This window comes from Halopseudomonas sp. Lyrl_26 (assembly GCF_051948695.1).
GTDB classification, from domain to species: domain Bacteria; phylum Pseudomonadota; class Gammaproteobacteria; order Pseudomonadales; family Pseudomonadaceae; genus Halopseudomonas; species Halopseudomonas formosensis.
Window position 1 is genome coordinate 110258 of sequence record NZ_JAYJLH010000001.1, and the last position, 56661, is coordinate 166918.

Annotated in this window: 54 protein-coding genes and 4 tRNA genes (2 of these 58 only partly in view); 42 read left to right on the plus strand and 16 right to left on the minus strand. The window is 63.3% G+C overall.

Annotated elements, in window-relative coordinates; genetic code table 11:
• The 4 genes in view from gspL to bamD are tightly spaced (at most 17 nt apart) and all read left to right on the plus strand, a layout consistent with a single transcriptional unit that may run on beyond the window.
• Positions 1-823 carry the 3' portion of a type II secretion system protein GspL gene (gene gspL, locus VF673_RS00580; protein ID WP_440290514.1) on the plus strand. Its footprint begins 410 nt before the window's first position, so 823 of the gene's 1233 nt are visible here — the last part of the coding sequence; its start codon lies beyond the left edge, outside the window; the stop codon is at positions 821-823.
• On the plus strand, positions 820-1302 hold the full coding sequence (gene gspM / locus VF673_RS00585; RefSeq protein ID WP_440290515.1) for a type II secretion system protein GspM: 483 nt from the start codon (positions 820-822) through the stop codon (positions 1300-1302). Before gspL ends, gspM begins: the two co-directional genes overlap by 4 nt.
• A complete protein-coding gene (locus VF673_RS00590) occupies positions 1302-2057 on the plus strand; it encodes a type II secretion system protein N (RefSeq protein WP_440290516.1) in 756 nt (251 codons plus the stop codon). Before gspM ends, VF673_RS00590 begins: the two co-directional genes overlap by 1 nt.
• Before the next feature lie 17 nt (positions 2058-2074).
• Positions 2075-2719 (plus strand): outer membrane protein assembly factor BamD, encoded by a 645-nt coding sequence (bamD, locus tag VF673_RS00595; protein WP_440290517.1) that lies wholly within the window; start codon positions 2075-2077, stop codon positions 2717-2719.
• 309 nt (positions 2720-3028) lie between these two features.
• Here the strand turns inward: bamD and rdgC are convergent, their stop codons facing one another.
• Positions 3029-3946, minus strand: a complete 918-nt coding sequence (gene rdgC, locus VF673_RS00600; RefSeq protein ID WP_090538058.1) for a recombination-associated protein RdgC — start codon at positions 3944-3946, stop codon at positions 3029-3031.
• A gap of 185 nt (positions 3947-4131) precedes the next feature.
• On the opposite strand from rdgC, the gene VF673_RS00605 reads away from it, so the two are divergent.
• The 4 genes from VF673_RS00605 (at position 4132) to VF673_RS00620 (ending at position 4632) form a co-directional block, all read left to right on the plus strand.
• Positions 4132-4207 (plus strand) — tRNA-Val (locus VF673_RS00605).
• A gap of 13 nt (positions 4208-4220) precedes the next feature.
• Positions 4221-4297: transfer RNA gene (locus VF673_RS00610), tRNA-Asp, on the plus strand.
• A 169-nt stretch (positions 4298-4466) separates the two neighbouring features.
• Positions 4467-4542: transfer RNA gene (locus VF673_RS00615), tRNA-Val, on the plus strand.
• A gap of 13 nt (positions 4543-4555) precedes the next feature.
• Positions 4556-4632: transfer RNA gene (locus VF673_RS00620), tRNA-Asp, on the plus strand.
• A 117-nt stretch (positions 4633-4749) separates the two neighbouring features.
• Here VF673_RS00620 and ftsH read toward each other — a convergent pair.
• Both ftsH and VF673_RS00630 read right to left on the minus strand, forming a co-directional pair.
• On the minus strand, positions 4750-6570 hold the full coding sequence (ftsH, locus tag VF673_RS00625; protein WP_440290518.1) for an ATP-dependent zinc metalloprotease FtsH: 1821 nt from the start codon (positions 6568-6570) through the stop codon (positions 4750-4752).
• Positions 6571-6739: 169 nt separating this feature from the next.
• Positions 6740-7390, minus strand: coding sequence for a peroxiredoxin (locus VF673_RS00630; protein WP_090538054.1), 651 nt, complete (start codon positions 7388-7390; stop codon positions 6740-6742).
• Positions 7391-7498: 108 nt separating this feature from the next.
• On the opposite strand from VF673_RS00630, the gene VF673_RS00635 reads away from it, so the two are divergent.
• Positions 7499-8542 (plus strand): MBL fold metallo-hydrolase, encoded by a 1044-nt coding sequence (locus tag VF673_RS00635; RefSeq protein ID WP_090538052.1) that lies wholly within the window; start codon positions 7499-7501, stop codon positions 8540-8542.
• An 8-nt stretch (positions 8543-8550) separates the two neighbouring features.
• Entirely contained in the window at positions 8551-10332 is a 1782-nt protein-coding gene (locus tag VF673_RS00640) for a SulP family inorganic anion transporter (protein ID WP_440290519.1), read from the plus strand.
• On the opposite strand, the gene VF673_RS00645 is transcribed toward VF673_RS00640, so the two are convergent.
• Positions 10329-11375: a helix-turn-helix transcriptional regulator gene (locus tag VF673_RS00645; protein ID WP_440290520.1), complete on the minus strand. Its 1047-nt coding sequence runs from the start codon at positions 11373-11375 to the stop codon at positions 10329-10331. The two genes, VF673_RS00640 and VF673_RS00645, sit on opposite strands and share 4 nt — an antisense overlap.
• 251 nt (positions 11376-11626) lie before the next feature.
• Here VF673_RS00645 and VF673_RS00650 point away from each other — a divergent pair, with 251 nt between their 5' ends.
• From VF673_RS00650 to darG, 3 genes are read left to right on the plus strand one after another with little or no spacing between them, the layout of a single operon-like run.
• Positions 11627-12163, plus strand: coding sequence for an OB-fold protein (locus tag VF673_RS00650; protein ID WP_440290521.1), 537 nt, complete (start codon positions 11627-11629; stop codon positions 12161-12163).
• Positions 12164-12448: a DarT ssDNA thymidine ADP-ribosyltransferase family protein gene (locus tag VF673_RS00655; protein WP_440290522.1), complete on the plus strand. Its 285-nt coding sequence runs from the start codon at positions 12164-12166 to the stop codon at positions 12446-12448.
• A 21-nt stretch (positions 12449-12469) separates the two neighbouring features.
• On the plus strand, positions 12470-13546 hold the full coding sequence (gene darG / locus VF673_RS00660) for a type II toxin-antitoxin system antitoxin DNA ADP-ribosyl glycohydrolase DarG (RefSeq protein ID WP_440290523.1): 1077 nt from the start codon (positions 12470-12472) through the stop codon (positions 13544-13546).
• A 142-nt stretch (positions 13547-13688) separates the two neighbouring features.
• Here darG and VF673_RS00665 read toward each other — a convergent pair whose 3' ends face one another.
• The 4 genes from VF673_RS00665 to VF673_RS00680 all read right to left on the minus strand — a co-directional run bounded on the left by VF673_RS00665 (position 13689) and on the right by VF673_RS00680 (position 15548).
• A complete protein-coding gene (locus VF673_RS00665; protein WP_440290524.1) occupies positions 13689-14615 on the minus strand; it encodes a lysine exporter LysO family protein in 927 nt (308 codons plus the stop codon).
• A gap of 194 nt (positions 14616-14809) precedes the next feature.
• Entirely contained in the window at positions 14810-15139 is a 330-nt protein-coding gene (locus VF673_RS00670) for a DUF4142 domain-containing protein (RefSeq protein ID WP_440290525.1), read from the minus strand.
• A complete protein-coding gene (locus VF673_RS00675; protein WP_440290874.1) occupies positions 15115-15417 on the minus strand; it encodes a DUF3182 family protein in 303 nt (100 codons plus the stop codon). Before VF673_RS00675 ends, VF673_RS00670 begins: the two co-directional genes overlap by 25 nt.
• Positions 15390-15548, minus strand: coding sequence for a hypothetical protein (locus tag VF673_RS00680; protein ID WP_440290526.1), 159 nt, complete (start codon positions 15546-15548; stop codon positions 15390-15392). Before VF673_RS00680 ends, VF673_RS00675 begins: the two co-directional genes overlap by 28 nt.
• A 165-nt stretch (positions 15549-15713) precedes the next feature.
• Here VF673_RS00680 and VF673_RS00685 point away from each other — a divergent pair, with 165 nt between their 5' ends.
• Both VF673_RS00685 and VF673_RS00690 read left to right on the plus strand, forming a co-directional pair.
• Positions 15714-15878, plus strand: a complete 165-nt coding sequence (locus tag VF673_RS00685) for a general stress protein (protein WP_090538417.1) — start codon at positions 15714-15716, stop codon at positions 15876-15878.
• A 214-nt stretch (positions 15879-16092) separates the two neighbouring features.
• Entirely contained in the window at positions 16093-16809 is a 717-nt protein-coding gene (locus tag VF673_RS00690; RefSeq protein WP_440290527.1) for an FKBP-type peptidyl-prolyl cis-trans isomerase, read from the plus strand.
• Between the two features lie 296 nt (positions 16810-17105).
• On the opposite strand, the gene VF673_RS00695 is transcribed toward VF673_RS00690, so the two are convergent.
• Positions 17106-19220, minus strand: a complete 2115-nt coding sequence (locus tag VF673_RS00695) for a carboxy terminal-processing peptidase (RefSeq protein WP_440290528.1) — start codon at positions 19218-19220, stop codon at positions 17106-17108.
• A gap of 107 nt (positions 19221-19327) precedes the next feature.
• Between VF673_RS00695 and VF673_RS00700 the strand changes: the two genes are divergently transcribed.
• Positions 19328-20278 (plus strand): NAD(P)H-quinone oxidoreductase, encoded by a 951-nt coding sequence (locus VF673_RS00700; protein ID WP_440290529.1) that lies wholly within the window; start codon positions 19328-19330, stop codon positions 20276-20278.
• A gap of 316 nt (positions 20279-20594) precedes the next feature.
• Here VF673_RS00700 and VF673_RS00705 read toward each other — a convergent pair whose 3' ends face one another.
• The 5 genes from VF673_RS00705 to minC form a co-directional block, all read right to left on the minus strand.
• Positions 20595-21884, minus strand: coding sequence for a M18 family aminopeptidase (locus VF673_RS00705; protein ID WP_440290530.1), 1290 nt, complete (start codon positions 21882-21884; stop codon positions 20595-20597).
• Between the two features lie 15 nt (positions 21885-21899).
• The gene (locus VF673_RS00710; RefSeq protein WP_440290531.1) at positions 21900-22535 is read right to left on the minus strand and encodes an RluA family pseudouridine synthase; all 636 of its coding nucleotides are present in this window, start codon (positions 22533-22535) and stop codon (positions 21900-21902) included.
• Positions 22536-22574: 39 nt separating this feature from the next.
• Positions 22575-22832, minus strand: a complete 258-nt coding sequence (gene minE / locus VF673_RS00715; RefSeq protein WP_090537987.1) for a cell division topological specificity factor MinE — start codon at positions 22830-22832, stop codon at positions 22575-22577.
• A 2-nt stretch (positions 22833-22834) separates the two neighbouring features.
• A complete protein-coding gene (gene minD / locus VF673_RS00720; RefSeq protein WP_090537985.1) occupies positions 22835-23641 on the minus strand; it encodes a septum site-determining protein MinD in 807 nt (268 codons plus the stop codon).
• A 145-nt stretch (positions 23642-23786) separates the two neighbouring features.
• Positions 23787-24560: a septum site-determining protein MinC gene (minC, locus tag VF673_RS00725; protein WP_440290532.1), complete on the minus strand. Its 774-nt coding sequence runs from the start codon at positions 24558-24560 to the stop codon at positions 23787-23789.
• A 153-nt stretch (positions 24561-24713) separates the two neighbouring features.
• Here minC and VF673_RS00730 point away from each other — a divergent pair, with 153 nt between their 5' ends.
• Positions 24714-25676, plus strand: coding sequence for a lipid A biosynthesis lauroyl acyltransferase (locus VF673_RS00730; RefSeq protein WP_440290533.1), 963 nt, complete (start codon positions 24714-24716; stop codon positions 25674-25676).
• Positions 25676-26857: a patatin-like phospholipase family protein gene (locus tag VF673_RS00735; RefSeq protein ID WP_440290534.1), complete on the plus strand. Its 1182-nt coding sequence runs from the start codon at positions 25676-25678 to the stop codon at positions 26855-26857. Before VF673_RS00730 ends, VF673_RS00735 begins: the two co-directional genes overlap by 1 nt.
• Positions 26858-26884: 27 nt before the next feature.
• Here the strand turns inward: VF673_RS00735 and rapA are convergent, their stop codons facing one another.
• Together rapA and VF673_RS00745 are read right to left on the minus strand one after the other, a co-directional pair.
• On the minus strand, positions 26885-29731 hold the full coding sequence (rapA, locus tag VF673_RS00740; RefSeq protein WP_440290535.1) for an RNA polymerase-associated protein RapA: 2847 nt from the start codon (positions 29729-29731) through the stop codon (positions 26885-26887).
• Positions 29732-29955: 224 nt separating this feature from the next.
• A complete protein-coding gene (locus tag VF673_RS00745) occupies positions 29956-30189 on the minus strand; it encodes a hypothetical protein (RefSeq protein WP_440290536.1) in 234 nt (77 codons plus the stop codon).
• 50 nt (positions 30190-30239) lie between these two features.
• Here VF673_RS00745 and VF673_RS00750 point away from each other — a divergent pair, with 50 nt between their 5' ends.
• From VF673_RS00750 to alaS, 24 genes are all read left to right on the plus strand, one after another.
• Entirely contained in the window at positions 30240-30419 is a 180-nt protein-coding gene (locus VF673_RS00750) for a hypothetical protein (protein ID WP_273126744.1), read from the plus strand.
• 84 nt (positions 30420-30503) lie between these two features.
• Complete coding sequence (gene ccoM / locus VF673_RS00755; RefSeq protein WP_268875170.1) at positions 30504-30626, plus strand: cytochrome c oxidase subunit CcoM; 123 nt, start codon at positions 30504-30506, stop codon at positions 30624-30626.
• A gap of 251 nt (positions 30627-30877) precedes the next feature.
• Positions 30878-31684 carry an SDR family oxidoreductase gene (locus tag VF673_RS00760; RefSeq protein ID WP_440290537.1) on the plus strand — a complete coding sequence of 269 codons (807 nt, stop codon included), beginning with the start codon at positions 30878-30880 and terminating at the stop codon, positions 31682-31684.
• 229 nt (positions 31685-31913) lie between these two features.
• Positions 31914-33257 (plus strand): UDP-glucose dehydrogenase family protein, encoded by a 1344-nt coding sequence (locus tag VF673_RS00765; RefSeq protein ID WP_440290538.1) that lies wholly within the window; start codon positions 31914-31916, stop codon positions 33255-33257.
• Entirely contained in the window at positions 33254-34252 is a 999-nt protein-coding gene (locus VF673_RS00770) for an NAD-dependent epimerase/dehydratase family protein (protein WP_440290539.1), read from the plus strand. Before VF673_RS00765 ends, VF673_RS00770 begins: the two co-directional genes overlap by 4 nt.
• Before the next feature lie 105 nt (positions 34253-34357).
• Entirely contained in the window at positions 34358-35026 is a 669-nt protein-coding gene (locus VF673_RS00775) for a sugar transferase (RefSeq protein ID WP_440290875.1), read from the plus strand.
• 1 nt (position 35027) lies between these two features.
• On the plus strand, positions 35028-35654 hold the full coding sequence (locus VF673_RS00780) for a CpsD/CapB family tyrosine-protein kinase (protein WP_440290540.1): 627 nt from the start codon (positions 35028-35030) through the stop codon (positions 35652-35654).
• 11 nt (positions 35655-35665) lie between these two features.
• Positions 35666-36670: a polysaccharide biosynthesis/export family protein gene (locus tag VF673_RS00785; protein ID WP_440290541.1), complete on the plus strand. Its 1005-nt coding sequence runs from the start codon at positions 35666-35668 to the stop codon at positions 36668-36670.
• 13 nt (positions 36671-36683) lie between these two features.
• Positions 36684-38276, plus strand: coding sequence for a GumC family protein (locus tag VF673_RS00790; protein WP_090537961.1), 1593 nt, complete (start codon positions 36684-36686; stop codon positions 38274-38276).
• Positions 38277-38323: 47 nt separating this feature from the next.
• A complete protein-coding gene (locus tag VF673_RS00795; RefSeq protein ID WP_440290876.1) occupies positions 38324-39319 on the plus strand; it encodes a glycosyltransferase family 4 protein in 996 nt (331 codons plus the stop codon).
• Positions 39313-40686, plus strand: coding sequence for an O-antigen ligase family protein (locus tag VF673_RS00800; RefSeq protein WP_440290542.1), 1374 nt, complete (start codon positions 39313-39315; stop codon positions 40684-40686). Before VF673_RS00795 ends, VF673_RS00800 begins: the two co-directional genes overlap by 7 nt.
• Positions 40683-41639, plus strand: a complete 957-nt coding sequence (locus VF673_RS00805) for a glycosyltransferase family 2 protein (protein WP_440290543.1) — start codon at positions 40683-40685, stop codon at positions 41637-41639. The genes VF673_RS00800 and VF673_RS00805 overlap by 4 nt, the downstream gene beginning before the upstream one ends.
• A complete protein-coding gene (locus VF673_RS00810; RefSeq protein WP_440290544.1) occupies positions 41632-42768 on the plus strand; it encodes a glycosyltransferase in 1137 nt (378 codons plus the stop codon). The genes VF673_RS00805 and VF673_RS00810 overlap by 8 nt, the downstream gene beginning before the upstream one ends.
• A gap of 1 nt (position 42769) precedes the next feature.
• Positions 42770-43762 carry a polysaccharide deacetylase family protein gene (locus VF673_RS00815; RefSeq protein WP_440290545.1) on the plus strand — a complete coding sequence of 331 codons (993 nt, stop codon included), beginning with the start codon at positions 42770-42772 and terminating at the stop codon, positions 43760-43762.
• Positions 43759-45072, plus strand: a complete 1314-nt coding sequence (locus VF673_RS00820; protein ID WP_440290877.1) for an oligosaccharide flippase family protein — start codon at positions 43759-43761, stop codon at positions 45070-45072. Before VF673_RS00815 ends, VF673_RS00820 begins: the two co-directional genes overlap by 4 nt.
• Entirely contained in the window at positions 45072-46985 is a 1914-nt protein-coding gene (locus VF673_RS00825) for a hypothetical protein (protein WP_440290546.1), read from the plus strand. The genes VF673_RS00820 and VF673_RS00825 overlap by 1 nt, the downstream gene beginning before the upstream one ends.
• Position 46986: 1 nt before the next feature.
• Positions 46987-47664, plus strand: coding sequence for an N-acetyltransferase family protein (locus tag VF673_RS00830; protein ID WP_440290547.1), 678 nt, complete (start codon positions 46987-46989; stop codon positions 47662-47664).
• A complete protein-coding gene (locus VF673_RS00835) occupies positions 47661-48758 on the plus strand; it encodes a GNAT family N-acetyltransferase (protein ID WP_440290548.1) in 1098 nt (365 codons plus the stop codon). The genes VF673_RS00830 and VF673_RS00835 overlap by 4 nt, the downstream gene beginning before the upstream one ends.
• Entirely contained in the window at positions 48755-49513 is a 759-nt protein-coding gene (locus VF673_RS00840; protein ID WP_440290549.1) for a ChbG/HpnK family deacetylase, read from the plus strand. The genes VF673_RS00835 and VF673_RS00840 overlap by 4 nt, the downstream gene beginning before the upstream one ends.
• Before the next feature lie 119 nt (positions 49514-49632).
• Entirely contained in the window at positions 49633-50613 is a 981-nt protein-coding gene (locus tag VF673_RS00845) for a GlxA family transcriptional regulator (protein WP_440290550.1), read from the plus strand.
• Positions 50614-50675: 62 nt separating this feature from the next.
• Complete coding sequence (locus VF673_RS00850; RefSeq protein WP_440290551.1) at positions 50676-51890, plus strand: aspartate aminotransferase family protein; 1215 nt, start codon at positions 50676-50678, stop codon at positions 51888-51890.
• A 12-nt stretch (positions 51891-51902) separates the two neighbouring features.
• Positions 51903-52922 carry an arginine N-succinyltransferase gene (locus VF673_RS00855; RefSeq protein ID WP_440290552.1) on the plus strand — a complete coding sequence of 340 codons (1020 nt, stop codon included), beginning with the start codon at positions 51903-51905 and terminating at the stop codon, positions 52920-52922.
• A gap of 2 nt (positions 52923-52924) precedes the next feature.
• Entirely contained in the window at positions 52925-53977 is a 1053-nt protein-coding gene (gene astA / locus VF673_RS00860) for an arginine N-succinyltransferase (RefSeq protein ID WP_440290553.1), read from the plus strand.
• 134 nt (positions 53978-54111) lie between these two features.
• Positions 54112-56661, plus strand: partial view of an alanine--tRNA ligase gene (alaS, locus tag VF673_RS00865; protein WP_440290554.1) — the 5' portion only. It continues 72 nt past the right edge of the window; 2550 of the gene's 2622 nt are visible here — the first part of the coding sequence; its start codon is at positions 54112-54114; its stop codon lies beyond the right edge, outside the window.

The following is a 56661-nucleotide window of genomic DNA, read 5'->3' on the forward strand; positions in this document are numbered from 1 at the left end:
GGCCAGTCTGCATCAGGATCAGACGCCGGAGCGGGGGCTGCGCATCCAGCCCTCGCCATGGCCGAACGGGCCATCCACGGTGCTGGTCACCAGCGTCGATCAGGAGCCGGTACTCATCGAACAGGAACTGCTCGGCTTCTGGCTGCAGCAGCGCCTGGGTCAGCTGGACAAGGACCAGCGTCGCGTCCAGCTGATCGGACTGACACCGGAACAGCAGGGGATTGACGCCGACTGTGAAATTGACTCGTCCGCCGCAGGCACCAGTCTGGAAGCGACACTGCTTGCCAGCTCGCAACCGGCTCGCTCCCTCAATCTGCTCACCGGCGGCTACAGCAGTGGCATGGCCGCGCCCCCGTGGCGCAAGCTGCGCCCGGCGCTGGTAGCTGCCGGCGCGCTGCTTGCGGTGTTGATTGCCCAGCAGGGCATCCAGACCCTGGTGCTGAATCAGGAGCGGGAAAAGCTGCAGGCGCAGATCGATCAGCTGTTCGACGAGACCCTGCCCAGAAGCCGGCGGGTGGACCCGGTGACCCAGTTCCGTCAGGTGTTGGAGGGGGCCGGTGGCCAGGCTGCAACGGACGGCATGGGGCTGCTGTTGCATGATGCACTGGCAGTGGTGGCAGCCGAAGGCTCGGCGAAGATACAGCAGTTTCGTGCCACCCCCTCGGAAATGGAGCTGGAGCTGAGTCTGCCGTCCTTTGCCGAGCTGGAGAAACTGCGCAGTCAGCTGGCGGCCAGTGCCGGGCTTAGCGAATCCCTGCAGGGTGCTGACTCCGATGGGGAAGGGGTAACCGCGCGACTGCGCATACAGAGGAATCCGTCATGAATGCCTGGTGGGCGGGACTGGCCCCGCGTGAACGTATCATTCTTGCCGGTGGTGGCCTGGTGCTGCTGCTGGTAGTTCTTTATCTGGCGATCTGGGAGCCACTGGCCCGGCAGCATGCCGAGGCCCGCGCCGACATTCGCGCCCTGTCCGCGGATCTGGCCTGGATGCAGCAGGTCGCCGGTCAGGTCAAGCGCCGCGGCGCGCAGCAGAGCAGTCAGCCAGCGGCTGCCAGCGGCGGCTCGGTACTGACCCTGGTGGAGGTGTCGGCGCGCAGTGCCGGGCTGCATCAGGCTCTGGAGCGCGTGCAGCCCGAAGGCCTGGGCGCACGGCTGTGGCTTACCGAAACCGGGTTCGACAAACTGATGGCCTGGCTGGGGGATCTGGAGCAGCGCCATGGTCTGCAGGTCAGTCAGCTGGCAGTGGACGCGAGCAATGCCCCCGGTACCGTGACCGCCCGGATCAAGGTGGAGCCGCGCTGATGAGGATTCGCTGGAACCTGAAGAAAACCCTGATCTGCGGTCTGCTGCTGTATCTGCTGACGCTCATCTGGACACTGCCCGCCGCAGTGGTCTGGAAACAGTTGCAGCCCCGTCTGCCGGTGCCGGTGACCATTCATGGCCTGACCGGCACGCTCTGGTCCGGCCAGGCCGGTCAACTGGTGGTGGATGGCATCAATCAGGGCCGTCTGGACTGGCGCTGGCGTCCCGGAATGCTGCTGAGCGGCGCCATAGGTCTGGAGTTGCACTGGCAGCCGCGCAACGGCCAGGTGCTGGCGCAGCTGCGCGTCAGCCCCGGTGCTCTGAGCCTGCACAACATCAGCGGCGAACTGGATGCGTCCAGCATGGCGATCATCCACAATGCGCCCTTCGCCCTCGGCGGAAAATGGCTGCTGGATGTACCCGAGCTGACGCTGGAGAATCTGGAGCACGTATCCGGTGCCCAGGGCCGGCTGGTCTGGCAGGAGGCGGCCGGTGGCCTGCCCCAGGCCATGCCCTTCGGACACCTGACGGCCGAGTTGGATCAGGCCGATGGCTGGCTGCTGCTGCGCCTGCAGGATCAGGGGGGACCGCTGGGACTGCGCGGGGACGCGCGCTGGCGCCCAGGACAGCCTATGAAGATCAACGCGCAACTACAGGCCCGGGCGGATGCCGAACCGGCCCTGGCCAGCGGGCTGGGCCTGCTGGGCCGGGCAGACAATCAGGGCTGGATCCGCTGGCGGGCACAGCTGCAATGACAATTTGGAGATATTCGATGCGTTTGATGGTGATGATGGTCGTGCTTGCTGGCCTGGCTGGTTGCGCCGGCATGGCCTCCCAGCCGGGTAATGACAGTGAGCTGGCGGATGTGCGGGCCAAGATCGCACTCGGGCGCTGTGACGAGGGGCTGGTGACAGGCTTGCGTAATCAGAGCATGCCGGAGCTGGACCAGGAGGCTGCCTATGTCTGCCTGCAGCGGGGCGAGCTGGAGGCGGTCGAGCAGTTGCTCGCTGACTACAGCAAGCGCCACCGCGATCCGCCGCACCCGGATTATTCGGCCTATCTGCTGGCTTTGACCCAGCAGTTGCGCTTCGAGCTGACCGAGGACGACACCGCGCGTCTGCGCGAAGGTCGTGCAGCCCATGCCCGCTACGCCGAATTCGCCCGGACCTATCCTGATTCCGAATACCGCACCGAAGTGGGGCCACGGCTCAATACCCTGCTCGATGAAATGGCCAGTGCCGAATTGCGCCTGGCGCAGGCGGCGGCCAATGCCGGTGACCGCAGCGCGGCGCAGGCGCGCATGCAATACATAATGCGTCACTACCCCCTCAGCGGGGCCGCGCGTGAGGCCGGCAACTGGCTGGAAGCGCGTACTGGAGATGAAGACGAGAACGTGCCCCCGGGCACCGCCTGGTAGCATCCACGTGCCCCATCAGGGTGCATGTGGCAAGGGCTTTTTTTGCCCTTTGTGAGATATTTGCCCTTGACATTGTGCACAAGCGGAGCAAATCGCCGCTCGCCGTTCCGCTGAACCGCTGCAAACCCCCGTCAAATCAGTGTTTTATTGCAACCTGCTGATTTATAAGGAATTTTTTCACGGTTAAAATTTGATCATTTTAACCTGCAGCCATGAATTATCAGCCCCAGAGGCACTTTTAAGCAGGCTATCCACAATGTTATCCACAGCTTCTGTGGATAGCCTGCAGGTCGACTGACGACTCGCTGGTCACACCCCCTGGGGGATGTCCTCACCGCCCAGCGCAGTGGTCAGGGCGGGCAGCAATTCGGACAGCGTACGGGACATGATGATGAAGCTGGCGTCCAGCTGACCGGCCATGTCGTCACCGCCCTGGTCGTCCGCCTCATCGCGCAGCAGCTCTTCAAAACGCAGCCGCTTGACGCTCAGCTTGTCATCCAGAGTGAAGGACACCTTGTCCTGCCAGTGCAGGGCCAGCTGGCTGACCTGCTTGCCAACGGCCAGGTGCTGCTGGATCTCGTCGCTGGACAGATCCTGACGTTTGCAGCGAATCACGCCGCCGTCTTCACCGGTATCCCGCAGCTCGCACTCATCGGAAATGATCAGCCCTTCAGGCGCCTGGCCGGCCTTGACCCAGTCGGTCATGCAGGCCGCAGGGGCGATCTTCACGTTCATCGGGCGCACCGGCAGGCTGCCGGTACCTTCACGCAGCAGGCTGAGCAGATCTTCCGCCCGCTTGGCGCTGGAGGTGTCCACGGCAATCCAGCCTTCCTGGGGTGCGATCAGCGCCAGGGTGGTCTGGCTGCGGGTGAAGGCCCGGGGCAACAGGCTCATGACGATCTCGTCTTTCAGCGTGTCGCGCTCCTTTTTGTACACCTTGCGCGCATCCCGGGCTTCGATTTCCTCGATCTTCTCGGCCAGGGCGTCCTTGACCACGCTGCCCGGCAGAATCCGCTCTTCCTTGCGCATTGCCACCAGCCAGTACCCTTCGGCTACCTGCAGCAGGTTTTCCGAATGACGGCCGAACGGCGTGGTCCAGCCCAGGGTATGGGTTTCCTGGCTGGCACAGGGGCGGGCAGGACGCTGCTCCAGGGCGGTGAGCAGTTCGGCTTCGGTAAAGGGAACGGGCTGGCTGAAACGGTAGAGCAACAGATTACGAAACCACATGAGTGATCCTTGTGATGCGTGGATGGAGATGAAAAAGGGGGCGGGCATTATTGCGCGCAGCGCGGATTTCAGCCAGTCCCCGGCGATGAGTGCATAACATATTGAAAAAGAGTGAGATTTTTTTCACAAAAGGTCTTGCCAGACAACGGAAACCTGCCTAGAATGCGCCCACTTCGAGAGTAAAGGGGTGGTTAGCTCAGCTGGGAGAGCATCTGCCTTACAAGCAGAGGGTCGGCGGTTCGATCCCGTCACCACCCACCACTCGAGGTAACGCGCAGCGGTAGTTCAGTTGGTTAGAATACCGGCCTGTCACGCCGGGGGTCGCGGGTTCGAGTCCCGTCCGCTGCGCCATATTTGAAAGCCCTCGCATCGAAAGATGCGGGGGCTTTTTCATTCTGGGGGCGTCGAGCACCAGCTCGATGAGCGTCCTTGCCGATAATCATCATTGTTCGCCAAATACCTTCTGATCCACTTGCCATAACCCTGAAAGCCCATTAGAATGCGCGCTCACTTCGAGAGAGGGTGGTTAGCTCAGCTGGGAGAGCATCTGCCTTACAAGCAGAGGGTCGGCGGTTCGATCCCGTCACCACCCACCACTCGAGGTAACGCGCAGCGGTAGTTCAGTTGGTTAGAATACCGGCCTGTCACGCCGGGGGTCGCGGGTTCGAGTCCCGTCCGCTGCGCCATATCGAAAGCCCTTAGCTTGTTGAAAGCCAAGGGCTTTTTTCGTTTTTCAGGCTTGGTTTCATGATGTTGGCCTGCGAGTGATTTTCACTCTGTGACCAAGACGTGACTGCTCCCCTCTATTGCCTCGCCGGCTGCAACCCCTGGGTCAGCTCTGCCAGTTCGGTTTCATCCAGTGTCTCCACCTCCAGCAGACGCTGGGCGGCTTTTTCCAGAATCGCGCGGTTGTGCTGGAGTATCTCCAGCGCCCGGGCCGACACCTGTTGCAGCAACTCACGCACGGCCGCGTCCATCGCCTCGGCGGTGGCTTCACTGTAGCTGCGCTCGATGTAACTGGGCGTTCTGCCACCGAGGAAGCTGTTCTTCTCGTATTCGTAACTGACCCCGCCCAGACGCGTATCCATGCCGTAACGTGCAACCATGGAACGGGCAATATCGGTAGCCCGCGCCAGGTCGTCCGCCGCGCCCGTGGAAAGATGGTCAAACACCAGTTTCTCGGCGGCACGCCCGGCCAGCAGCACGGCTATCTTGTTGCGCAGCTCCGCTTCGGTCATCAGGAAGCGGTCCTCGGTAGGACGCTGAATGGTGTAGCCCAGCGCACCCACGCCACGCGGAATGATCGAGACCTTGTGCACCTGATCCAGCCCCGGCAACGCCATGCTTACCAGCGCATGTCCCATCTCATGGTAGGCGACGATTTCCCGCTCGCGGGGGTTGATCAGACGATTGCGTTTTTCCAGGCCGGCGACGATGCGTTCGATCGCACTGGTAAAATCTTCCATGCCCACCACCTTGGCACGCCGGCGGGTGGCAAGCAGGGCGGCTTCGTTCACCAGATTGGCCAGGTCGGCGCCGGAAAAGCCGGTGGTCAGCGCGGCAATATCGTCCAGTGCTATGTTGTCGGCCAGTAGCACCTTCTTCATGTGAACCTTGAGAATCTGCACCCGCCCGGCACGGTCAGGCCGGTCCACCAGTACCTGGCGGTCGAAGCGCCCAGCACGCAACAGGGCCGGGTCGAGTATTTCCGGACGGTTGGTCGCCGATAGCAGCACCACGCCCTCACCCGGATCGAATCCATCCAGCTCGGCCAGCAACTGGTTCAGGGTCTGCTCGCGCTCTTCGTTGCCGCCCTGCACATTGGCCGCACCGCGGGCCCGGCCCAGCGCATCCAGCTCGTCAATGAAGATGATGGCCGGGGCTGCCTTGCGGGCCTGCTCGAACAGGTCCCTGACCCGCGCCGCGCCTACGCCGACAAACATCTCGACGAACTCCGAGCCGGAAATAGAGAAGAAGGGCACCTGCGCCTCACCTGCGACCGCACGCGCCAGCAGGGTCTTGCCCGTCCCCGGCGGCCCGACCAGCAGAATCCCCTTGGGCATACGCGCACCGAGGCTGCCGTATTCCTTGGGGTTACGCAGGAAATCGATCACTTCCTGAAGTTCGGCCTTGGCTTCATCGACGCCCGCCACATCATCAAATGTCACCTTGATGTCGGTCTCGACATACACTCTGGCTTTGCTCTTGCCGATCGACATCATCCCGCCCATGCCTGACTTCGCACTCATGCGCCGGATCAGGAACAACCAGATAGCGATAAAGAACAGGGCCGGCAGCATCCAGGACAGCAGCGCGGTAAACCAGGTGTTTTCCACCTTGCCGGCATAGGTTACGCCGGTTTCACTCAGGCGCTCGGCCAGGTCGGGCGCGACCGGCGTGGTGATAAATCCGGTCTTGCCGTCCTGGGCAACCTTGAAGGTACCCCTGATGCTGGTGCTGCTGATCTCGACCTTCTCGATCACATCACGCTCGAGGTAACTCTCAAACTGGCTATAGGGGATCGACTCCACCGTTTGTGTCTGCACCCATATGTCACGCAACAGGACCACGCCCATTACCGCAAACAGGACATACCAAAGGTTGATCTGATTACCACGATTCATGATTGCGCTCCGGGCGATTTGGGAATGCGGAATCCGGGGAATGCCCCCGCGACACTGATATAGATAGGACTGCCATGATTGTGCCAGAGATAGCCGCATAAAAAACGCCCCGCTGCACCTTCCGATGCCAGCGGGGCGTAATTACCCGACAGTAGCGTCCGGACAGCCCTTACGGCTGTTTGGTGGTACGCAGGTAAGGCAGCTTGATGTCGATCTCGCCGAATTTGGCTTTGGCCTCGTCGTCGTTCAGGGACAGGGCAACGATCACATCCTGACCTGCTTCCCAGTTGGCCGGCGTGGCCAGCGGCACCTTGTAGGTAGCCTGCAGCGCGTCCAGCGCACGCAGCACTTCAGCGAAGTTGCGGCCTACCGACATCGGGTAGGTCATGGACAGTTGCAGCTTCTTGTCCGGGCTGAAGATAAATACCACCCGCACGCTGGCAGAGTCCGCTGCGGTGCGGCCGTCCGGCAGGTAGGCATCAGCCGGCAGCATGTCCAGCGCCTTGGCAACACTCATGTCATCGTCGGCGATGATGGGGAAGGTGGCCGGCGCACAGCAATATTTCTCAATGTCGGCTTTCCATTCCACGTGTTCATCGACGCCGTCTACCGACAGGCCGATAACCTTGGTGTTACGCTTTTCCCATTCTGCAGCCAACTGCGCAACCGCACCGAACTCGGTGGTGCACACCGGCGTGAAATCTTTCGGGTGACTGAACAGAATGGTCCAGTTGTCGCCAATGAAGTCATGCAGGGTAAAGTTCCCAAGGTCGGTCTTCAGATCCAGGTTGGGTACTGTGTCATTGATACGAAGTGCCATTTCTCTTTCTCCCATTACTGCGCACATGCGAGTTGAAACGTATATAAGAATAATCTAAATTAGATGGCATTGAACTATAATTTCATCCATATCCAGCGGGGATGCAAGATGATTTTTCGACAACTGTTCGACACCACCTCATCCACCTACACCTATCTGCTCGCCGATGAACAGCATGGCGAGGCACTTTTGATCGATCCGGTTTTCAGTCAGGCGGGACGCGATCTGGCGCTGATCCGCGAGCTGGGACTGAAACTGGCGCTGGTGGTCGATACCCACGCCCACGCCGACCATGTCACGGCGGCCTGGCTGCTGAAGCAGAAAACCGGCTGCCGGATTGCCTCGGCCAAAGCCATCGGCGCCGAGCATGTGGATCTGCCGCTGGAGAATGGCCAGACCTTTGGCGTTGCCGGCATCGTCCTGCGTGCCATTGCCACCCCCGGGCACACCAATGGCTGCATGAGCTACGTGCTGGACGATAAATCCATGGTGTTCACCGGTGATACGCTGCTTATCCGCGGCTGTGGCCGCAGCGACTTTCAGCAGGGCAGCGCCGAGAAGCTGTACCAGTCCCTCACCGGCAAGCTGTTCACGCTGCCGGACGCCTGTCTGGTGTACCCCGGCCATGATTACCACGGCCGCACCGTCAGCAGCATAGGTGAAGAAAAAGCCTTCAACGTGCGGGTTGGCGCCGGGGCCAGCGAAACGGATTTCATCGAGTTCATGCGCGCCATGCGCCTGCCCCATCCGAAGCTGATTGACGAAGCGGTGCCGGCCAATATGCGCAGTGGCTGCCCGGAAGACGGCAAACTGCCTGCCGTGCCCGACTGGGCGGATATCCGCCTGACCTACGGCGGCGTGCCCGAGGTGGATGCCGACTGGCTGCAGAACCACCTGGACCGGGTTACCGTGCTGGATGTGCGCCTGCCCGAAGAAGCGACCGATTGCAGCACCTCCAGCAAGCTGGTGGACATCCATATCCCCCTCGACCAGCTACGCGAACGCACGGCGGATGTGCCCGGCGACAAGCCGGTGGTGACCCTTTGCCGCTCCGGCCGCCGTTCGGCAATGGCGGTGACCATTCTGCAGGAAGCCGGTTTTGAGCGGGTGGCCAGCCTGAGTCATGGCCTCATGGGAATGACCAAGGCTTGAGGGGGCCGATGACAGCTGAGCACCTGTCCCGCTGGCTACCCTGCGCCCGCTGGCTGCGACGTTACAACCGCAGCCTCGCGAGCCAGGATGCACTGGCGGCGGTTATTGTCACCCTGATGCTGATACCCCAGAGCCTGGCCTATGCCATGCTCGCCGGGTTGCCGCCGATCACCGGGCTCTATGCCAGTATGCTGCCGCTGCTGCTGTATACCCTGTTCGGCACCAGTAACACCCTGGCCGTGGGGCCGGTGGCGGTGGTCTCGCTGATGACCGCCGCGGCGCTGCAGCCGCTGTTCCCCGCGGGCAGTGCCGACTATGTCGCCGCCGCCATGCTGCTGGCGCTGATGTCCGGCGCCATCCTGCTGGGCATGGCCGCTCTGAAGCTGGGTTTCATTGCCAATTTTCTCAGTCATCCGGTGATCTCGGGCTTTATCTCAGCCTCGGGGATCCTTATCGCCCTTGGCCAGCTGCGCCATCTGCTGGGGCTCTCCGTGTCCGGCGACAATGCACTGAACATGCTGGTGAACCTGTGGCAGGCCTTGCCTGACACGCATCTGCCGACGCTGCTGATAGGCGCGGGCAGTCTGGCCCTGCTGTATCTGGCGCGTTTCCACTTCAAATCCGCACTGCAGCGTCTGGGCTGCGCCGAGGCCATGGCCGGCCACCTGGCTCGGACCGGCCCGGTGCTCACCCTGCTGCTGGCCATACTGGTGGTCAGCCTGCTTGGCCTGGCGGACGCCGGGGTCAGCGTGGTGGGGACTATCCCCGCTGGTCTGCCCGGCCTGGCGTTGCCTGCCCTGGATGCCGGCCTGGCCGTGCAGCTGCTACCGGCAGCCTTACTGATCAGCCTGGTCGGTTTTGTCGAGTCGGTGTCGGTCGGCCAGACCCTGGCTGCCAGGCGCAGGGAGCGTGTCGAGCCGAATCAGGAGCTGGTCGGGCTGGGCGCGGCCAACGTCGCCGCGGCGGTGAGCGGTGGTTTTCCGGTAACCGGCGGTTTTGCCCGTTCAGTGGTCAATCATGATGCCGGCGCGCGGACACCGATGGCCGGTGCCTTCAGTGCCGTCGGGATTGCCCTGACCGTGCTGTTTTTCACCCCGCTGCTGGATAACCTGCCCCACGCGGTGCTGGCGGCGACCATCATCATGGCGGTGCTCAGCCTGGTCGATCTCGGCGCACTGCGTCGCACCTGGGCTTATTCCCGCCCTGACGCGCTGGCCATGGCCGTGACCATGCTGGGAGTGCTGCTGGCAGGGGTTGAAATCGGTATTCTGCTCGGCGTCGGCCTGTCGTTGCTGCTGTTTCTCAAGCGCACCAGCGAGCCGCACATTGCAGTGGTCGGCCAGCTGCCGGGCACCGAGCACTTTCGCAATGTGCAGCGCCATCAGGTGATTCAGAGCCCCAGCGTGCTGTCCATCCGGGTGGATGAAAGCCTGTACTTTCCCAACGCACGCTATCTGGAAGACCAGGTAGCCAGACAGGTCAGCGAACACCCCGGCGTGCGCCACCTGGTGCTGATGTGCTCGGCCGTCAACCTGATTGATGCCAGTGCGCTGGCCAGCCTGCAGACCATTGGCGAGCGGCTGCGGGAGGCGGGTATCCAGTTGCACCTGTCAGAAGTGAAAGGGCCGGTGATGGATCAGCTGCGCCGCTCGCAGTTCCTCGACAGCTTTGGCGGGCAGGTTTTCCTGAGCCAGTATGAAGCGCTGCGGACGCTGGACCCGCAAACCACCAGGTTGGGGTCGCGGGTTCGAGTCCCGTCCGCTGCGCCATATCGAAAGCCCTTGAGTTAACGCTCAAGGGCTTTTTTCATTTCCGGCTGCTGTGCGGAGGCGGATGAGTGCATGCCAAGCACGGCCCTGGCCTGTTCGTGGATATGCTCGCGCCAGCTCAGAGGGTGCAGTACATCGATACGGGCGCCAAAGCCCATGATCCACCACAGCGTCTGCTGGTCATTGGGCACGCTGCCTTCGAGCATTACCCAGCCGTCATCATCCGGCTCGGACAGGTGCTGGTCAGCGCACAGCGGGGTTTCCGCCAGCAACCAGGCAACCGCCGAGGTGATGCGGGCCTGCAGCTTGACTGTCCCATCCTCCAGCGGAAAGCCGAAGGCGCCCTGATCGATATAGGTCTGCACATTGAACTCGGCGCGTGCCCGGTAGAGCTGCGCGCTTGGCTGGGCTCGGCGGAAGCGGTGCAGAGCAAACTGACGGATGTCATCGTGTTCGTTCACGGTGGCCAGCAGGTATGAGCTGCTGTCACGGGCGACCAGCCCCTGCGGGTGCAGGGTGAAGCTTTTCAGCTCACCCTTGAAGCGGCTCAGGTATTCCACATCCACGGCGTAGCCATTCAGCAGCGCATCCGTAAGCTGTTCCCAGATGTCCGGATCGATTTCTGCCGCTATCAGGGATTTTCCATTGGGAATGGCACGTACGCGCTGACTCCACTTGGTAAAGCCGTTGGCCTGCATGTTCTCCAGATGCTTGCGCGCACTCTCGAAGCGATAGCCGATCTTGTCCATCGCCACCTTGGGCAGCAGGCTCCGCACCGTCTCCTCTGCCAGCACCAGGGTCAGCGCCGTTACCGTGTCCATGGCGGGTAGGTCGCTGCTGTAGTGGCGGGTATAGCTCCACTTGTAGGGTTTGCCACTGGTATCACAGACAAGCGGGAACTGCTCGGCCAGCCTTTCCAGATCACGCTGCAGTGAGCGTGGCGTGATGCGGAACCCCTGGTCTTCGAGCCGAAGCTGGATGGTGGTGGTACTCAGACTCTGGGGCGCGCGAGGCAGCATCTGCAGAATCGCAAGATGCCGGAACAGGCTGCTGCGCTGGCTCATGGGATCTCCTTTTCCATAGATAGCGACGTATTCGGTCGCATGATGCCCATAAGCTACGGATCAGCACAACCTCGGCCAATACAGGGAGAACCGACATGGCGCTTATTGACTGTACTGAATGTGGACACCGGGTCAGTGACAAGGCAGCCTCCTGCCCCGGGTGTGGTATGCGGCTGAATGTGGACAGTGCCGGGGCAGGGGCCGCCGCAGCGGCCGGGAGTGTGCCGCAACCCCAGCCCCGGACACGTTCGGTGGGCATCCTGCTGTTCCTCGGCATCGCAGTGGTGCCGGTGGTGTTTGTGTGGTTTCTGTTGCGCAAGGGGCACAGCACCCTCGCACGAGTGCTCGGCTTTGCCTGGCTGGGACTGACGTTGGCCCTGGCCGTGATCGACGCTCCGGACAGTGTAAACAGTGGCTCTGACGGGGTGCACCAGGAAGCACAGACACAGCGCAGCGCAACCCGCGAAGTGGAGGTGCTGGAGGTAAGCGCTGCACAGCTGGCCTCGGCCTATGATCGCAACACCGTAGCGGCCGACCAGAAATACAAGGGTAAACGCCTCAAGGTCACGGGAGTTGTCGATTCGATCAATACAGACCTTTTCGGCAATCCCTACATCACCATGCGCGGTGGGGTGAATCAGTTCATGGAGCCGCAGTTCAAGCTGAGCAGACAGTACAGCGACTACGCAGCGCGTCTGGCACCAGGGATGCGGGTTACGCTGATCTGTACCGGGCGTGGCGATGTTATCAAAACGCCTATGTCGGACAATTGCGTGCCGGCGGGCTGAATGTGGCTGGCCTGCACCTCAGGTTGTCAGGTAGGGCGGGACCTCGCAGACTTAAGATTCATCGACTGGCCTCTGCTGCAACAGCGCAATTTCAAGCGGGATCCGAACGACCCTGAGAAGGTTGAGCGTTACCAGGCAGAGGCGCTGATCTATCGGCAGGCTCCACTCCAGGCGCTGTTGGGTGTGGTTTGCAACACGTCACAGGTGAAGAGCGAGTTGGAGGAGCAGGTGGCGAGGTCGGGTGTCCAATTGGGTGTCCACTGCAGGCCTCAGTGGTATTTTTGAGGCGCGATTCTGGAGAACAGCATGATTAGTTACACCACCGGTAATCTGCTGGATGCGGACGTTGATGCGCTGGTGAACACAGTCAATACCGTAGGCGTGATGGGCAAGGGTATCGCACTGATGTTCAAGGATCGCTTCCCCGACAACATGGCTGCTTATGCCAAAGCCTGCAAAGCGGATGAGGTACAGGTCGGGCGTATGTTCGTCACCGAAACTGGCGAGCTCATGGGGCCGCGCTGGATCATCAACTTCCCGACCAAGAAGCATTGGCGGGCAAAGTCACAGATGCAGTGGATCATCGATGGTTTGGCAGACCTGCGCCGGTTTATCGAAGAGCATAAGGTTGGCTCCATCGCTATCCCGCCTTTGGGGGCTGGGAATGGTGGCCTCAATTGGCATGAAGTGAAACCGCATATCGAGCAGGCCCTGAGTGACTTGGAGGGTGTGGAAATCATCATTTATGAGCCCACAGCTCGTTACCAGAATGTTGCCAAAGCCAAGGGCGTTGAAAAGCTGACACCTGCCCGTGCCCTGATCGCTGAGCTTGTTCGCCGCTATTGGGTGATGGGCATGGAGTGCAGTCTGTTGGAAATACAGAAGCTTGCGTGGTTCCTGGAGCGAGCCATCGAGGCCGAGGGGCTGGAACCGCTGAATCTGCAGTTTGTCGCCAAAAACTATGGCCCTTACGCTGACCGTCTGCGCCATTTGCTGGATGCGCTGGATGGTAGTTACTTGAAAAGCGATAAACGCATCAGTGATTCTGATCCACTGGACCCCATCTGGTTCAACGATTCCAAGCGCGAAATTTTGGAGCTGTACCTTAAGACAGAGGCCAGCGCCTACTTACCGGCCTTGGAGAGGACATCCAAGCTGATTGATGGCTTTGAATCACCATTCGGGCTTGAGCTGCTGTCTACTGTGGACTGGTTGCTGGTGGAAGAGCGGGTAGCACCTGAGCCGCAGGCGTTGCAAGAGGGTGTGAGTCAGTGGCCAGCCGGTGAGAGCTGGGCGCAACGTAAGCTGAGGCTGTTTGATCTGGCTACCCTAGAGCTGGCGCTTAATCGCCTGCAGCAGTCACCGTTGCATACCGCTGTCTGAACATTATCCCAGTGGTTGCCACGGCGGCTCATGCTTTGCGCCATGCGATAGCGCCAGGAGCCTCCAACAGACCACTATACACCCTGCAAATTCCGCTGGGTCATTACAGCAGCGTGTGCCTGTTGCTGATGAAATCAACCACTCACACCAGACTCAGAAAGAACAGCATGAAGAATGGCGCGGCCAGGGTCAGGACCAGGCCGCTGATGATGGCGGTGGGCACGTACTGGTAGTGGCAGGCCTGGCGGACGAAGGGCAGGGTGGTGTCCATCGCGGTGGCGCCGCAGACGCCGATGCTGCTGTTGGCAAAATTGCGGCCCAACAGGAATACCACCGTCAGTCCGATCAGCTCGCGCATCAGGTCGGTGAGCAGGGCGACGCTGCCGTTGGCGTCACCCAGGTGCTGTCCGGCCAGGGCGCCGGAGAGGCTGAACCAGCCGAAACCGGTGCTCAGCGCCAGTGCCACGGGCAGGCGTTCGCCGGTCATCCAGCTCAGCAGTACGCCGCCGAGCATGGAGGCGAGCATCACCATCAGGGGGATCTTCAGCACCCGCAGGGCCAGCCAGGAGCGGTTGATGGCGACCTGGGCCAGATCAATCCCGATCAGAAACAGCAGCGCATATAGCCACCAGGCAATGTCGAGCAGCAGGCTGCCGACCGGATGTTCCAGCCATTGCAATCGCCAGGCGAAGGCGCCGAGCAATACCAGGCCGAAGGCGATCAGGCATTGCTTGAGCGGATGCCAGAGTCCACGCCAGCCGCCCAGGCGCTCCGTTTGCGCGGTTCCGCTTCGGTTCAGCGGCAGCAGGCAGACGAATACCACGGCGCTGAGGGTGAAGGCGTAGATTGCCGACTGCTTGAGCACCTGCATGCCTGACGCCAGCGTACTGAAGGCCGCCCCCGACTCCATGCCGATGATGAACAGGATGACCCAGACCACGGGGGTAATGGCACTTGTCAGGGGCGGGAGTACTGACCTGGGCAGTCGCTTGCCGGTCAGGTATCCGACCAGCAGGGAAAGGAGAATGGGCAGTACGGTCGCGAAGATGTTGGATAGATGGGCAGACACGGAGCTGGTTTCAATCGGAAGTGAAGCTGGTAAGCAGCGGGCTTGCATCGCGTTTCGATGCAGCGGGGCACTATAGCGCACAACGGCGGCGGATGGGTAATGGACGCAGGGTGGCCGGGGAGTGCTGTCTGGGATGAGAAAAGCAAAAGGGCTCGCACGGCGAGCCCTTTCTGGTTACCGCAGGCGTTGACGGATCAGGTATCCGGCGTGGCCTCGACCAGTTTGCGTGCTTCTTCCAGGTGCTCCTTCAGCTTGGGCAGGGTTTCCCGGGCGAAGGCGGCGATCTCGGCGTCTTCGGAACGGGAAGCCCGCTCGAACAGTTCGATGGTCTGCTCGTGGGCGTTGACCTGATTGTTGGCGTAGGCGGCGTCGAAGGACTCGCCGTCACGGGCCTGCAGGATCAGGGTCTTGGCCTTGTCCATCAGGGGGGCTTCGTCAGACACTTCCAGCCCCTTGTCCGCTGCCAGCCTGGCCAGCTTCTCGTTGTCGACCTCGAGATCTATGGGGTGACTGGTGGCTGCCATGGTCTGATGCTGACTCCTTTGGTAATGGGTCCGACCTCGGGGTCGTTACCCTGGTAGAGGACGCGCCCCTGAGGAGGAACAACGGGATTCTCGCCGTAGACTTCCCAACTGCTGGTGCACAGATGCTGCAGGTCGGGGTCGGCGGCAAAGGCCAGCAGGGCCTGGATCTCCGCGCTGCTGGCGCCACCGATGCGCCAGGACTGTTCCAGCACTCCCATCACCTGCTGTCCTGTGGGTGCCAGCCCAATGGCTACATCACAATTGCGCCGCGAGGCGATTGCACCCGGGCATGCAACCCGGCTTCCCCGGCCGCCAGTGCGGTCTGTTCGAACAGCGGCGCAGCCCTGGCCAGCAGGACCTCGCTGTACTGCTGGCGGTGCTGGTCGGTCACGGCGGTCATGCTGGTCATGGCGGCTCCTGTCAGGACTCTGTGGTTATGAAGCTTTGACCGGCGCCGGGGCGACGAGTTGTACCGCCAGGGGGAAAAAATAACGCGAACCTCTGCCAGAGACGGGCCTCCAACCCTACAGGTGCCCCTGCACCTGCATGTACAACCTGATTGGAGGCCAAGCACATGACTCAACGTAGAGGTGGTAAAGGCAATTTTGCTGAAAACCCGCAACGTGCAGCGGAAGCCGGCAGAAAAGGCGGTCAGGCCAGCGGTGGTAACTTCAAGAACAATCCGCAGCGGGCGGCAGAGGCCGGACGCAAGGGCGGGCAGCAGAGCAGACGGAGCTGATTGACGACGGCGGAGGTCGCCAGACCTCCGTTCTCGCCCCGTCGCCGCCCGGGCGGCGGGGTTCAGCAGTACCCCTGATCCCGGTTTATCCATCTTCGTAAATTGCAAACCTGATCATTATCCCGGTCCGGGTGGGCTGTAGCCGGGCTGGGGCTGCACTGTTATGCTTCAGCCCCCATCCTTCGCCCACAACGGGCCAACTCAAGAGGTAAGCATGAAGCGGAATCTGCTGGCAGCCACTGTAGCGATAGGTATTGTGACCCTGGTGGGCTGCAATAAGGACAAGGAACAGAACGTGGAACTTACCACGTCGATTCAGCAAGCCTCCTACGGCATCGGCCTGAACATGGGCCAGACGCTCGCGCAGGACGGCCTGAACGATCTGGATCTGGATGCTCTGAAACTGGGCATGCAGGACGCACTGGGCGGCAAGCCGCCGCGTCTGGAGGACAAGGACATCATTGCCGCTTTCGGCGACCTGCAGGCCAGACTCGAAGAGAAGGCCAGCGAGGCGGAGGAGGCCAATCAGCAGGCCGCGGCCGACTATCTGGCGGAGAATGCCAAGCGTGAAGGTGTCACTACTACCGATTCCGGACTGCAGTACGAGGTCATTGAATCCGGTAATGCCGACGGCGCCCAGCCCGGTGCCGATGACGTGGTAACCGTGCACTACGAGGGTCGCCTGATTGATGGCACCGTATTCGACAGCTCCCTGCAGCGCGGCGAGCCCATCGATCTGCCGGTGGGCCAGGTGATTCCCGGTTGGGTAGAGGCCCTGCAGCTGATGCGTGTGGGCGACAAATGGAAAGTCACCATACCCAGCGAGCTGGCTTACGGCCCGATGAGCCCGAGCCCGCTGATCCCGCCGAACTCCGTGCTGGTGTTTGACATGGAGCTGATCGGTATTCAGGGTAACGACGACGCCGAGTGAGTAGAATGGTAACGCCCGTGGAGGGGCAGGACAGACGCTCCTGTGCCCGCGGGTGTTACTGTTATGCACATTTCCCGGTGACGGTCCAGTCCCGGGAAGACGTCTCCCAGCAGATTTTGTGCCAAGCGCAAGTGCCTGTTTTTCAAGTCTTTTCTTCCTGATTAAAAAATGCCCAGCAGTGTCCCGCTGCATTTTCATGCGGCTTTGGGCGATTTGATCAGGGCTTGTTCACAGAGTTATCCACAGGATCTGTGGGTAACCCCGGCGAAGGCGCCGGGGTTGTCGGGAAGGGAAGGTCAGCCCGCTTTGGCTACCTGAGCCTGCAATTGCAGCAGGTCGATGAGGATGTGGCCGGTTTCGGCGAGGAAGGGGTCCTTGGTAGCATCGACTTCGTCATCGGTATCCGGAATGCCGGCGGTCTCGAGCAGCGGATCTTCCTTCTCCAGTTTTTCCAGCGGCTCTTCGCCCAGGGCCCGGCGGCGGGCATTCTCCATGGCCAGCAGCTTCTCTTCGAACTCCTGCTGCTCGGCCCGGCGACGCTCTTCGTTCAGCGGCAGGTATTCCCGTTCCTGCATGGCCCGGTTGAGGTCGATGCGGGCCATGGTGTAGATGAACTCGGGATTCTTCTCCGCCCGTGCCTTGTGCCGGTCGATCAGCTGGGGTACCAGTACCTGCAGCATGTTATCGGCCTTGTACGGCACCGGAGGGATGGTATCCCAGGGCAGGGCGCGGGGCAGGCTGCTTTCACCGAAATCGGCGGTTTCCAGGAGCGACGGATAGAGGATGTCCGGGACCACACCACGGTTCTGCGTGCTCTGTCCGGACACCCGGTAGAACTTCGCCAGGGTGAACTTGAGTTCGCCATGGTTGAGCGGCTGGATCGACTGCACCGTCCCCTTGCCGAAGGTCGGCTCGCCGATCACCAGACCACGTCCATAGTCCTGCACCGCGCCGGCAAAGATCTCCGAGGCAGAGGCAGACAGCTTGTTGACTATCACCGCCAGGGGGCCGTGGTAGACCACGCCGGCATCGGGATCATCCAGCACCTGCACCTGTCCCTTGGCGTCGCGTACCAGCACGCTGGGACCCTGACCTATGAACAGGCCGGTCAGCTCGGTGGCCTCCTGCAGGGAGCCGCCGCCATTGTTGCGCAGGTCCAGAACGATGCCGTCAATGTTCTGTTCCTGCAGCTCGCTGAGCAGCCGGCGAACATCGCGGGTGGTGCTGCGATAATCCGGATCACCCCGGCGATAGGCCTTGAAGTCGATATAGAAGCCGGGCACCTCGATCACCCCGATACGGTAATCCTGGCCCTGCTCGTTGAATTCCAGCACCGAGGATTTGGCGGCTTGGTCCTCCAGTTTGACCGCTTCACGCACCAGAACCACCTCGCGGCTGGTCATGTCACTGGGCGGGTTGCTGGCGGGAATGACTTCCAGGCGCACGGTGGAGCCCTTGGGACCGCGGATCAGCTTGACCACTTCATCAAGCCGCCAGCCGACCACGTCGACCATTTCGCTGTTGCCCTGGGCCACGCCGATGATGCGATCGGCCGGAGCCAGCTGCTTGCTCTTCTCCGCCGGACCGGCCGGCACCAGACGGACGATCTTGGTGTGGTCGTTGTCGCTTTGCAGCACGGCGCCGATGCCCTCGAGGGACAGGCTCATGTTGATGTCGAAGTTCTCCGCGTTATCCGGAGACATGTACTGCGTATGGGGGTCGTAGACCTGGGCCAGGGCATTGATGTAGTTCTGGAAGATGTCCTCGCTGCGGGTCTGGTACAGGCGCTTCTGCTGGTTGGCGTAGCGCTTCTCGAGCAGCTCCTGGATGGACTCGGTTTCGCGGCCGGCCAGTTTCAGCCGCAGTACCTCATCCTTGATCTGCTGGCGCCAGAGGCTGTGCAGCGCGCTGTCGTCAGCGGGCCAGTCGGCCTTCTCGCGGTCGATCAGGATCATCTGGTCGCCGCTGAAGTCCAGCTTGTCTATGCCCTCGCTCAGCAGCTGGCGGGCAAAGGCGATACGCTGGTCGGCACGCTGGATCTGCCGGGTATGCATGGCGAAACCGACGCTCAGGTCACCGGCCTGCAGCAGGTCATCGAACTTGTAGCGGTATTCGGAGAAATCACGGATGTCCGCTTCGGTAAAAAGACTGCGCTGTGGATCCAGCTGGCGCAGGTAGGTATCGAAAACCTCGCTGGACAGCTCGTCGTCCAGGCGGATCCGGTTGTAATGGTGACGACGCAGCAGTTCGACGGTATTGAGACTGGCGATCATCTGCTCACGGGTCGGCTGCAGACTCTCCAGATCCAGAACTGGGATAGCGCTAACTGCCTCGTCAGCGACGGCATTGCCCACGCCCAGACAGAGCAGGGCAATGAGGCAGGATTTGCGCAGGGTGGTAGATAGTGTCATCTGAGGTATCGTGTCCGGAGAGCTGAAGGTATGCTTTCTTTAGTGTGCTGACGGAAGCCGTGGGTTCCCGTTTTCAGGTCATTCAACGAATCAATATTGGAGGCACAGTGAGAGGATTGCAAGCTGAAGGTGGGGTGCTGAGCTGGCGTACGGAGCCGGCTGTCGCCCTGCAACCCGGGCAGGTTCGGGTGAGGGTCAAGGCTGCTGGAATCAACCGTGCGGACCTCCTGCAGAAGGCCGGCCACTATCCGCCGCCGCCGGGTACAACCGATATTCTCGGGCTCGAATGTGCCGGCGAGGTGATCGAAACGGCCGGTCAGACCCGCTGGCAGGTGGGGGACAGGGTATGCGCCCTGCTCGCCGGTGGCGGCATGGCCGATGAGGTGGTGGTCGATGCCCGGCACCTGCTGCCGGTACCCCGGGATATGGCCTGGGAGGACGCAGCGGCGATTCCCGAGGTGTTCAGTACCGCCTGGCTGAACGTGTTTGAGCTGGGCGCAGCCCAGCCCGGGGAGAAGGTGCTGATCCACGCCGGGGCCAGTGGTGTCGGCACCGCGGCGATCCAGCTGTGCAAGGCCTTCGGCAACCCCTGCTGGGTGAGCCTGGGCTCCCAGGAAAAACTGGAAACCTGTCAGGCCCTGGGGGCTGAGGGCGGGGTGCTGCGCCATGATGGGATTGCCACATTGAAGGACTTCGGGCCCTTCAATGTGGCGCTCGATCCGGTCGGCGCCAACTATGCTCCCGAGCATCTGGATCTGCTGGCCCAGGACGGGCGCTGGGTACTGATCGGTCTGATGGGTGGGCGTAATGCCGAGCTGGATCTGGCCAAGGTGCTGGTCAAGCGGCTGCAGCTGACCGGCTCCACGCTGCGCACCCGCAGCGCCGACTTCAAGGCCGGACTGCTGGCGCGGATGGAAGAGAAGCTCTGGCCCCTGTTCGAGTCCGGACAATTGAAACCTCTGGTGGCCCGGACCTACACCTTCGATCAGGCCGAGGAGGCCTTTGCCGAGCTGGCCAGGGATCAGGTGGTCGGCAAGATAGTGCTGGTCAACAACTGAGGAGAGAGGGGCGGGCGGTCCGACGGTCCGGTGCCCGGGGTTCGCACCGGGGCGGTGCTCCTACAGTTGCGGCCTCGATGTCTAATCGTTTTTGTGGGAGCCCCCGCTCCGGGGGCGAATGGGGGCGAATGGGGGCGGTGCCCATGCCGACTGCGTTTTGCACGGAGCGGCCCGGCGTTGACTGGGGTTCGCACCGGGCGGTCCGGCGGTCCGGCGGTGCTCCCACAGTTGCGGCCTCGATGTCTGTTTGTTTTTTGTAGGAGCCCCCGCCCCGGGGGCGAATGGGGTGTCGAGCGCCTGCGCTACACCCCGGCCTTCACACCTGCGGACTGTTGAGGAACGCGGTCAGGACCTTCTGCAGATATTCCACATCCTTCACCCCCGCCAGCTCGCGGATCGAGTGCATGGCGAAGGTCGGCGCTCCTATGTCGACGGTACGCACACCCAGACGGCTGGAGGTGATGGGCCCTATGGTGCTGCCGCAGCCCATGTCGCTGCGCACCACGAAGGTCTGCACCGGTACCTCGGCCTGCTGGCACAGATGGCGGAACAGGGCCGCGGTTTCGCTGCTGGTGGCGTAGCGCTGGTTGTTGTTGATCTTGATCACCGGACCGGCATTGAGCTGCGGGCCGTGATTGCCGTCATGACGGTCGGCATAGTTGGGGTGGATGCCATGGGCGTTGTCCGCTGATACCAGCACCGAACGCTGGATGGTGCGGATGCGCTGCTGGTCGTCCGGAATCAGGCGACGCAGGACATCCTCCAGGAAGGGGCCGTCGGCGCCGCAGCAGGAGCTGGAGCCGACCTCTTCGTGGTCGGTACAGACCAGCAGGCAGGCCTGCTCACCATCGCTGGCCAGCAGTGCCTCCAGCCCGGCATGGCAGGACAGCAGGTTGTCCAGCCGGGCCGCAGCGAGAAAATCGCCATCCAGACCCACCACTGCCGGCGCCTGGGTGTCGTAGAAGCTCAGCTCGTAATCGAGCACGGTCAGCGGGCCGTGTTCCGGGTAGGTTCCCTGCAGTTGGCTGGCCAGCAGGGCGCGCAGGTCCCGGCCGGGTTCGATGCTGTGGGCCAGCACCGGGGGCAGGTCGGTCTGGGGGTTGACCGCAAAGCCGCTGTTGACGTCGCGGTTGAGGTGGATGGCCAGGCTCGGAATGATGGCAATGGGGCGCTGGAAATCCACCAGCAGGTTGAGCAGCTGCCCCTGGGCATTGCGCGCAGTCACGCGACCTGCCAGCGACAGGTCACGGTCGAACCAGGGCGCCAGCAGAGCGCCGCCGTAGACTTCCACGCCCAGTTGCCAGAGCCCCTGGCGGTTCAGTTCCGGCTGCGGCTTGACCCGCAGGCAGGGACTGTCGGTGTGCGCGCCGATCAGCCGGATGCCGCGCTCCAGCGCGCCGGGCTGACCCAGGCTGAAGGCAATCAGCGAAGACTGGTTGCGCAGCACGTAGTAGCGCCCACCGGGCGAGAGGTCCCACTCATCACGCTCGTCCAGCTGCTGATAGCCGGCGGCCTGCAGGCGTTCCGCCAGGCTGCGGGCGGCATGGAAGGGCGTAGGGGAGGCCTGGATGAAATCGGCGAGGGATTGGCTGGTGCTGTTGTGCAACGTGAATTCTCCTGTTCAGAACGGGGCCGGGCTGTCGAATACCATGCGCTGACCGGTCTGCGGATGGTTGATCTCCAGCCGGGCGGCATGCAGGGCCAGTCGCGGGCAGGCGTTGAGTGCCTGTTCATGGGCGTAGAGCCGGTCGCCCAGCAGCGGGTGGCCGATGCTGAGCATGTGCACGCGCAACTGGTGGGAGCGACCGGTTATGGGGGTCAGCTCCACCCGGCAGTAATCGCCAAGGCGTTCCAGGACCTGCCAGAAGGTCTGCGCCGGCTTGCCCAGCTCGTGGTCGACAATGTGCCGGGGTTTGTTCGGGGGATCATACCGCAGGGGCAGGTCGATATGCCCGGCGTCGGCCTCCGGCTGGCCCCAGCACAGGGCTATGTAGCGCTTGCCGGTCTCGCGGTCGTGGAACTGGCGGGACAGTTCGCGGTGACTGTCCGGGTCCCGGGCGATGACCAGAATGCCGGAGGTTTCCCAGTCCAGACGGTGCACTATGCGGGCTTCGGGGTAGCCATTGTCCTGCAGCCGGGTGATCAGACAGTCCTTGTTATCTTCGGCACGACCGGGCACCGACAGCAGCAGGGTGGGTTTATCAACGATCAGAAAGGCGGGATCCTCGTGGAGGATACCGATATTGGTCAGGGGCATCGGGGGTCCACGGCGCCGCCCGTTGACGGCACCTGTCTGTCAACGATCGGGGAGGGTGATATTCAGTTCGAGGATGGAGCAGTCGTCCTGATTATCCAGGGCTACATGCACCTGGTCCCGGTCGATGGGTACGTATTTGCTGATCACGTCGATGATCTCCTGCTGCAATTGCGGCAGGTAATCGGGCTGACTGCGCTGACCACGTTCGTGGGCAACGATGATCTGCAGGCGCTCCTTGGCCACGGAAGCAGGAGATTCCTGCTTCTTGCGCCGGGTGAAGTAGTCGAACAGGCTCATGATTATCCTCCGAACAGGCGCTTGAGCAGCCCTTTCTTCTGAGCTTCGAGGAAGCGGTGGGGCACTTCCTTGCCAAGCAGGCGTTCGACGGCATCACTGTAGGCCTGACCCGCATCGCTCTTGTCGTCCATGATCACCGGGATGCCCTGGTTGGAGGCCTTGAGCACGGCCTGGGACTCTGGAATCACGCCCAGCAGCGGAATCGACAGGATATCCTCGACGTCGCTGACCGAAAGCATCTCGCCGCTTTCCACACGGGCCGGGCTGTAGCGGGTCAGCAGCAGGTGCTCCTTGATCCGCTCGCCCTGTTCGGCACGGCGGGACTTGCTCGACAGCACGCCTAGCATGCGGTCGGAGTCGCGCACCGAGGAGACTTCCGGGTTGGTGACCACGATTGCCTCGTCGGCGAAGTACATGGCCAGATGAGCGCCCTTCTCGATACCCGCCGGCGAGTCGCAGACGATGTAATCGAAGGTTTCGCTCAGCTGATTGAGAACGCCTTCCACTCCCTCCAGAGTCAGCGCGTCCTTGTCCCGGGTCTGGGACGCCGGCAGGATGTAGAGGTTGTCCGAGCGCTTGTCCTTGATCAGCGTCTGATTGAGGTTGGAGTCGCCGTTGATCAGGTTGACGAAGTCGTACACCACACGACGCTCGCAGCCCATGATCAGGTCGAGGTTACGCAGCCCCACATCGAAGTCGATGATGACCGTCTTGTATCCACGCAGAGCGAGCCCGGTACCGATGGCAGCGCTGGTAGTGGTTTTGCCAACGCCCCCCTTGCCTGAGGTAATGACTAGGATCTTTGCCAAAATGACCTTCCTGACTGATCTTTTAATGTTTGATGGGGCGCACATGATACTGTGACTGGGCGCCGTTGCTGCTGACCGGCCTGGCCCGGTAACACTGCGCCAAGCCACGGCATTCGGGTGTTTCCGGATGGGAAAACAGTATCTGTCAAAGAGTTGTTATCTTCAAGCTGTCCCCTTCAAGTGCGATCTGCGACGCCGCTTTCCACAACGGCTGCCGGCGCAGGTCCTCGGCGACCTTGTACTGCCCCGCCACCGAGACCAGTTCGGCCTCCAGCGACTGGCAGAAGATCCGTGCCCCGGTATCCCCACGCACCCCGGCCAGGGCGCGGCCGCGCAGCGGGCCGTAGACATGGATGTGGCCGTCGGCAAGCAGCTCCGAGCCGGCGCTCACCGGTGCCAGTACTATCAGGTCTCCACCCGGTGCATATACCTGCTGCCCGGAGCGTACCGGCGTGGTGATGACCCTGGTCGGCGTCGGCTGGGCGGGAGCCACTTCCGGCGCCGGCGGGTTGGCGGTTGGTTGTTGGGCAACAGCCTGCGGCTGAGGTTCCGTGGTTTCCAGCGGTTTGTCGCGGCCGCCCCGTCCCGGAGGCAGCAGCACCAGACTCGACTGCTGCGCCAGCGGGCGGTAATCCTCGGGGCCACGCAGGGCGACCGGCAGCAGTCCATGGTCGCGGCAGATGCGCAGCAGCGCAATCAGGCCGGATATGTCCAGCCGGTCATCAAGTTTTTCCAGGCTGATCAGTACCGGGGTGTCCTGGAAGAAATTCGGTGCCTGCTCGACCTTTTCCGCCAGCTGAATGGCGAAGCGTTCCGGTGCCTGGCGTACCAGTTCCACCACGGTCATGGCCAGCATGCCGCCCTTGAGGTGGAAGACGGGGTCGCTGTCGAGCAGATCGAGGTTCGAGTTGGAAGTCATGACGGATCCATAGAGCATTGAGTGGGCACACTTATATAGTCTGCAAGAATCGGCGGCAAGCCGAAACCGGAATTGATCTCCCTGCCGCGATTTTCCCTCCCGGCGACGGGCCGGGTAGAATGGATGCCCCGTTTCTGTCTGCATGGTTCTGCGATGACTCGTCCCGGCTTCAAGGCTTCGTTGCTTCACCCCCGTTACTGGCCCATGTGGCTCGGCCTGGGGGTGCTCTGGCTGATCATCCAGCTGCCCTATCGGGTGCTGCTCCTTCTGGGGCGGGTTCTGGGTTGGCTGATGTACCTGTTCATGCGCGAGCGCCGTGAAATCGCCAGGATCAACCTGGAACTGTGTTTCCCGGACTGGAGTGCCGAGCGCCGAAAGACCGTGCTGCGGGAGAACTTCGCCTCCAACGGTATCGCTCTGTTCGAGATGGCCATGGCCTGGTGGTGGCCCAAACAGCGGCTGGCGCGGCTGGGCCGGGTCGAAGGTCTTGAGCATCTGCAGCAGGCGGCGGCGCAGGGGCAGGGCGTGGTACTGATGTCGGCGCACTTCACCACGCTGGAAATAGGCGCCGCGCTGCTCGGCCAGAAAGCCACCATCGACGGCATGTACCGAGAGCACAAGAACGCGGCCTTCGACTACGTGCAACGTCGGGGCCGCGAACGGCACAATGCCGACGCCGTGGCGGTGGAGCGCGAGGATGTGCGCAGCATGCTCAAGTCCCTGCGCAAGGGGCGGGCCATCTGGTATGCACCGGACCAGGATTACGGTCGCAAGGCCAGTGTCTTCGTGCCGCTGTTCGGCGTGACCGCTGCCACGGTGACGGCGACCGCAACCTTTGCCCGCCTCGGCAAGGCGCTGGTGGTGCCCTTTACCCAGACTCGGCTGGCGGATGGGAGTGGCTATTTGCTCAGGGTGCATCCGCCACTCGAGGCCTTCCCGAGTGGGGATGATGAGACTGATGCGCGACGGATCAACCAGTGGGTCGAGCAGGAGATACTGCAGCAGCCGGAGCAGTACATGTGGGTACACCGGCGCTTCAAGACACGCCCCGAGGGCGAGCCCCGGCCCTATCCCAAGCGCAGTCGCAAGCGCCGCAAGCGGAGGAGCGCGGCCTGATGAACCGGCCCGGCAGGGAGGCAAGCCAGCGTCTGGCGCTGATTCTCTCCGGAGGCGGCTCCCGGGCCGCCTATCAGGTGGGAGTGCTGGCCGGCCTGCGCCAGCTGACCGGGGCGGATGCGCCCAACCCGTTTCCCATCATTACCGGTACCTCCGCCGGGGCGATCAACGCCCTGGCACTGGCGACGCACTCGGCCAGTCTGCATACCGCGGTCGACAGCATGCTGGCGGTCTGGGCCGGCTTTCGCAGTGACCATGTGATGCGCACTGACTGGCCGGGACTGCTGGCCCAGGCTTGGCGCTGGTCGCACACCAACCTTCTGGGCACGAGCGGTGGGAATACCACGGCGCTGCTGGACAACAGCCCGCTGCGCTCGCTGCTCGCCCGGCACATGCGTTTCGGTTGCATCGAGGAAGGGCTGCAGGCCGGGCGTCTGCAGGCGGTCTCGGTCTGCGCCTTCGACTACCATGCCTCGCGCTCGGTGTACTTCTATCAGAGCCACCACCGTATCACTCCCTGGCGGCGGCACCGACGGGTCGGTGTGCAGACCCGGCTGGGGCTCGACCATTTGATGGCCTCGGCGGCGATTCCCCTGCTGTTCCCGCCGGTCTATCTGAACCGCAGCTGGTACGGCGATGGGGCCGTGCGCCAGCAGGCGCCGCTGAGTCCGGCGTTGCACCTTGGAGCCAATCGGGTACTGGTGATAGGCGTTACTCACCGGACCGGCAGCGGGCCGTCGTCGGTGCCCGCGGCTGCGGCCGATCAGAGGCCACCGCCACCCACGCTGGCACAGCTGGGGGGCCATCTGCTGCACAGTACCTTCATCGACAACCTGGAAACCGACCTGGAACAGCTGGAGCGCCTCAACTTCCTGGCGTCGCACTCGGCACTGGACGGGCGGGACACCGGTCTGCGGCATGTGGACGTCATGGTGATATCGCCCAGCGAACCGCTGGATGTGATCGCGGCGCGTCACCGGCGCGCGTTGCCGGCGGCGCTGCGGCTGTTTCTGCGCGGCAGTGGTGCCACCCGAAGCTCTGGCAGTGATCTGCTGAGCTACCTGCTGTTCGAGGCGGAGTACTGCAATGAACTGATCGAGCTGGGCCGGCGCGACGCTCTGGCCCGGGCCGATGACCTGTGCAACTTTCTGGGTCTGGAGAGGGTGCGGGCCGGGGCCTGACGTCGGTGCGCCAGACCCCGGGGCGGATCAGCCGACCACCATGATGCGCAGGGCATCCAGGCGGATCTTGGCCTGGCCCAGCACTTCCATGCCCTGTTCGCGCTGGCTCTGCAGCGCATCGATCTCGCTCTGGCGTACCAGCGGGTTGACCTGCTGCAGGGCCTTGAGTCGGGCAATCTCCTCATCCAGCTCACTGGTGAAGCGCTCGCAGGCCTGCTGCACCAGCTCGGCATGCTGCAGATCGGCCAGGGCCTCGGCCCGGTCCAGCAGCTGCTCGACGGTATCGCGCTGGCTCTTGGCGATCTTGCTGGCCAGGTGCTTGGGCAGACTCTCGAGCTGGGCATCCAGCGTCTCGAAGGCGACCTTGGCAGCCAGGTCGTTGCCACCCACATCCAGCAGCACACGCACCGGTGTCGGCGGCAGATAGCGCTGCAGCTGCAGCTGGCGCGGGGCGATGGCCTCGCTGACGAACAGGCATTCCAGCAGCATGGTGCCGGGCTTGAGCGCCTTGTTCTTGAGCAGTGCCACGGCGCTGTTGCCCATGCTGCTGGACAGCACCAGATCCATGCCACCCTGCAGCATGGGGTGTTCCCAGGTGATGAACTGCATGTCCTCGCGCGACAGGGCGGTGTCCCTGTCGTAGGTGATGGTCACGCCCTCGTCGTCGCCGAGGGGGAAGCCGGCATCCAGCATGCGTTCGCTGGGACGCAACACCAGGGCGTTGTCCGAGTGGTCCTCACTGTCGATGCCGAAGACGTCAAACAGGCGCTCCATGTAGATGGGCAGCTGGAAGTCGTTGTCCTGCTGCTCGATGGCGTCGATCAGTTTCTGCGCATCGCCGGTATGGCCGCGCGAATGCAGCTCCAGCAGGCGGTCGCGACCGCGCTGCAGTTCTGCCTCCAGCTCGCTGCGGGTGTGGGCAGCCTCGGTGAGCAGGGACTGCCATTGCTGCGGGTCCGGATGGTCGAGCTGGCGCAGCAGGCTGGCGCCGAACTGGTGCTGCAGGGCGCTGCCGGCGGGGCAGGTGGCTCGGAAGGCGTTCAGTGCCTGGTCGTACCACTGGAACAGATATTCCTGGGCAGTGCCTTCCAGATAGGGGACATGCAGCTGAATGGTGTGGCGCTGGCCGATACGGTCGAGACGACCGATGCGCTGCTCCAGCAGATCCGGATGGGCGGGCAGGTCGAACATCACCAGATGGTGGGCAAACTGGAAGTTGCGGCCCTCGCTGCCGATCTCGGAACAGATCATCACCTGGGCGCCGAATTCCTCGTCGGCGAAGAAGGCCGCCGCGCGGTCGCGCTCGACTATGCTCATGCCCTCGTGGAAAACCGTGGCCGGGATGCCACTGCGCACGCGCAGCGCATCGTCCAGATCCAGGGCGGTCTCGGCATGGGCGCAGATGACCAGTACCTTGCTGTGCTTGAGCATCTTCAGGGTGTCGATCAGCCAGTCGACCCGGGGGTCCAGTTGCCACCAGCGGCTGCCGTCCGCTTCGGTCTCATCCTGCAGGCCGTTCTCCGGATAAAGTGCGGCGCGCCCTTCCAGGTCCTCATAGATGGCCGGACAGGCCAGCGGGTAGGCGTGCAGCTCCCGCTCGGGGAAGCCGCTGATCACCGCGCGGGTGTTGCGGTAGAGCACTCGACCGGTGCCGTGGCGGTCGAGCAGCTGGCGGATCAGGCTGCGGCGCGCTTCCTCGGCGACGGTTTCATCGGCGTCGTCCAGCCTGTCGATGATGGCAGTCGCGCTGGCACCGAGCCAGTCGATCAGTGCCAGTCGGTCACTGTCGGCCAGCTGGCGGGTATCGAGCAGGCGCTGTACCGCATCGGCAATCGGCTGATAGCGCTCGTTTTCCTCGCGGAAGGCCTGCAGATCATGGAAACGGTCCGGGTCGAGCAGGCGCAGGCGGGCGAAATGGCTGGCCTGGCCCAGCTGCTCGGGGGTGGCGGTCAGCAGCAGCACGGCGGGAATGCGTCCGGCCAGCTGTTCGATCAGCTGGTATTCGGCGCTGGCGCCGTCCTCGTGCCAGACCAGATGGTGCGCCTCGTCCACTACCAGCATGTCCCAGTCGGTGGCCTGCAGCCATTCGGCGGCGCGGGCATCGGCCAGCAGATACTCCAGGGACACCAGTCCCAGCTGTTCTTCCTCGAAGGGATTGTCCTCGGCGCCCTGGCAGCGCTCGCTGTTGAACAGGGCAAAGCGCAGATTGAAGCGGCGCAGCATTTCCACCAGCCACTGGTGCTGGAGGTTCTCCGGTACCACGATGAGCACCCGGCGGACCCGTCCGGTCTGCAGCTGGCGGTGCAGGATCAGGCCGGCTTCGATGGTCTTGCCCAGGCCGACCTCGTCCGCCAGCAGCACCCGAGGGGCGATACGGTCGGCCACGTCACGGGCGATATGCAGCTGATGGGCAATGGGCTGGGTACGTACACCCGCCAGTCCCAGCAGCGGCGAGCGCTGGATGCGGCAATAATGGCGCAGGCTCTCGTAACGCAGGCCGAACCAGGGCAGGGGGTCTATCTGGCTGGCGAACAGCCGGTCGCTGGCCAGGCGGAACTGGATGAAGTTGTCCAGCATGGTCTCGCTGAAGTCGGCCTCGCTGCCATCCTCGCGCAGTCCGCGGTAATGCAGCAGCCCGTCCCGTTCGCTCACGTCGCTGACGGTCAGGCTCCAGCCCTCGTGATGGGTAATGGTATCGCCGGGACTGAAACGCACCCGGGTCAGCGGGGCGGTGCGAATCGCATAGTGACGGGTCTCGCCACTGGCAGGGAACAGCATGACCACCAGGCGGCCGTCCTGTGATAACACGGTACCCAATCCCAGCTCTGCCTCGCCGTCACTCACCCAGCGCTGTCCGGGGGTAAATACTGTCATGCCTCACTCCTGCGGTACCGAGAAAAGGGCGCTATGGTAACTGATACATGGGTGTGTAAAAACCGCTGGCTGGCGTTGCAACCCAGCCGTACGGGGATAATTATGAACCCGAGCCGACCAACGCACTCTACTGAGGCGATAAGCCGCCGATAATTTGCCTTGAGGCGGTCATACGGGACAGAGCGGATCATTCGGTAGCGAGGCAGGCGATGCAGATTCCAGGATTACCCCCGGCGGGCACCCAGCAGGAGGTGTTCAAGCCGGACCGGCAACCCCGGCCTACCGGGGCGCAAGCGCTGGCACAGGATCCGCTGGCGGATCTGCCAGTGGATCAGGACACTTCCGGTGGTACAGGCCGGCAGCCCCAGCCGCAGGCCGAAACCGCTACGGCTGATGGTGAGACCGATACCGTCCAGACTCAGCCGGACGCTGCCCCGCAAGGGGCTGCTGGTTGACATCAGGGCCTGAGCTTTTCATGCTTGGTGGGCCAGATTTCCCAGGAGCCGAGATGTCCGATCCCACCGCGCCCGCCACTGTCATCGATCTTGCCGAAGCGCGCCGTGATCGGCTGCACGATATCCACGAAGCCCGACTGCTCGAAGTGCGCAAAGCCTTCGAGAAGGCATTTCCCCTGCCTGAACCCCCGCCGAAAAAGCCCCGCTCGAAGAAGAAGTCGCGCAAGCGCTGAAAGTCGCTTTAATTGATCCCGGTCAATTACCCTGATCGACCATATGGGTATTCTCTAGCCATACACGGATGCGGAGATGCCCAGATGTTTATTGATGACGCAGTGATTGCCGGTCTGCTTACAGTCGGTCTTATGGTTGTGTTCCTCACCGGGGTAGGCGTGTTCATCTACAAGGATGCGCAGAAGGCCCGCAACAGGAACTCCTGAATTCTCGATTTTCAACGTGCATGGCTCGCAAGGCCTTTAAGCGGTTACTCCGGTAACCGCTTTTTTTTGTTTCAGCGCCAGCCCCCGGAAGTCGCCGGGTCCGCTGAAGTTGAATGCGCCACATTCGGGACAGTGATATTGCTGTTTTCCGCTCCTCCAATACCCCGCAGCCCGCTAGACTGGCAGCATCACCTGACTGAGACAGATAACAAGAATGACTCGGTGTCATCGGGGTGGAAACTGGAGGCGGTATGACGAAGAAGATGCGAGTAGTGGTAACCGGAGCGGGAAGTGGACTGGGGCGCGAGCTGGCGTTGCGCTATGCCCGGGAGGGCGCCTGGCTGGCCCTGGCGGATATTCAGGAAGTCGGTCTGGGAGAGACGCTTTGTCTGGTCGAGCAGGCTGGCGGCAGCGGTTTCACGCGGCGCTGTGATGTGCGCGACTACAGTCAGCTGGCGGCGCTGGCGCAGAGTTGCGAAGAAAGCATGGGCGGTATCGACATCCTGATCAATAACGCCGGGGTCGCCTCCGGTGGCTGGTTTGAGGATCTGACCCTCGATGACTGGGACTGGCAGATCAGTATCAATCTGATGGGTGTGGTCAAGGGCTGCAAGGCCTTCCTGCCGCTGCTGCAGAAGGGTGGGCGCATTATCAATATCGCCTCCATGGCCGCCCTGATGCAGGCCCCGGCCATGAGCAACTACAACGTGGCCAAGGCCGGGGTGGTCGCGCTGTCGGAAAGTCTGCTGTGCGAACTTCAGCCCAAGGGTATCGCCGTGCATGTGGTCTGCCCCTCCTTCTTCCAGACCAACCTGATGGATTCCTACCGCGGGCCAGATTCCGGGTCCAAGGAAGACATTGCTCGCTTGCTTGAAAGCTCGCCGATTTCGGCAGCAGATATCGCCGAGATCATCCACCAGGAAAGTCAGGCCGGCACCTTCATGATCCTGCCCCATGTCAAGGGTCAGGAAGCCTGGATGCTGAAGCAGAGCAATCCCGGGCTGATCCATGAGGAGATGGTGAAGCTGGCAGTCAAGAAGCTGGCCAATCGCGCCTGATCCCTTTCGGGGGGAGCGTCTCTGCTCCCCTCTGGCTTACCGTTCGTCGCGTGAGTCAAGTCCGTCTGTCTTATTTTTCCCAAACTTTTTGAGCCAGTTCAAATATTTAGCGCATGTCATGGCGATATCGCATTGCCTTTGCGTCAAGAATATGTCTTTCTGCAATTGACTTGTATCGATTCGCTGGTAAATTGGCACCTGCCCCGGTTGGTGGGCAGGGAGTGCCAATATGGAAATCAGCGTTTTCGGTACGGGATACGTAGGACTGGTTCAAGCCGCCGCTCTGGCGGATGTAGGACATCAAGTCATCTGCGTCGACATCGATCCAAGGAAAATAGCCCAGCTGCAACGCGGCGTGCCGACCATTCACGAGCCGGGTCTGGCGGAGATGCTTGAACGCAATCTCGCCGAGGGCCGGCTGGGGTTCACCACCCAGGCATCGGATGCCGTCCTCCATGCAGACATCATCTTCATTGCTGTAGGTACACCGCCCAACGAGGACGGTTCCGCCGACCTCGGGCACGTCCTGGACGTGGCTCGGGAGATCGCCCGGCTGATGGACAGCGACAAGACCCTCATCATCAAGTCCACTGTACCAGTGGGGACCGCCGACCGTGTGCTGGCGGTTGCTCGCGAAACGCTGGCCGAGCTTGGCAAGGGCATGTTGAACGTCAGCGTAGTCTCCAATCCCGAATTTCTCCGTGAAGGCTCGGCGGTCAACGACTGCATCCGCCCGGACCGTATCGTTGCCGGCTGCCCGGACGAAGCAACCAGGCAATGCATTGCCAAGCTCTATGCGCCCTTCAACCACAACCATGATCGTATCCTGTTCATGGATAACCGCAGTGCCGAGCTGGTGAAGTACGCCTCCAACGCCATGCTGGCGACCCGTATCAGCTTCATGAATGAGATTGCCCTGCTGGCGGACCGCCTTGGGGTAGATGTCAATGCCGTTCGCAAGGGGATGGGGGCCGATTCGCGCATCGGCTATCACTTCCTTTACCCGGGTTGCGGGTTTGGCGGCTCCTGCTTTCCCAAGGATCTCAAGGCACTGATCCGCACCGCCGAGGAGCAGGATGTGCCGCCCCTGCTGTTGCGGGCGGTCAGCGAGGTGAACAACCAGCAGCGACTGGTGCTGTTCAGGCGGTTGCAGGAGTTTTTTGAGGGTGATTTGCGTGGCAAGGTCATTGCCCTGTGGGGGCTGGCTTTCAAGCCCAATACCGATGACATGCGTGAAGCCCCCAGCCGCTATCTGATGGAGGCGCTGTGGGCGGCCGGGGCCGTGGTCCAGGCCTATGACCCGGAGGCAATGACCGAGTGCCGTCGCCTCTACGGTTATCGCCCGGACCTGCAATTGTGCGCCACCCGCGATGACTGTCTGCAGAATGCCGATGCGCTGGTCATCTGTACGGAGTGGAAGACCTTTCGTGTTGTCGACTTCGACCTGCTGCGGGACAAGCTGCGCTCCCGCCTGATTCTGGATGGCCGCAATCTCTATGATCCGGCCGAGGTGGCCCGCGCGGGGTTGCACTACCGAGGCATAGGGGTTCCCTATCAGGCGCCTGCAGCATGAGAATCCTGGTTACCGGAGGTGCCGGGTTCATCGGCGCTCACTGCGTTCATCGCCTGGTCCGTGAAGGACACCAGCTGTGCGTGGTGGACAACTTCAACGACTATTACTCGCCCCAGCTGAAGGAGGATCGGATCACCTGGCTGCGTCGGGAAGTCGACAGTTTCGACCTGCACAGGCTGGATATCGCCGACAGCAGTGGCCTGCTCGAACTCTTCGAGCAGTTCCGACCGGAGGTGGTACTGCATCTGGCCGCTCAGGCCGGGGTTCGCTATTCGATCGAGCGTCCGGATGTCTACCTGCAATCGAATCTGGTGGGCTTTCTCAATCTGCTGGAAGCCTGTCGCGCATTCATGCCCCGGCATCTGGTCTATGCCTCGTCCAGTTCGGTTTACGGCGCCAACGAGCACATTCCCTACTCGGAAAAAGACAACGTGGACCATCCGTTGTCGTTGTACGCGGCAACCAAGAAGGCCAACGAAGGCCTGGCGCACGCCTATGCCCATCTCTACGACATCCCCTGCACCGGCCTGCGGTTTTTTACGGTATATGGTCCCTGGGGGCGCCCCGACATGTCGCCGATGCTGTTTGCCCATGCCATCAGTGAAGGGCGGCCGGTCAAGCTGTTCAATTACGGTCGTCACCGGCGGGATTTCACCTACATCGATGACGTAGTCGAATCCATCACCCGGTTGCTGGACAAGGCACCGGCCCGGAGCCTGACCTGGGATGGCAGTGCTTCGACCAGCTACGCGCCCTGGCGGATCTGCAACATTGGCGGCCAGCGCCCGGTACAGCTGATCGATTACATCGCCATTCTGGAGCGTCTGTTGGGGCGCGAGGCGGTTCTGGAGTTTCTCCCGCTGCAGCCCGGGGACGTACTGGAGACCTGCGCCGATACTCGCGCCCTGGAGCAGCTCACCGGGTTCGCCCCCCGGGTGGATCTGGAGCAGGGGCTGGCCCTGTTCGTGAAGTGGTTCCGTACATATCCCTGTTAACACCGCCATGGAGAAGTGGACATGGACGACGCATCACCCGTGCTGGAAGTCGACAGCATAGTCTCCCCGTCGGCAGACCGACGGGATCATGTATTCAGACAGAAGATGGACAATGCCCTGCGGGTGCAGGACCGGGGCTGGATCACCGGCCGAACCGGTGGCCGGCCATGGACGCTGTCCCGTTGCAATCGCTGGGTGTCGGCATTGATCGCCGCGTTGCTGCTGGTGCTTATATCGCCGCTGCTGCTGGCTATCGCGCTGGCCATCAAGCTCGGCAGCCCTGGGCCGGTATTCTTCATTCAGGAGCGTACGGGCTTTCGCGGCAGGCGCTTCGGCATGTTCAAGTTCCGCACCATGGTGGTCAATGCCGAGGAGCTCAAGGAGTCTCTGCGGCATCTGAACAAGCATGGCAAGGATTCGGTCGACTTCAAGATCGACAGGGATCCGCGCATCACGGGGATCGGTCGCCATCTGCGCCGCTCCAGTCTGGATGAGCTGCCCAATCTGATCAACGTGGTGCTGGGCCACATGCGTCTGGTGGGCCCCCGACCGACGTCATTCAAGGCCACCACCTACCATGACCACCATCTGAGTCGCCTGAGCATCTATCCCGGTATCACCGGGTTGTGGCAGGTGTCCGGGCGCAGCGATGTGGGCTTCGACGAGCGGGTCGAGCTGGACATGAAATACATCGCCCAACAGGGTCCGCTGATGGACCTGAAGATACTTCTGATAACCCCCTTCAAGGTGCTGAACGGCCAGGGAGCAAGTTGATATGGAAAGGATGTCGAATGCGATTTGCGCACGGCGCCCGAGCGAGAGCAATCTCGCCGCGCTGGCCGTGGATCAGGACCTCAAGGTGATACTGGTCACGGCGGCCAGCCCGGGCAGCGGGACATCGTCCTGCACCCTGACACTGGCGGGGGAACTGGCGCAGACCAGCCGGGAACCGGTGCTGGTGGTGGATGCCTGCCTGTCCGATGCGGGGCTGACCCGGGCGCACAAGCTCGAGGACCGGCCGGGTTTTCTCGACCTTCTGGCGACGTCACAGATGGCGCCCCAGTCCTGTGTAGTCAAGCTGGAGCAGCAACCCTTCGACTTTCTGCCGCTGGGCGGCAACGGGACGCTGGATCCCAAGGCCCTGCCGCAACTGTTCGCTGCGCTGGGGCAGCACTATCGCTTCGTGATTCTCGATGGCGACGCCGTCTATGCCAACTCCGGCCTGGTCAGTCTGGCCGCTCGGGTCGACGGTGTGGTGCTGGTGGTACGCGCGGAGGAAACGCGCTGGGAAGTAGCCCAGGCAGCGGTGCAGCGGCTGAATCAGGCGGACGCCCGAGTGATCGGCAGCATCTTCAATGCCCGGCGCTATTACATGCCGAAATGGATTTACGACAATCTTTGAGCGAGCGACCCATGAGAATACCGTTATCGACCCTGATGCTGGGGCTTGTGCTGGGCGGCTGCTCGAGCGTGCAGGAAAGCCAGTTGCCGGTACAGCTGGTGACAGCACCGGCGGAACACAGTCAGGCATCCGAAGTAATGCCCATCAAACAGCTGCTGCGCCCCGGCGACGTACTGGATGTGATCTTTCATCTCAATACCTCCAGCGATGGCCCTTACCGCATCCAGCGCGGTGACCATCTGGAAATGATGTTCCTGACCGCCAGTGAACTCAATGGTACGCGCATCGTCATGCCCGATGGCGTGGTCGACATGCCCTATGTGGGAGCCATAGAGGTGGCCGGCCTGTCGGTAGCTGATGCTCAGCGCAAGGTGATCGAGCAATACAGTCGGGTACTGCGCCGACCGGAGATCGTGGTCTCGGTGGCCAGGCCCATGGCCCAGCTGGAGAACCTGCGCATGACGCTGAACCATCCGGCGACCGGCATGAGCCGCGAGATTACCGTCGGCGCGGACGGGCGTGCAAGCTTTCCCCTGGTGGGAACCCTGGCACTGCAGGGCAAGAGCGTAGAGGACGTGGTGGCAGAGCTGAATCAGCTGTATGCCGCCGAGTTCGGCGAGATCCGCGCCGATGTGCTGCTCAAGTCGACCGTGGCCAACGAAGTCTACGTGCTTGGTGCCGTCACTCAGCCCGGTGCTTACCCGGTGCGGCGTCCGGTCTCGGTGCTGGAGGCCCTGACCATGGCCCAGGGGCCGCTGTTGGGTGCCAACCTCGAGACGGTGGCGATCATGCGCCGGCGCGGCAACGAGGTGGCCGTGCATCTGTACGATGTGGATGCGGCTCTCAAGGGCCAGGCGCAGGCCTTTGCCTATCTGCAGCCCGATGACCTGATCTATGTACCCAAGACCCGCCTGACCAGAGCCGGCGAGGTCAGCCGCCAGTTGGCGGACGTGGTGCTTTTCCAGGGCGTCGGCTTCAGCTTCTCCTACCGTGTGGATAACAAAGATGACGACTGATCAAGGACGGGTCATGAACAGAATGGAAAACTATCTGCACGACTTCCTGCGAGTACTGTTCGTGCACAGGCGACTGATCAAGCGGGTGTTCCTGCTGTTCGCACTGATCACGCTGTTACTGCCGCTGGTGCTCAAGCAGACCTTCGAGATCAGTGCGGACATCATCGTGCAGTCCAAGAAGTTGTCCCAGGCTGACGTCAGCACGGCGCTCAGCCAGGAAAGCGACAAGTTCATTCCGCCGACGCTGACGGACATGGAAACCGAGGTCAATATCCTGCGCTCCACCACCCTGATCCGGCAGACCATCGCCGAACTCCGGGAAGAGGGCAGCTACGATCCGCGTCCGGGCCTGCTGAACAAATGGCTGGTCCGGCCTCTGAAGACCTACATCGCCAATCCGATCCGCAATCACGTGGTCAATCCGCTGCGTCACCTGCTCGGACTTGAGACCGACCCGGTGCGCGACACTACCCTTGATGCCTGGACCGAACAGGCAGCGAAGGCGTTGACCATCGAGACCCGCCCGGGTTCGAACGTAATAACCGTGGTCTACGACTTCCCGGACCCGGTGCAGGGTACCCGCTTTGTCGAGCGCCTGCTGGCCAACTACCTGCTCAATCGGCAGATGCTGCAGTCCAACGACCTGCCACAGCATTTCTACGAGCAGAAGAAGGCACAGTACGAACAGCGCCTGGATGATCTGGAGGCGCAGCGTCTGGAGCTGCTGGCTGCGGCCAACGCATCGGACCCGGCGGAAGAGATCACCTTCCGTCTCAACGCCATCAATACCGAGGAGCAGGCGCTCAACCAGTACCGCGACCGCGCTCTGGAGAGCCAGCGCTGGCGTGACTACCTGCAGGCCAGTCTGCAGGAGGCGCGCAGGTCGGGCCTGACCGATTACACCTTCCCCTATGCCTTCGCCAACATCATCGACAACATCGCCTACGAGGATCGGGAGATCAAACAGCTGGGCGAGCAGCTGGCGGAGCAGGTCGGACGTTACGCCAGCGCGGCAGCGTCCTATCAGGATGACAGTCTGCCGATCCGCGAGCAGCGCCGGCAGATCACCCAGACCCGCAATCAATTCCTGCAGGTGGTTGAGAATCGCATCCGCGAGCGCAGTGAAGACCTGGCGATCATGCACTCGGTGATCACCCAGAAGGAGGAGCGGATCGCCCAGTACAAGGATCGCATCCGCCTGCTGCAGGAGGTGCAGAGCAAGCTGCGCCAGCTGGATACCGAGATTGACGCGCTGCACAAGGCGTTCTTCACCTATACCCAGCGCTCCGAGGAAAGTCGCAGTCAGGGTCTGATCGATGGTTCCCTGTCCAATGCCCGGATCCTCAGTCAGCCCTATGAGCCGACCGAACCGGCGTTTCCCAAGCCGCTGCTGATCATCCCGCTGGGATTGCTGACCGGGCTGCTGCTCGCTCTGGCGCTGGCCTATGTGCGGGAGTTCTTCGACCATCGCTTCAAGCAGCCGTCACAGGTGCCCCAGCATCTGGGCCTGCCGGTGCTGCTGGTGATCAATGCTGACGAGACGCCGGTGATCAATCAGCACCGCCCGGGCAGCTGGCGCTGGTTCTGGCATTGGGCACGGACGTGAACATCAATCACGTGATTCACAGCGGGGGCTTCTACGGCGCCGAGCGCATGCTGCTGGATCACTGTCTGCAGGTGCCGGGTCGTCATCGAGTGATCTTCCTCGACGGGCCCGGCGAGCTGCTGCGCCGCTTCAGTGAAGCCGGGGTGACCGCGGTCCCCTGTGCCGGACTGAAGAGCCTGTATACCGAGCTGCGTCGGCACCCGGGTCTGCTCAATGCGCACAACTTCCGTGCGCAGCTGTTCAGCTGGCTGTGTGCCCGACGGCTGGCCATGCCGCTGGTGTGGACGCAGCATGGTTTCACGCCCAGAAGCCTGAAGCAGCAGTTCTATACCTGGCTGGCGTTGCGCATGGGGCGCAGCAGGACAGTCACCCGGGTGGCCTGCGTTTCCCGTGGAGTCGCCGAGCTGCACCTGAGCGCGGGGGTCTGCGCCGGCAAGCTGCGGGTGATTCCCAATGGTCTGCCGCCACGAGCGTCGCTGCCCCGGGCGGTGACCACGCCGCTGGTAGGCTACGTCGGGCGACTGAGCCACGAGAAGGGTCCAGATCAGCTTCTCGACGCGCTGTTACCGGTGCTGGTGCGTCGTCCGGAAGCCCAGGCGGTGCTCATCGGCGATGGCCCGCTGGAGGACAGCCTGGCTGCGCGGATCCAGGCGGCGGGGCTCGGGCGGCGTATTCATCTGGCCGGTTACCAGACCGATATCGCGGCCTGGCTGGCGCGCCTTTCCGTTCTGGTAATCAGCTCCCGAACCGAGGGCACACCCATGGTGCTGCTGGAGGCCATGGCGGCGGGCACGCCGGTGGCCGCCTTCGCTGTCGGCGGCATCCCGGACGTGGTGGAGAACGGGGAACATGCCCTGCTCGCGCCGCCGGGACAGAGTGCCTTGCTGGGCGACTGCGTGCTGCGCCTGCTGGAAGACAAGTCGCTGGCAGATCGTCTGGCACGCGCCGCGCGGCTGCGCCAGGCCAGCGAGTATGCCTTGCCTCAATTGGCGGTGCGCTGGCAGGAACTGTATCGCCAGGCGCAGGAGGAGCGAGCATGCTGATAGTCGCGATGATGGGGATTATGTTGGGCCTGGCCTGCGTGCTGGCCCTTGCAAGTCCCTGGCCCTGGCTTGCGCCCATGGTGATAGGCGCGTTGGCCGTGGTGGCCTTCCTCTACCGGCGACCGGGCTGGGGACTGCTCGGACTGGTGGTACTGGTGCCGCTCGAGGGGTTGTTCAAGGAGCTGGCGTTTTCCCCGGCCAAGTTCCTGGGGGCCTCGCTGATCGGCATTCTGCTGATGCAGCTGCTGCTGCGCCAGTTGCCGGAGGGACGGGCGCGCAGCAATCTGTGGCCGCTGCTGTTGCTGTTCCTGCTGTGGGTGGGATTGAGTTTCCTGTTCAGCAGCAACCATCCGGCATCGCTGGGCAACCTGCGGGAACTGCTGATAGGCATGACCCTGTTCGGCATTGTCCTGCTGGTAGGGCGAGACCTGCCATTGCTGCCGCTGTGCCGGTTGCTGGTGGTCAGTGTGGCGGCCACCTGCCTTATCGCCCTGTTTTCCGCCCGGCACCAGGTACAGGGGCGTGCGGTCGGCCTGTTGCAGGACGCCAACTACTTTGCCCTGCTGATCACGGTTGCCATGCCCCTGGCGGTATTGCTGGCCATGCGCGCCCGGCACTGGCTGACGCGGTTGCTGTGGCTGGGGCTGGGGGTAGTACTGATGGCGGGGATGACCCGAACCGACTCGCGGTCAGGGTTGGTGGTGCTGCTGCTCGCTCTGCTCGTCGGGCTCTGGCACCACCGGGCACGCCTGGCCCGCATCCGGCCCAGACACCTGGGATTCATCATGCTGGGGGCGGCGCTGCTGGTGCCGCTGGGTCTGATGTCGGTGCCGGATGACTATGTCGAGCGCATCAAGTCCCTGTCGATTCTCCGGTCCGGGGTCAATGCCCATCAGGACGCCTCCCTGGGGCGCCGGGCCTCCTATCTGCTGGTCGGTGGTGAGATGATCCGGGAGGATCCGGTGTTCGGCGGTGGTCCCGGCACCTTTGCTCTGCGCTACGCGACTACCGGTTACGCCAAGGCCTTCTCCGACAGCAGTGACAGCCTGGACATCTACCGCCGTGCGCACAACACCTACCTGGAGATCTTCGCTGAGATGGGTATTCCGGCCGGGTTGCTGTTTCTCGCGCTGCTGCTGATGGGCTGGCGCAACTTCGAGCGGGCGCGGCGCGCCTGGCTGGACCGCGGCGAGCGCGAGCTGGCCGATCTGGTAGTGCACCTGGGCCTGGCCTTCTTCTCCATGACCCTGTTCCTGTTGTTTCTCAGCGTGCCCAACCACAAGTTGCTCTGGTTGCTGCTGGGCCTGTCCTGGGTGTTGCGTCAACAGGCCGAGTCCGGTGGCCCGGCGGAGGTCCGTAGCGCATGAAGCTCAGCGTGATCATCCCCATGTTCAATGAAGAGCGGCATATCGCCCGTACCCTGGCGAGCGTACGCACCGCCGCCGAGCATGCTGGTATTGCCTGCGAGCTGCTGGTGGTGGACAACGGCTCCACTGATGCCAGCTCGCAGCTGGCCCGGGAGGCCGGTGCCCGTGTGCTGGATGGTGCCGGCCTGGGGATAGGGGCCCTGCGTAACCTCGGGGCACGGGCGGCGCAAGGTCAGTGGCTGGCCTTTCTGGATGCCGACATGGAAATGCCGGCGGACTGGTTCATTCTCGGGCGCAACATCTTTGAGCAGGACAGGGCCGATGTCTTCGCCCTGGAATGCGCTGCGCCGGCGGAAGCCCCTTGGTTCGCCCGGAGCTGGCAGCTACGTAATCAGAGCACCGGTGCTGCACGCCTGCGTGACTGGCTGCCCAGTGCCAACCTGTGTCTGCCGAGAAACTGGTTCGAACGGGTAGGGGGGTTCGACGAGCAGCTGCGCACCGGCGAGGACAAGGACCTGGGTCTGCGCCTGCATGCTGCCGGTGCCCGCCTGCTGCTGGTGCCGACTCCCCCAGCGCTGCACTGGGGTTATGAAGCCAGCTGGGCAGAGTGGCTGGGCAAGGAGTGGTGGCGCCAGGGCAGTCATCTGCAGCTTCTGCGGGAACATCCCGGCTTGCGGCAGTGGCGCTTTCCGCTACTGGCCTTGGCGGTATCGGCGGCTTCTCTGCTGAGCCTCGCCTCGATGCTGTCCATTCGCGCAGATCTGGCTTTCCTGCTGCTGTTGCCCGGTGTCCTGATCGCCCTGGCCCTGTCGCTGCGCCAGAGCTGGCGGCATCGTGATCCGCTGCTCAGCCTGCAGCTGGCCGGTCTGCACTGGTTGCGTCTGCACCTGACCGCCGCAGGTCTGATCGGCGCGCTTTTCAACCATTCCTCGCGGAGGCCCGCCCGTGGCTGAATTCCTATTCTGGACCTGCCTGCTGCTGCCGGCCTATGCCTGGCTGGGTTATCCGCTCGTTCTGCGGGTACTTGGAACCTTCATCTCACGCCCGGTGCGAAGCGGCAACAGCGCGCTGTCGGTCAGTATCATCATCGCTGCGCATAATGAGGCAGCGCACATCCAGAGCAAGATCCGCAGCCTCCTGGGGCAGGGCTATCCAGCCTCGGCTCTGGAGATTCTGGTGGCCAGCGACGGCTCCAGCGATGATACCGTTGCCCTGGCCGAAGCGGTGGGAGACGCACGGGTGCGGGTGCTGGATCTGCCACGCATGGGCAAGACCCGGGCGCTCAACGTCGCGGTGGCGGAAGCCCGGTACGAGGTGCTGGTATTCACCGATGCGGATAACGTCTGGACGGCCGAGACTCTCAATCATCTGCTGGCCCCCCTGGCTGATCCCACTGTCGGCTGTTGCGGCGGCACCCTGGTAGTACACAGGTCGGGTTCGTCGCTGAGCATCGGTGACCGCTGGTATCGCCGTTACGAGGCCTGGTTGCGCGAGCTGGAGAACCGGGTTGGTTGCATGGTCTCCGCCGATGGCGCACTGCTGGCCCTGCGCCGGGAGCTGTGGCAGCCGATCCCGGACGAGGTGAATGACGACTTCTTTCTGAGCACCTGTGCCCCGGTTCAGGGGCAGCGCATCGTCCATGTGCCGGGCGCCGTGGTGCTGGATCATGGGCTGGCCGAAGCGGACAAGCAGCTGCATCGCCGCATCCGGGTGACAGTGGGCGGCTTGCAGAGCCTGCTGGTACGACGCCAACTGCTCAACCCCCTGCGCTATGGCGCCTACGCCCTGGCACTGATCAGTCACAAGGTACTTCGACGGTTTGCACCGCTGTTGCTGGTTCCACTGCTGCTCGCCAATCTGGCGCTATGGGACGCCGGTCCGCTGTACCGGTTCAGTCTGCTGCTGCAACTGACCGGCTATGCCGTTGGCCTGGCCGGTCTGTTCGATCGGAGTGATCGCCTGCCGCGCGCCTTTCGCCTGGCCGGCTTCTTTCTGGTGACGCTGGTCGGCATGGCAGTGGGTCTGGTTCAGTTCATCCGCGGGCGGCGCTACAGCCTGTGGAATCCGCAGCAGAGTCGATGACATGGTCACGAAGCAGCAGGTCAAGCGATTGATGGGCAGCATCTGGCTGGCAGCGCCTCCGGCCCGGGTCCGGCTCGCCCGCCGGGGCAGCGTGCTGATGCTGCATCGGGTGCTGGCCAGTGATGCCGAGGCGGATCTGCCGCATCGTCGAGCCCTGTGCATCGGCGCCGGCGCCTTCGACCGACTGCTCGGCTGGCTGAAAAAGCATTTCGACTGCGTACCTCTGGAGGATCTGCTGAGCGCGCCGGCCGGCCAACGTCCGCGGATCAGTCTGACCTTCGACGATGGCTGGCACGACAACGCCGAACAGGCGTTTCCTCTGCTGCAGCGCCACGGCGTACCGGCCAGCATTTTCCTGGCGACCGATTACATAGGTACCTCGCGCCGGTTCTGGTGGGAAGCAATCGGCGAGAGCCTGTGGCAATGCGGCGGGGCCTGTACCGTCCTGCTCTCGGCCCTGGCGGCTGAGGGCCACCCGGTGCCCGCCATCATCCGGGGCGGACAGATGAGCGCGGCGCGCAGCCAGGCGATTGCCCGTTATCTGCAGGACCTTAAACCGCTGCCACCGGCTCGTCTGGAGCAGCTCACGGGGTTCTGCCCGCCGCAGGACCACTGCGATGCCCTGTCCTGGGAGCAAGTGGCGATGATGGAGGCCTCAGGTCTGATCCGTTTCGGCTCCCACGGTGCCGGCCATGCGATTCTCACCGGGCTGGACGATCCGCAACTGCGGGCCGATATTGCGCGCTCGGCGACGGTGCTGCGCGAGCGTTGCCGCAACCCCCTGGAAGTGTTCTGTTACCCCAACGGTGATGTGGATGCGCGGGTGCGCGCAGCGGTCGCCGTTCAGGGTTATCCCCGTGCGCTGGCCACCCGGGCCGGCCTCGTTTCCCCGGAAAGCGATCCCCTGGCCTTGCCGCGCATAGATGTCAGCCACAGCGCGGCGCGCTGGCCGGGACTGCTGGGATGGCGGTTGATGCAGGGGGCGTTGCGATGAAAGGCGGCGACTACCTGCGCCACCTGGCGCTGAGCCTGGCTACCCGCCTGACCATGATAGCCCTGCGTCTGGTGCGTAACGTTCTGCTCGCCCGGCTGCTGGGACCCGCCGACCGTGGCATCTTCGCACTGCTCGCAGCGCTGCCGGACATGATTGTTGCCGTTACCAGCGGCGGGCTGACCAGCGCGGTGGCCTTCCATGCCGCGCGGCAACGGGGTATGGGGCCGCTGCTGGCCCATATTCTGGTGCAGGGGTGCGCACTGGCTGGCGTGCTGACCCTGCTGGTCCTGCTTGCCATCCACAGCCTGGGGAGCCTGCCCGAGTTTGCCGAGCGGCTGGGTCCCTGGGTCTGGGTGCTGCTGATTGCCGTGCCCGTGGTGATCGGCAAGAATTCCTTGCTGGTGCTGCACAATGCCGATGGCCGGGTGGGGCCGTTCAACTCCCTGCGCCTGTTGGAATCCCTGGGACCCTTGCTGCTTTTCGTGGCGCTGTGGGCGCTGTTTCCCTCCGCCGCACTGGAGGCGGCCATCGGCAGCTGGCTGATCGGCCTGATAATGGTGGTGGTGGTGGGTATCTGCTGGCTGGGACGGTTCCACCGGCTGCGCCCGCGTTGGCAACGGGACGAGCAGGGGGCACTGGCCCGCTACGGCCTGCGCAGCCACCCCGAGGTGCTCTTCCAGCAGGTGCTGCTGCGCGCCGATTATCTGCTTATCGGTATGTTGCTGCCACCCGCCGAGCTGGGTTATTACGCCATGGCCAGTGCGGCGGTAGAGCTACTGCTGATTGTTCCCGAAGCGGTCACCACGCCGCTGATGAAGCGCCTGCTGCAGCAGGGCGAGGGCATGGAGCGGTTGACACCGCTGGCGCTGCGCCTGACCGCCAGCGTGATGCTGCTGGCCTGCATCCTCATGGCGCTGCTGGGCGAGTGGCTGATCGTCACTCTGTTCGGCGACAGCTACGCCCCGGCCTCGGTAGCACTGCTGGCGCTGCTGCCCGGGGTATTTGCCCTGTGCTATGCCAGCATCCTGCGACTGGATCTTCTGGGCAAGCAACGACCGGGCACCCTGTCGCTGATCACCGGCGTTGCCGCCGGGGTGAATCTGCTGCTCAACCTCTGGTGGATCCCGGACTGGGGCATTCTCGGCGCGGGCCTGGCCTCCTCGCTGGCCTACGTGCTGGCGGCCACGGCCATGCTCTGGCAGTTCTGCCGGCTGTCCGGGGGGGCCTGGTGGCGGACGCTGTTCCTGCTGCCGGAGGACCTGAGCATGCTTCGGTCACTGCTGCGCTCGCGACAGGGGAGCACAGCCTGATGCGGGGCCTGTTCATGCTCATGCTGGTCATCTGGAGCAGCTGGGGCCTGGCCGATACCCTGGTCTGGGGCAAGCTGCGCGATGGCGATCTGTATCTGGACACGGAGCGGGAAGCCACACTCACCCTGCGCTGGCAGCCGGCCTGGCAGGCCGATGCCAATGATGAGCAGCTGTATCTGCTGGACGGGCACGGCAGACTCATGCACCAGATTGATGTCGACGCAAGCCAGACCCGTGGGGTGCGCCAGTTCGCCCTTGGCCCCGGCGATGGCGATCATCGTCTGAGCGTGCCCGGATACAGCTTCCGTGCGTGGGAGGTAGAGCTGCCGGGATACGTGCAGGCCCTGTATGAACCGGTCAAGCTGCACTTCAACTCGGAGGTCGGCCCCGGCGTTCAGCTGTACTTCCGCGTCGTGGCGCGGCAACAGGCCAGCCTTGCCGGCAAGTACCACGGTGGCGTGAATCTGCTGGTGGCCACGCGTCTGTCCGATGGCCGCCAGGTTCGCCTGCCGTTGCGCGAGCACGAACAGTACTGGGCGTTCGACAGCCTGCCACTGCCTGACTCCGAGCGGGACGAGATCTGGCGCCTGGACCTGGGCGGACAGGGCAAGGCAGCCTTCTGGCTGGATGGGACCGACAACCTGTTTGCCATGAAGGTACAGCATCTGCGGCAGGTGCAGTTGCCTCCGGGGCAGGTCGAGCTGGCCCTCGGCGCTGCCAGGGTTGGTCGTACGCCCGAGCTGGGCGTGGCCTTGCCCTACACTGACCCGCCCGAGGCGGTCCATCCCCTGCTGCGTGAACTGGGGCTGAGGGCAGCAACCTACTACAGCTTCGTCGATGTCCTGCCCGAACAGCCCGGCCGCGAGATCGGCTATCGGCGACTCTACGCTGAAGAGTTCGGACTGCGCACCAGTGTGACCCTGCTGGCCGGCACCGGAAGACGTGCGGTGCTGGCTGCTGATCCGCAGACGCTGGCGGGGCTGGCCGCCTGGCTGGCTGACAGCGCGCTGCTGGGGCAGGGCCCTCACTATCTGGGATTTGCCGATGAGCCCAATCTCAACTACCCGGACTACCCGAGTTTTGCCCGCTATTTCGGCCGCATGCTGGAGGCGCTGCAGGGTGACCCCCGTGCTGCGCAGGCGGGCATCAGGGTGGTCGCGCCGGCCAGCTCCCGCTGGCTGGACGGTCCCTTCAGGCCCGGGGCGGCACGGCGCCGGGGGGTGGATTGGACGCAGCAGCTGCTGGCGCAATACAGCGATCGGATCGACGCCCTGGCCTGGCATGAATGGATGGTGCGTGATCTGCTGGCAACCCGGCGCTACCGCCAGAGTGTGGCGGCTGCGGCCCGCCTGGTCGGGCTGGACGAGCACGGCCGCCCGCGCAAGGCGTTGCTACTGGATCAGACCAATATCTCCAGCGGCGCCGCGCTCAGTCCCTATGAGCAGGACAGTCATTTTGCTGCCCTGTGGTGGGCCTCGGTGGTGATCAATTCATCGCAGGATGGCCTGCTGGAGCTGTTGAGCTGGTTCCAGGCGGCGGACGAGCCCGATTATCCCAAGGGCATGCTGCGAATGGATGAGTCTGGCAGTTTCCAGCCCAAGCCGGTGGCTCAGGCTCAGGCGCTGATCGCCCGCCACTGGCTGCCGCAGGTACAGGAGTTGGTTAACGACGCCTTCGAGGTTGATGCCCTGGCCATGGCCGGCGGGGAGCGCCGGGCCGTTCTCGGGGTGAACAAGGTCGGCCGCGAACAACGGGTGCGTCTGGTCGGGTTGCCCGACGATTGTCGCGGCCTGCGGTTGGAGGGGTTGGGTCCCGAGGGGCCGCTGGCAAGCCACGCAATTGATTGCACCGAGGGTCAGGGTCACTTCCGGGTGCCCGGCAATACCCTCTTCATACTTTACTGGGAGGTATAGCATGTCACTGCACCTGTGGGACAAGCTGAGACGCAAGGGGCTGCGGGGCAGCCTGCGCATCCTGCGTGAACGTTTTCTCTACAGACACTGGGTGCTGCTGGTGCTGGAACGTGATCTCGCTGATCCTCTGCCGCAGCTTCGGCGGCTGGACGAAGCGAGCTGGCCGTCGATCACTCTGACTGCACAACGACTGCCCGCGCTACGGCGTCACTTCTCGGCCTATCTGCCCACGATCAACGACCTGTTGAAGCAGAAGGGTGTCACAGGCTTCGCCAATCTTGACCGTGAGGGGCATGCTGCCTGTATGGCCTGGGTCAGCGAGCGCGACTATTACGACCGTCATCTCTACCGCTGCTGGGTCCGTTTGCCGGAAACGTGTATCTACCAGTTTGCCGGCGAGGTGGCCCGGCCCTACCGCTCCCGCGGTCTTCCACTGGTAATGATGAAGGCCGTATGGGCGCACTACCGGGCTCTGGGCTTCACACACAGCCGGGCGCTGGTCAGTTGTTCCAACCCGCCGTCACTGGCCATCCATGCACGGCTGGGCTTTCGCGAGATAGGCGAGAGTGTGCATGTCTACTGTCTGTTCGGCTGCCTGCACCTGTCCCGCAGCGAGCGCTACGCTGGCCGTCGTCTGCCTGCGCCCCGTCCACGCGCTGTCATCGGAGGGGCGGTGTGACTGAAACCTACACCTGGTATGACAGTCTCGACCCGGCGATTTTTCCTGAGACGGCCTATGCGCAGCTGCTGGAGCGGTTACCCGAGGTGACTCCCTTCAATCAGCTGGCCTGGCTGCGGGCCTGCGCCGACCAGCTCGCGGGGCGGCAGCTGCGCATACTCGCGGCCTGGCAGGGGGAACACATGGTGCTGTGCCTGCCCCTGACCATCGGCCGGGAAAGGCTGCTGGGCATGCCCTGGAGGGTAATCCGGCACCTCGGGTATCCCCTGGCCGACCGTATCGTTCTGGCGGTGGACGGTGTTGACTCCCCTCTGCTCGGGAAAGCCCTGCGGCAGATTCGTTCGCGCGTGCCGCACAGCCTGCTCGAGTTCAACGAAGTGCTGGCCACCGAATCGGCGGACCAGCTGGCGGCGGTCTGGAGCGATCTGTGCTCCTATCGGGAGGACAGGTTGAGCTGCCGGGTACCCGAGCACCGGATCACCGAGGCGGATCACAAGGACCCCACCGGCGTACTCGGCTCGGAGCTGCGCCGGGCGCGTCGGCGGGCGGGAGAGGCGACGGCCCAGCTGCGCCGCCTGGCGCCGGATGCCGGGCAGATGCGCGATCTGGTGGGCGAGCTGGCCGCGGTGGAGCAGGCCAGCTGGAAAGGCGAGGAGGGCGTGGGGCTGTTCTCCCCCGAGCGGCTGCCATTGATGACTGCGGCACTGACCGCCCTGGCAGCCCAGGGCAGGGTGCGGGTGGTCTATCTGGAGCGGGACGGGCGCTGCATCAGCTACCGACTGGGCCTTCTGGAGCGCGGCCGGCTGTACGATTACAACATCGCCTATCTCCCCGAGTACTCGGCGCTGGGCAGCGGTCGTCTGCTGCTGCATGAATGGCTGATGTGGGGGCTGGAGGAGGGCTGGCAATGGGTGGATGCATCCCGCGTGAGTCTGCACAACTCCAATCATCAGCTGCATGAGCGGATGGATGGTCTGATAGACAATCACCACTGGCGCTTCTGCTCCCGGCGCCCCGGCGGCATCCTTCTGGGCATCGCCTATCGGCTCTGGGCCCGGGTCAAGCCACGGATCAGGAAGGAGAAGATGTCATGACCGACTCACGGGTAATAGTCAATGCCGATGATCTGGGTCTGGACAGTGAGACCAATGGCCTGATCTGGGAAGCTTTCGCCCTGGGTTGCGTCTCTTCTGCGACCCTGATGGCCAACATGCCCGCCTTCGAGGAGGCCTGTGCCGGTATCGCCGAGCGGGGGCTGCATGGAGCGGCGGGGTTGCACTTCAATCTCACCTACGGCGAGCCGCTGACCGACGGACTGCGCCGGCACCCGCTGTTCTGCCGCGATGGACAGTTTGACCTGAATCTCCCGCCCTGGCGTCTGCGCCTGGATTCCGCCTCCCGGCAACTGGTGGCGGCCGAGCTGCAGGCGCAGTGGGATCGCTGCGTTCGCCATGGTGTCGTGCCCAGCCACATCGACTCCCACCAGCATGTGCACAACCGCCTGCCGGTCGGCAGCCTGGTGGCTGTCTTTGCCGGGCAAAACAGAGTTCCGGTGCGGCTGGCGCGCAATCTGGGACGCAACATAGGGCCACTGAAACGCGCCTACAAGGGACTGCTGAATGCCCACCTGCGTCGGCATTGTACGGCGACCGTCAGGCAGGTCTGCACCCCCCGCGACCTGCTTCACGGCCTGCGCCCCGGTGCGCTGGTCGAGATCGTCGCCCATCCTCGGCGGCTGCCCGACGGGCGTCTTGGTGATGACTATCTGCCGGACGACCAGTCGCTGCAGGCCGTGCTGCAGCGCTGCCTGCCGGGATACCGGAAGATCAGCTATTCCGAGTTGCGGTGACAACCACCTGATCCACTCTTCGCTGCCGGCCCCGGCCTGTGGCACAATGCGCCCTTGGACTCCAAAACGGACTCGGGCGTGACCATGAGCGCTTTTCTCAGCCACAGGCGGACCAGCGGATGACCGTACGGCGCACGGCGTTTCTGCTGTGGCCGGGCTGTCACCCGGCGATAGTCATGCCCGCCCTGACGGTACTGCGCTCGGCCAATCGCATGGCCGAGACGCAGCTGTATCGGGTCGACTGCTATACCCTGGACGATGAGTCCCTGGTGTCATCCGAGGGCTGGCAGCTGTCAGAGCGGCGCTGGGATCAGGTGCCCGAGGATCTGGACCAGCTGTGGCTGGTGGCCGATGTGGCGCAGTTGCCGACATCCATTCCACCGGCGCTGGCGCAGCAGCTGCGCAGTCTGGCCCGGGAGGGCGTGACGCTCGGCGGGCTGGAGGAGGGGGTGTTCCCGCTGGCCATGGCCGGTCTGCTGGATGGGCGTCGCTGCGCGGTGCACTGGCGGATGCTGGAGGAGTTTCGCGAGCGCTTCCCGACGGTGCAGGCGGGCACCCGGCTGTTCGAGCGTGACGAGGGACGCATGAGTGGCAGCGGTTACGCCATCACCGATCTGTTCCTGACCCTGGTGACCGAGCACCACGGAGCCGATCTGGCAGCGCTGGTGGCCGAGGACCTGAACATCGAACGCATTCGCCTGGGAAGTGAACAGCAGCGGGTGCCGCTGCGCAACCGTCTGGGCAGTACTCATCCGAAGCTGACCCAGGCCGTGATCCTCATGGAGTCCAATATCGAGGAGCCCTTGACCACCGACGAGATCGCGCGGCACGTGTGTGTCTCCCGGCGGCAGCTGGAACGCATATTCAAGCAGTATCTCAACAGCGTTCCATCGCAGTATTATCTTGAGCTGCGCCTGAATCGGGCGCGGCAGATGCTGCAGCAGACCAGCAAATCCATAATCCAGATAGGTCTGTCCTGCGGTTTTTCCTCTGGCCCGCATTTTTCCAGTGCCTACCGCAACTGTTTCGGTGTCACTCCCCGGGAGGACCGGAACCAGTACCGTGCCCAGCAGGCACAGGACGGACGGGTCAGTTTGTAAGCACGGCATGCACGGCATGCCGATTCGTATGCGCCTCAGGCGATCACAGGAGAGTTGAGTAGATGTCGCAGTCCATGCAGGTCAGCCGCGCCGACTTCGATCGGTACATGATGCCCAATTACGCCCCCGTCGATATGGTGCCGGTGCGAGGGCAGGGATCGCGCCTGTGGGACCAGGAGGGTCGCGAATACATCGACCTGGCCGGCGGCATCGCGGTCAACTCGCTGGGTCACGCCCACCCGGAACTGGTCGAGGTACTCACCCGTCAGGCGCAGAAGCTCTGGCATGTATCCAACATCATGACCAACGAGCCGGCGTTGCGCCTGGCGGCCAAGCTGGTGGCGGCGACCTTCGCAGACCGGGTGCTGTTCGTCAACTCCGGCGCCGAAGCCAACGAAGCGGCCTTCAAGCTGGCCCGGCGCTGGGCGAACGACAATGTCGGTCCGGACAAGCACGAGATCATCGCCTGCAGCAACAGCTTCCATGGTCGGACCCTGTTCACCGTCAGCGTGGGTGGCCAGCCCAAGTACTCCCAGGGCTTCGGTCCGGCCATCGGTGGAATCAGCCACGTGCCTTACAATGACATTGCTGCCCTGGAAGCGCAGATCTCCGAGCGCACCTGTGCCGTGGTGCTGGAGCCGGTACAGGGCGAGGGCGGGGTGATCCCGGCCAGTACCGAATACCTTCAGGCGGTGCGGGCGCTCTGTGACAAGCACAATGCACTGCTGATCTTCGATGAGGTGCAGAGCGGCATGGGTCGTACCGGCAAACTCTACGCCTACATGCACAGCGGCGTGACCCCGGACATCCTGACCAGCGCCAAGGGTATCGGCGGCGGTTTCCCGATTGCCGCCATGCTCACCACCGACCGGGTGGCCCCGGCCCTGAGCGTCGGCACCCATGGCAGCACCTACGGCGGCAACCCGCTGGGCTGTGCCGTGGCTGAAAGGGTACTGGACCTCATCAACACCCCCCAGGTGCTGGAAGGGGTGACCGAACGCCACAACCTGCTGACGCGCGGCCTGCGGACCCTGAATGATGAGCTGGGAGTGTTCTCGGCGGTCCGTGGACAGGGCCTGCTCATCGGTGGGGTATTGGCCGAGCGCTATCAGGGCCAGGCCGGGCAGCTGATGAAACTGGCCCAGCAGGAAGGGGTACTGGTGCTGCAGGCCGGCGCCGACGTTATGCGTCTGGCACCGAGTCTGATCATTCCCGAGGCGGATATTCGTGAAGCGCTGGGACGGCTGCGTACAGCGCTGCTGAAACTGGCGCAGTAACCGGAGGCGACCATGCTCATCCAGCGCCTGTGTACCCTGGCGGATCTACCCGAAATCGAGCGGCTGGCGATCGCCAGCCCGGTAGGGATCACCTCCCTGCCGGCCGACCGCGAGCGCCTGTCGGTGATCATCGAGGGTACCGAAGCGGCGATGGATGAGGATGTGGTCTTCACCGGCGACGAGCGTTATTTCTTCGTGCTCGAGGATGTGGACAGCGGCACCCTGGTCGGCTGCAGCAGCATCATCTCCGCTGCCGGCTTCAGCCAGCCGTTCTACACCTTCCGCAACGAGATGTTCGTTCACGCCTCCCGCGAGCTGGGCCTGCACAACCGCATCCATGTACTGTCGCTGTGTCATGACCTGACAGGCCACAGCCTGCTGACCGGCTTCTACATGGATCCGCGTTGGCGCAGCCACGACTCGCTCAAGCTCAACGCCTGTGGCCGGCTGCTGTTCGCCGCCTCCCATCCTCAGCGCTTTGCCGACTCGATAGCGGTGGAGATCTCGGGCATCAGCGACGAGCAAGGCAACTCGCCGTTCTGGGATGGCGTATGTCGACATTTCTTCGATGTGGACTACGCCGAGGCGGAGCGCCTGGGCAGCAGCCTGGGTCGCAGCGTGCTGGCCGAACTGCTGCCGGGCTACCCCCTGTACGTGCCCATGCTGCCGGATTCGGCCCAGGAAGTGATCGGTCAGGTGCGGCCTGCCTCGCAGATGGTCTATGACATCCTCATGGATGAAGGCTTCGAAAGCGACAACTACATCGATATCTTCGACGGTGGCCCCGTGGTACAGGCGCGCACGGCCGAGCTTCACACGGTACGCGCCAGCCAGGTGACCAGTGTCCGGATCGGCCAGCCCCTGGAGCCGACCGGCAGCTGGCTGGTGGCCAACGAGAAGGTCAGGGACTTTCGTGCCTGTCTCATCCCGCTGGCCTGGAACCCCGGTGAGCCGGTAATTCTGGATGCGCAGCTGGCGCAACTGCTGAATGTCACCGAGGGTGACAGTCTCAGACTGATCGGAGGGGCCTGAGCATGCTGGTACGGGCGGCAACTGTTGCGGATCTGCCGGCGCTGCTGCAGCTGGCTCTGGAGGCCGGGTCGGGTCTGACCAGTCTGCCCGCCAGTGAGGAGCGTCTGGAACGACGACTGCAGACGGTGGAGGCGAGCTTTGCCGGTACCCTGCCGATGGCCGACGCGGATTACCTGTTCGTGCTGGAGGATGCCTCGGGCCAGGTGATCGGTACCAGCGGTGTGCTGGCGGCGGCGGGTCTGCGTGAGCCCTGGTACAGTTATCGTCGCGGGCTGACGGTCACCGCCAGCCGTGAACTCAACGTGTACCGCCAGCAACCGACGCTGTTTCTGACCAATGATCTGACCGGTGCCTCTGCCCTGTGCTCGCTGTTTCTGAGTCCGCCGTATCGGCACAGTCTCAATGGTCGGCTGCTGTCGCGGGCGCGCTTCATCCATATGGCCGAGTTCGCTGCCGACTTTGCCCCCAGGGTCATAGCCGAGATGCGTGGCCTGTCCGATGCCGAGGGTCGTTCTCCGTTCTGGGACAGTCTGGGCCGGCACTTCTTTCGTATGGACTTTGCCCGGGCGGATTACCTGACAGGCACCGGCAGCAAGTCCTTCATCGCCGAGATGATGCCGAAGTTTCCGCTGTATGCGTGTTTTCTCAGTGAGGCGGCGCGCGCGGCCATGGGCCGGGTGCATCCGGTTTCCGAGCCGGCGCTGGTGATGCTGCTGGAGGAGGGGCTGCAGGATCAGGGGTACATCGATATCTTCGACGGCGGCGTCACCATAGAGGCGCCCTTCAATCACATCCGCAGCATCCGCGACAGCCAGACGCTGCTGCTGGCCATAGGCACGCCCGGAGACGAGGCGCAGACCTATCTGATCCACAACCGTGGGCGGGCCGATTGCCGCATCACCGCCGCACCGGGGCGCCTTGCTGCCGGAACCCTGGTGGTTGCCGCCGAGACGGCTGAACGTCTGCGCCTGCGGGCCGGTACGCCGGTGCGGGCCGTCCCACTGCTGGGTGGGGTCGCCGACGTGGACCCCTATGCCGGACCGGTGGCCGGTTGAGTTGATCGGCAGACTCAATCGCCACGATAGAACTATCTGATCCCGCAGGTAATGCATGCCCTGCGGCTATGCCTATATAATGACTCACTTTGCCCGGCGTGAGCCCGGCTGACCTGATCCGTGGTAAGGGACCTATGAAAAGCGCTGAGATCCGTGAAGCTTTCCTTCGCTTCTTTGAAGAGAAGGGCCATACCCGAGTCGCCTCCAGTTCGCTGGTGCCGGCCGATGACCCGACCCTGCTGTTCACCAATGCGGGCATGAACCAGTTCAAGGACTGCTTCCTTGGACTGGAAAAACGCGCCTATACCCGGGCGGTCAGCAGCCAGAAGTGCGTGCGTGCCGGCGGCAAGCACAATGACCTGGAGAATGTGGGCTACACCGCACGGCACCATACCTTCTTCGAGATGCTGGGCAACTTCAGCTTCGGTGATTACTTCAAGCGTGATGCCATTCACTATGCCTGGGAGTTTCTGACCTCGGACAAATGGCTGAATCTGCCTGCCGAGAAGCTCTGGGTCACCGTCTATGCCAGTGATGACGAGGCCTATGACATCTGGACGAAGGAGATCGGTGTACCCGCCGAGCGCATGGTGCGCATCGGTGACAACAAGGGTGCGCCCTACGCCTCGGACAACTTCTGGGCCATGGGTGATACCGGTCCCTGTGGTCCCTGCACCGAGATCTTCTATGATCACGGCGAACATATCTGGGGCGGCCCTCCGGGCAGCCCGGAAGAGGACGGCGATCGCTATATCGAGATCTGGAACAACGTCTTCATGCAGTTCAACCGCACCGCCGATGGTGTGTTGCATCCCCTGCCTGCCCCGAGCGTGGATACCGGCATGGGCCTGGAGCGCATCAGCGCGGTGATGCAGCATGTGAACTCCAACTACGAGATCGACCTGTTCCAGAATCTGCTCAAGGGCGCCGCCGAGGCCATCGGCTGCGCCCAGGAGAACCAGGCTTCGCTGAAGGTGGTGGCCGACCATATCCGCTCCTGCAGCTTCCTGATTGCCGACGGCGTGCTGCCATCGAACGAAGGCCGTGGCTACGTGCTGCGCCGCATCATCCGCCGGGCCTGCCGTCACGGTAACAAGCTGGGTGCGACCGAGACCTTCTTCCACCGCATAGTGCCGACGCTGGTCGCGGAGATGGGCGAGGCCTTCCCCGAGCTGAAGGCGCAGCAGGTGCATATCGAGCGGGTGCTCAAGACCGAGGAAGAGCAGTTCGCCCGTACCCTGGAGCAGGGCCTGCGGATCCTCGAGCAGGATCTGGCCGAGCTCAAGGGCAGCGAGATTCCCGGGGACATCGTCTTCAAGCTGTATGACACCTACGGCTTCCCGATGGACCTGACCGGGGACATCGCCCGCGAGCGCGGGCTGACCATCGACGAAGCCGGCTTTGAAGCCGCCATGGAGGCCCAGCGCGAGCGTGCCCGGGCTGCGAGCCAGTTCGGGCTGGATTACAACCAGCTGGTCAAGGTCGATGCCGACACCCGGTTCGAGGGTTACACCAGCACCAGCGGCGCCGCGCAGATCGTCGCGCTGTTCCGCGATGGTCAGGCGGTAGACAGTCTGGCCGAGGGCGAAAAGGGTGTGGTGGTACTGGACCAGACCCCCTTCTACGCCGAATCCGGCGGGCAGGTCGGCGACAGCGGCTATCTGAGCAGCGCCGGGGTGCGCTTCGATGTACGCGACACCACCAAGGCCGGCGGCGCCCACCTGCACCATGGTGTGGTAACCAGCGGCAGTCTGGCGGTAGGTACCAGCGTCAAGGCGGTGGTGGATGACAGCATCCGCGATGCAACCAAGGCCAACCACTCGGCGACCCACCTGCTGCACGCTGCCCTGCGCCAGATACTCGGCGAACACGTTCAGCAGAAGGGCTCGCTGGTTGACAGCCAGCGCCTGCGCTTCGACTTCAGTCATTTCGAGGCCATCCGTCCCGAGCAGCTGCGCGAGCTGGAGCAGCTGGTCAACGAACAGATCCGCGCCAACTCGGCGGTGGAGATCGAGGTGACCGATATCGAGACCGCCAAGGCCAAGGGCGCCATGGCCCTGTTCGGTGAGAAATATGGTGACCAGGTGCGCGTGCTGACCATGGGAGGCGGCTTCTCCGTCGAGCTCTGCGGTGGCACCCACGTCAGCCGCACCGGGGACATCGGTCTGTTCAAGATCATCAGCGAAGGCGGTATTGCTTCCGGGGTGCGCCGGATCGAGGCGGTCACCGGTGCGGCAGCCATGGCCTGGGTGAATGAGGCCGAGGATCAGCTGCGTCAGGCCGCGCAACTGCTGCGTGGCAACCGGGAGAACCTGCTCGGCAAGCTGTCGGCGGCGCTGGAGCGCACCCAGCAGTTGGAGAAGGAAGTGCAGCAGCTCAAGGCCAGGGCCGCCAGCGCTGCCGGCAGCGACATGGCCGGCGAAGCCCGCGAGATCAATGGCATGCGGGTGCTGATCAAGCGCGTCGACGGTGTCGACGGCAAGGGTCTGCTGGCACTGATCGATCAGCTGAAGAACAAGCTGGGTTCGGCGGTCATCCTGCTGGGTGGCGAACTGGACGGCAAGGTGGTGCTGGTAGCCGGTGTCACCGGTGACCTGACCGGTCGGGTCAAGGCCGGCGATCTGATTCGCCAGACTGCCCAGGCCGTCGGCGGCAAGGGCGGCGGTCGCCCGGACATGGCGCAG

Coding starts and splice junctions, on each gene's coding strand:
- ftsH (WP_440290518.1), bottom strand. CDS start 6,570: ATGAATCGTGGTAATCAGATCAACCTTTGGTATGTCCTGTTTGCGGTA.
- VF673_RS00590 (WP_440290516.1), top strand. CDS start 1,302: ATGAGGATTCGCTGGAACCTGAAGAAAACCCTGATCTGCGGTCTGCTG.
- VF673_RS00655 (WP_440290522.1), top strand. CDS start 12,164: ATGTGGCTGGCCTGCACCTCAGGTTGTCAGGTAGGGCGGGACCTCGCA.
- VF673_RS00765 (WP_440290538.1), top strand. CDS start 31,914: ATGGAAATCAGCGTTTTCGGTACGGGATACGTAGGACTGGTTCAAGCC.
- VF673_RS00695 (WP_440290528.1), bottom strand. CDS start 19,220: ATGACACTATCTACCACCCTGCGCAAATCCTGCCTCATTGCCCTGCTC.
- VF673_RS00770 (WP_440290539.1), top strand. CDS start 33,254: ATGAGAATCCTGGTTACCGGAGGTGCCGGGTTCATCGGCGCTCACTGC.
- gspM (WP_440290515.1), top strand. CDS start 820: ATGAATGCCTGGTGGGCGGGACTGGCCCCGCGTGAACGTATCATTCTT.
- VF673_RS00780 (WP_440290540.1), top strand. CDS start 35,028: ATGGAAAGGATGTCGAATGCGATTTGCGCACGGCGCCCGAGCGAGAGC.
- bamD (WP_440290517.1), top strand. CDS start 2,075: ATGCGTTTGATGGTGATGATGGTCGTGCTTGCTGGCCTGGCTGGTTGC.
- VF673_RS00730 (WP_440290533.1), top strand. CDS start 24,714: ATGACTCGTCCCGGCTTCAAGGCTTCGTTGCTTCACCCCCGTTACTGG.
- VF673_RS00785 (WP_440290541.1), top strand. CDS start 35,666: ATGAGAATACCGTTATCGACCCTGATGCTGGGGCTTGTGCTGGGCGGC.
- astA (WP_440290553.1), top strand. CDS start 52,925: ATGCTGGTACGGGCGGCAACTGTTGCGGATCTGCCGGCGCTGCTGCAG.
- VF673_RS00680 (WP_440290526.1), bottom strand. CDS start 15,548: ATGACCAGCATGACCGCCGTGACCGACCAGCACCGCCAGCAGTACAGC.
- VF673_RS00630 (WP_090538054.1), bottom strand. CDS start 7,390: ATGGCACTTCGTATCAATGACACAGTACCCAACCTGGATCTGAAGACC.
- rapA (WP_440290535.1), bottom strand. CDS start 29,731: ATGACAGTATTTACCCCCGGACAGCGCTGGGTGAGTGACGGCGAGGCA.
- minE (WP_090537987.1), bottom strand. CDS start 22,832: ATGAGCCTGTTCGACTACTTCACCCGGCGCAAGAAGCAGGAATCTCCT.
- VF673_RS00710 (WP_440290531.1), bottom strand. CDS start 22,535: ATGCCCCTGACCAATATCGGTATCCTCCACGAGGATCCCGCCTTTCTG.
- VF673_RS00690 (WP_440290527.1), top strand. CDS start 16,093: ATGAAGCGGAATCTGCTGGCAGCCACTGTAGCGATAGGTATTGTGACC.
- darG (WP_440290523.1), top strand. CDS start 12,470: ATGATTAGTTACACCACCGGTAATCTGCTGGATGCGGACGTTGATGCG.
- VF673_RS00670 (WP_440290525.1), bottom strand. CDS start 15,139: ATGGCAGCCACCAGTCACCCCATAGATCTCGAGGTCGACAACGAGAAG.
- VF673_RS00735 (WP_440290534.1), top strand. CDS start 25,676: ATGAACCGGCCCGGCAGGGAGGCAAGCCAGCGTCTGGCGCTGATTCTC.
- VF673_RS00845 (WP_440290550.1), top strand. CDS start 49,633: ATGACCGTACGGCGCACGGCGTTTCTGCTGTGGCCGGGCTGTCACCCG.
- VF673_RS00640 (WP_440290519.1), top strand. CDS start 8,551: ATGACAGCTGAGCACCTGTCCCGCTGGCTACCCTGCGCCCGCTGGCTG.
- VF673_RS00760 (WP_440290537.1), top strand. CDS start 30,878: ATGACGAAGAAGATGCGAGTAGTGGTAACCGGAGCGGGAAGTGGACTG.
- VF673_RS00795 (WP_440290876.1), top strand. CDS start 38,324: ATGCTGCTGGATCACTGTCTGCAGGTGCCGGGTCGTCATCGAGTGATC.
- VF673_RS00645 (WP_440290520.1), bottom strand. CDS start 11,375: ATGAGCCAGCGCAGCAGCCTGTTCCGGCATCTTGCGATTCTGCAGATG.
- VF673_RS00635 (WP_090538052.1), top strand. CDS start 7,499: ATGATTTTTCGACAACTGTTCGACACCACCTCATCCACCTACACCTAT.
- VF673_RS00775 (WP_440290875.1), top strand. CDS start 34,358: ATGGACAATGCCCTGCGGGTGCAGGACCGGGGCTGGATCACCGGCCGA.
- VF673_RS00790 (WP_090537961.1), top strand. CDS start 36,684: ATGAACAGAATGGAAAACTATCTGCACGACTTCCTGCGAGTACTGTTC.
- VF673_RS00805 (WP_440290543.1), top strand. CDS start 40,683: ATGAAGCTCAGCGTGATCATCCCCATGTTCAATGAAGAGCGGCATATC.
- VF673_RS00830 (WP_440290547.1), top strand. CDS start 46,987: ATGTCACTGCACCTGTGGGACAAGCTGAGACGCAAGGGGCTGCGGGGC.
- VF673_RS00825 (WP_440290546.1), top strand. CDS start 45,072: ATGCGGGGCCTGTTCATGCTCATGCTGGTCATCTGGAGCAGCTGGGGC.
- rdgC (WP_090538058.1), bottom strand. CDS start 3,946: ATGTGGTTTCGTAATCTGTTGCTCTACCGTTTCAGCCAGCCCGTTCCC.
- VF673_RS00815 (WP_440290545.1), top strand. CDS start 42,770: ATGGTCACGAAGCAGCAGGTCAAGCGATTGATGGGCAGCATCTGGCTG.
- VF673_RS00685 (WP_090538417.1), top strand. CDS start 15,714: ATGACTCAACGTAGAGGTGGTAAAGGCAATTTTGCTGAAAACCCGCAA.
- minC (WP_440290532.1), bottom strand. CDS start 24,560: ATGACTTCCAACTCGAACCTCGATCTGCTCGACAGCGACCCCGTCTTC.
- VF673_RS00855 (WP_440290552.1), top strand. CDS start 51,903: ATGCTCATCCAGCGCCTGTGTACCCTGGCGGATCTACCCGAAATCGAG.
- VF673_RS00750 (WP_273126744.1), top strand. CDS start 30,240: ATGTCCGATCCCACCGCGCCCGCCACTGTCATCGATCTTGCCGAAGCG.
- VF673_RS00820 (WP_440290877.1), top strand. CDS start 43,759: ATGAAAGGCGGCGACTACCTGCGCCACCTGGCGCTGAGCCTGGCTACC.
- VF673_RS00745 (WP_440290536.1), bottom strand. CDS start 30,189: ATGTCAACCAGCAGCCCCTTGCGGGGCAGCGTCCGGCTGAGTCTGGAC.
- VF673_RS00840 (WP_440290549.1), top strand. CDS start 48,755: ATGACCGACTCACGGGTAATAGTCAATGCCGATGATCTGGGTCTGGAC.
- VF673_RS00850 (WP_440290551.1), top strand. CDS start 50,676: ATGTCGCAGTCCATGCAGGTCAGCCGCGCCGACTTCGATCGGTACATG.
- ccoM (WP_268875170.1), top strand. CDS start 30,504: ATGTTTATTGATGACGCAGTGATTGCCGGTCTGCTTACAGTCGGTCTT.
- VF673_RS00800 (WP_440290542.1), top strand. CDS start 39,313: ATGCTGATAGTCGCGATGATGGGGATTATGTTGGGCCTGGCCTGCGTG.